Origin of the sequence: Streptomyces sp. NPDC007856 (genome assembly GCF_042868225.1) — a bacterium.
Taxonomy (GTDB): Bacteria; Actinomycetota; Actinomycetes; order Streptomycetales; family Streptomycetaceae; genus Streptomyces.
Genome location: NZ_JBIAEC010000008.1, coordinates 1 through 57,671, shown reverse-complemented (window position 1 = coordinate 57,671; position 57,671 = coordinate 1). Strand labels below are relative to the sequence as shown.

General features: G+C 71.5%; 41 protein-coding genes and 1 rRNA gene (1 of these 42 running past the window's edge). 25 read left to right on the top strand and 17 right to left on the bottom strand.

Going from position 1 to position 57,671, the window contains the following annotated elements:
• From ACFYOH_RS20180 to ACFYOH_RS20150, 7 genes are all read left to right on the top strand, one after another.
• Nucleotides 1-1,604 carry the end of an FHA domain-containing protein gene (locus tag ACFYOH_RS20180; protein WP_388627295.1) on the top strand. It extends 1,921 nt beyond the left edge of the window, so only the last 1,604 of its 3,525 coding nucleotides appear in the window; its start codon lies off the left edge, out of view; its stop codon occupies nucleotides 1,602-1,604.
• Nucleotides 1,605-1,775: 171 nt separating this feature from the next.
• Complete coding sequence (locus tag ACFYOH_RS20175; RefSeq protein WP_388627293.1) at nucleotides 1,776-3,161, top strand: ABC transporter substrate-binding protein; 1,386 nt, start codon at nucleotides 1,776-1,778, stop codon at nucleotides 3,159-3,161.
• Nucleotides 3,162-3,168: 7 nt separating this feature from the next.
• A complete protein-coding gene (locus ACFYOH_RS20170; RefSeq protein WP_388627291.1) occupies nucleotides 3,169-4,515 on the top strand; it encodes a carbohydrate ABC transporter permease in 1,347 nt (448 codons plus the stop codon).
• Nucleotides 4,512-5,420: a carbohydrate ABC transporter permease gene (locus ACFYOH_RS20165; protein WP_388627289.1), complete on the top strand. Its 909-nt coding sequence runs from the start codon at nucleotides 4,512-4,514 to the stop codon at nucleotides 5,418-5,420. The genes ACFYOH_RS20170 and ACFYOH_RS20165 overlap by 4 nt, the downstream gene beginning before the upstream one ends.
• 156 nt (nucleotides 5,421-5,576) lie before the next feature.
• A complete protein-coding gene (locus ACFYOH_RS20160; RefSeq protein ID WP_388627287.1) occupies nucleotides 5,577-7,817 on the top strand; it encodes a CDP-glycerol glycerophosphotransferase family protein in 2,241 nt (746 codons plus the stop codon).
• Between the two features lie 152 nt (nucleotides 7,818-7,969).
• Nucleotides 7,970-10,174, top strand: a complete 2,205-nt coding sequence (locus ACFYOH_RS20155) for a CDP-glycerol glycerophosphotransferase family protein (protein WP_388627286.1) — start codon at nucleotides 7,970-7,972, stop codon at nucleotides 10,172-10,174.
• A 6-nt stretch (nucleotides 10,175-10,180) separates the two neighbouring features.
• Nucleotides 10,181-12,439, top strand: a complete 2,259-nt coding sequence (locus tag ACFYOH_RS20150; RefSeq protein ID WP_388627284.1) for a CDP-glycerol glycerophosphotransferase family protein — start codon at nucleotides 10,181-10,183, stop codon at nucleotides 12,437-12,439.
• Between the two features lie 52 nt (nucleotides 12,440-12,491).
• Here the strand turns inward: ACFYOH_RS20150 and ACFYOH_RS20145 are convergent, their stop codons facing one another.
• Nucleotides 12,492-12,905 (bottom strand): organic hydroperoxide resistance protein, encoded by a 414-nt coding sequence (locus ACFYOH_RS20145; RefSeq protein WP_388627282.1) that lies wholly within the window; start codon nucleotides 12,903-12,905, stop codon nucleotides 12,492-12,494.
• Nucleotides 12,906-13,043: 138 nt separating this feature from the next.
• Between ACFYOH_RS20145 and ACFYOH_RS20140 the strand changes: the two genes are divergently transcribed.
• Nucleotides 13,044-13,550 (top strand): MarR family winged helix-turn-helix transcriptional regulator, encoded by a 507-nt coding sequence (locus tag ACFYOH_RS20140; RefSeq protein ID WP_388627280.1) that lies wholly within the window; start codon nucleotides 13,044-13,046, stop codon nucleotides 13,548-13,550.
• On the opposite strand, the gene ACFYOH_RS20135 is transcribed toward ACFYOH_RS20140, so the two are convergent.
• Entirely contained in the window at nucleotides 13,504-15,093 is a 1,590-nt protein-coding gene (locus ACFYOH_RS20135) for a glycosyltransferase family 39 protein (protein ID WP_388627278.1), read from the bottom strand. The two genes, ACFYOH_RS20140 and ACFYOH_RS20135, sit on opposite strands and share 47 nt — an antisense overlap.
• 181 nt (nucleotides 15,094-15,274) lie before the next feature.
• On the opposite strand from ACFYOH_RS20135, the gene ACFYOH_RS20130 reads away from it, so the two are divergent.
• The 4 genes from ACFYOH_RS20130 (at nucleotide 15,275) to ACFYOH_RS20115 (ending at nucleotide 20,294) form a co-directional block, all read left to right on the top strand.
• Nucleotides 15,275-16,543, top strand: coding sequence for a glycosyltransferase family 87 protein (locus ACFYOH_RS20130; protein WP_388627276.1), 1,269 nt, complete (start codon nucleotides 15,275-15,277; stop codon nucleotides 16,541-16,543).
• Between the two features lie 44 nt (nucleotides 16,544-16,587).
• Nucleotides 16,588-18,240, top strand: coding sequence for a glycosyltransferase family 2 protein (locus ACFYOH_RS20125; RefSeq protein ID WP_388627274.1), 1,653 nt, complete (start codon nucleotides 16,588-16,590; stop codon nucleotides 18,238-18,240).
• Between the two features lie 119 nt (nucleotides 18,241-18,359).
• Entirely contained in the window at nucleotides 18,360-19,340 is a 981-nt protein-coding gene (galE, locus tag ACFYOH_RS20120) for a UDP-glucose 4-epimerase GalE (RefSeq protein ID WP_388627272.1), read from the top strand.
• A gap of 9 nt (nucleotides 19,341-19,349) precedes the next feature.
• Entirely contained in the window at nucleotides 19,350-20,294 is a 945-nt protein-coding gene (locus tag ACFYOH_RS20115) for an ADP-ribosylglycohydrolase family protein (RefSeq protein ID WP_388627270.1), read from the top strand.
• 20 nt (nucleotides 20,295-20,314) lie between these two features.
• On the opposite strand, the gene ACFYOH_RS20110 is transcribed toward ACFYOH_RS20115, so the two are convergent.
• On the bottom strand, nucleotides 20,315-20,941 hold the full coding sequence (locus ACFYOH_RS20110) for a TetR/AcrR family transcriptional regulator (RefSeq protein WP_388627268.1): 627 nt from the start codon (nucleotides 20,939-20,941) through the stop codon (nucleotides 20,315-20,317).
• Between the two features lie 202 nt (nucleotides 20,942-21,143).
• Here ACFYOH_RS20110 and ACFYOH_RS20105 point away from each other — a divergent pair, with 202 nt between their 5' ends.
• From ACFYOH_RS20105 to ACFYOH_RS20090, 4 genes are all read left to right on the top strand, one after another.
• Complete coding sequence (locus tag ACFYOH_RS20105; protein WP_388627731.1) at nucleotides 21,144-22,058, top strand: ABC transporter permease; 915 nt, start codon at nucleotides 21,144-21,146, stop codon at nucleotides 22,056-22,058.
• A gap of 64 nt (nucleotides 22,059-22,122) precedes the next feature.
• Entirely contained in the window at nucleotides 22,123-22,959 is an 837-nt protein-coding gene (locus tag ACFYOH_RS20100) for an ABC transporter ATP-binding protein (protein ID WP_388627729.1), read from the top strand.
• 149 nt (nucleotides 22,960-23,108) lie between these two features.
• The gene (locus tag ACFYOH_RS20095) at nucleotides 23,109-25,316 is read left to right on the top strand and encodes a CDP-glycerol glycerophosphotransferase family protein (protein ID WP_388627266.1); all 2,208 of its coding nucleotides are present in this window, start codon (nucleotides 23,109-23,111) and stop codon (nucleotides 25,314-25,316) included.
• Nucleotides 25,313-26,977 (top strand): glycosyltransferase family 2 protein, encoded by a 1,665-nt coding sequence (locus ACFYOH_RS20090; protein WP_388627264.1) that lies wholly within the window; start codon nucleotides 25,313-25,315, stop codon nucleotides 26,975-26,977. The genes ACFYOH_RS20095 and ACFYOH_RS20090 overlap by 4 nt, the downstream gene beginning before the upstream one ends.
• 120 nt (nucleotides 26,978-27,097) lie before the next feature.
• On the opposite strand, the gene ACFYOH_RS20085 is transcribed toward ACFYOH_RS20090, so the two are convergent.
• From ACFYOH_RS20085 to ACFYOH_RS20075, 3 genes are all read right to left on the bottom strand, one after another.
• Nucleotides 27,098-28,609, bottom strand: a complete 1,512-nt coding sequence (locus ACFYOH_RS20085; RefSeq protein ID WP_388627262.1) for a hypothetical protein — start codon at nucleotides 28,607-28,609, stop codon at nucleotides 27,098-27,100.
• The gene (locus ACFYOH_RS20080) at nucleotides 28,590-29,078 is read right to left on the bottom strand and encodes a GtrA family protein (protein WP_388627260.1); all 489 of its coding nucleotides are present in this window, start codon (nucleotides 29,076-29,078) and stop codon (nucleotides 28,590-28,592) included. Before ACFYOH_RS20080 ends, ACFYOH_RS20085 begins: the two co-directional genes overlap by 20 nt.
• Before the next feature lie 137 nt (nucleotides 29,079-29,215).
• The gene (locus ACFYOH_RS20075; RefSeq protein WP_388627258.1) at nucleotides 29,216-34,150 is read right to left on the bottom strand and encodes an NAD-glutamate dehydrogenase; all 4,935 of its coding nucleotides are present in this window, start codon (nucleotides 34,148-34,150) and stop codon (nucleotides 29,216-29,218) included.
• Nucleotides 34,151-34,818: 668 nt separating this feature from the next.
• Here ACFYOH_RS20075 and ACFYOH_RS20070 point away from each other — a divergent pair.
• Nucleotides 34,819-35,385, top strand: a complete 567-nt coding sequence (locus ACFYOH_RS20070; RefSeq protein ID WP_388627256.1) for a DJ-1/PfpI family protein — start codon at nucleotides 34,819-34,821, stop codon at nucleotides 35,383-35,385.
• 230 nt (nucleotides 35,386-35,615) lie between these two features.
• On the opposite strand, the gene ACFYOH_RS20065 is transcribed toward ACFYOH_RS20070, so the two are convergent.
• Both ACFYOH_RS20065 and ACFYOH_RS20060 read right to left on the bottom strand, forming a co-directional pair.
• Nucleotides 35,616-36,284, bottom strand: a complete 669-nt coding sequence (locus tag ACFYOH_RS20065; RefSeq protein ID WP_388627254.1) for an HAD family hydrolase — start codon at nucleotides 36,282-36,284, stop codon at nucleotides 35,616-35,618.
• A 67-nt stretch (nucleotides 36,285-36,351) separates the two neighbouring features.
• Nucleotides 36,352-36,864 (bottom strand): DUF6912 family protein, encoded by a 513-nt coding sequence (locus ACFYOH_RS20060; protein WP_388627253.1) that lies wholly within the window; start codon nucleotides 36,862-36,864, stop codon nucleotides 36,352-36,354.
• 328 nt (nucleotides 36,865-37,192) lie between these two features.
• Here ACFYOH_RS20060 and ACFYOH_RS20055 point away from each other — a divergent pair, with 328 nt between their 5' ends.
• A complete protein-coding gene (locus tag ACFYOH_RS20055) occupies nucleotides 37,193-37,717 on the top strand; it encodes an Rv3235 family protein (RefSeq protein WP_388627251.1) in 525 nt (174 codons plus the stop codon).
• Between the two features lie 68 nt (nucleotides 37,718-37,785).
• On the opposite strand, the gene secA is transcribed toward ACFYOH_RS20055, so the two are convergent.
• A complete protein-coding gene (gene secA / locus ACFYOH_RS20050) occupies nucleotides 37,786-40,596 on the bottom strand; it encodes a preprotein translocase subunit SecA (protein WP_388627249.1) in 2,811 nt (936 codons plus the stop codon).
• Between the two features lie 263 nt (nucleotides 40,597-40,859).
• On the opposite strand from secA, the gene ACFYOH_RS20045 reads away from it, so the two are divergent.
• Both ACFYOH_RS20045 and ACFYOH_RS20040 read left to right on the top strand, forming a co-directional pair.
• Nucleotides 40,860-41,429 carry a GNAT family N-acetyltransferase gene (locus ACFYOH_RS20045; protein WP_388627247.1) on the top strand — a complete coding sequence of 190 codons (570 nt, stop codon included), beginning with the start codon at nucleotides 40,860-40,862 and terminating at the stop codon, nucleotides 41,427-41,429.
• A 52-nt stretch (nucleotides 41,430-41,481) separates the two neighbouring features.
• Nucleotides 41,482-42,657, top strand: coding sequence for a winged helix-turn-helix domain-containing protein (locus ACFYOH_RS20040; protein WP_388627246.1), 1,176 nt, complete (start codon nucleotides 41,482-41,484; stop codon nucleotides 42,655-42,657).
• Between the two features lie 3 nt (nucleotides 42,658-42,660).
• Here the strand turns inward: ACFYOH_RS20040 and ACFYOH_RS20035 are convergent, their stop codons facing one another.
• The 7 genes from ACFYOH_RS20035 to mtnA form a co-directional block, all read right to left on the bottom strand.
• A complete protein-coding gene (locus ACFYOH_RS20035; protein ID WP_388627244.1) occupies nucleotides 42,661-43,407 on the bottom strand; it encodes a response regulator in 747 nt (248 codons plus the stop codon).
• A gap of 204 nt (nucleotides 43,408-43,611) precedes the next feature.
• Entirely contained in the window at nucleotides 43,612-44,304 is a 693-nt protein-coding gene (gene hpf, locus ACFYOH_RS20030; RefSeq protein ID WP_388627242.1) for a ribosome hibernation-promoting factor, HPF/YfiA family, read from the bottom strand.
• A gap of 312 nt (nucleotides 44,305-44,616) precedes the next feature.
• Nucleotides 44,617-45,453: a ComF family protein gene (locus ACFYOH_RS20025; protein WP_388627240.1), complete on the bottom strand. Its 837-nt coding sequence runs from the start codon at nucleotides 45,451-45,453 to the stop codon at nucleotides 44,617-44,619.
• Between the two features lie 124 nt (nucleotides 45,454-45,577).
• Nucleotides 45,578-47,419: an LpqB family beta-propeller domain-containing protein gene (locus ACFYOH_RS20020; protein ID WP_388627238.1), complete on the bottom strand. Its 1,842-nt coding sequence runs from the start codon at nucleotides 47,417-47,419 to the stop codon at nucleotides 45,578-45,580.
• A complete protein-coding gene (mtrB, locus tag ACFYOH_RS20015) occupies nucleotides 47,409-49,502 on the bottom strand; it encodes an MtrAB system histidine kinase MtrB (RefSeq protein ID WP_388627236.1) in 2,094 nt (697 codons plus the stop codon). Before mtrB ends, ACFYOH_RS20020 begins: the two co-directional genes overlap by 11 nt.
• Before the next feature lies 1 nt (nucleotide 49,503).
• Nucleotides 49,504-50,193 carry a two-component system response regulator MtrA gene (mtrA, locus tag ACFYOH_RS20010; RefSeq protein ID WP_191870552.1) on the bottom strand — a complete coding sequence of 230 codons (690 nt, stop codon included), beginning with the start codon at nucleotides 50,191-50,193 and terminating at the stop codon, nucleotides 49,504-49,506.
• Between the two features lie 119 nt (nucleotides 50,194-50,312).
• Complete coding sequence (gene mtnA, locus ACFYOH_RS20005; protein WP_388627234.1) at nucleotides 50,313-51,455, bottom strand: S-methyl-5-thioribose-1-phosphate isomerase; 1,143 nt, start codon at nucleotides 51,453-51,455, stop codon at nucleotides 50,313-50,315.
• A gap of 140 nt (nucleotides 51,456-51,595) precedes the next feature.
• Between mtnA and ACFYOH_RS20000 the strand changes: the two genes are divergently transcribed.
• The 5 genes from ACFYOH_RS20000 to ACFYOH_RS19980 are packed head-to-tail and all read left to right on the top strand — an operon-like array spanning nucleotide 51,596 to nucleotide 57,305.
• A complete protein-coding gene (locus ACFYOH_RS20000) occupies nucleotides 51,596-53,023 on the top strand; it encodes a glycerophosphoryl diester phosphodiesterase membrane domain-containing protein (RefSeq protein ID WP_388627233.1) in 1,428 nt (475 codons plus the stop codon).
• Between the two features lie 4 nt (nucleotides 53,024-53,027).
• Entirely contained in the window at nucleotides 53,028-53,813 is a 786-nt protein-coding gene (locus ACFYOH_RS19995; RefSeq protein WP_388627231.1) for a DUF4129 domain-containing protein, read from the top strand.
• Entirely contained in the window at nucleotides 53,810-55,006 is a 1,197-nt protein-coding gene (locus tag ACFYOH_RS19990) for a DUF4350 domain-containing protein (RefSeq protein WP_388627230.1), read from the top strand. The genes ACFYOH_RS19995 and ACFYOH_RS19990 overlap by 4 nt, the downstream gene beginning before the upstream one ends.
• Nucleotides 55,006-55,995 carry an AAA family ATPase gene (locus ACFYOH_RS19985; protein ID WP_388627727.1) on the top strand — a complete coding sequence of 330 codons (990 nt, stop codon included), beginning with the start codon at nucleotides 55,006-55,008 and terminating at the stop codon, nucleotides 55,993-55,995. The genes ACFYOH_RS19990 and ACFYOH_RS19985 overlap by 1 nt, the downstream gene beginning before the upstream one ends.
• The gene (locus ACFYOH_RS19980; RefSeq protein WP_388627228.1) at nucleotides 55,995-57,305 is read left to right on the top strand and encodes a DUF58 domain-containing protein; all 1,311 of its coding nucleotides are present in this window, start codon (nucleotides 55,995-55,997) and stop codon (nucleotides 57,303-57,305) included. Before ACFYOH_RS19985 ends, ACFYOH_RS19980 begins: the two co-directional genes overlap by 1 nt.
• Before the next feature lie 92 nt (nucleotides 57,306-57,397).
• Here ACFYOH_RS19980 and rrf read toward each other — a convergent pair.
• A 5S ribosomal RNA gene (gene rrf / locus ACFYOH_RS19975) occupies nucleotides 57,398-57,514 on the bottom strand.
• Between the last annotated feature and the right edge of the window lie 157 nt (nucleotides 57,515-57,671).

The following is a 57,671-nucleotide window of genomic DNA, read 5'->3' as shown; positions in this document are numbered from 1 at the left end:
CGGCCCTCGTCCGCCGCCCCTCATGGGCCAAGGAGGACGCCGAGGTCGGCGCGAACAGTGGTTTCGCCGGGCCCTACACCGTCGTCGTCGTGGACGGAGACCCCGGCGGCAGCGCGCTGCGGGACGCGGTCGCGCGGCTGGCCGTGGCCGGGCCGCGGGCCGGGATCCACGTGGTCTGTCTCGCCGAGACCGAGCCCGCCTCGACCGCCTCCCCCGTGACGCGCACGTACGAGGCCGCGTGCGCGGTGACGCCGACGTTCCGGCACTGCGGTGCCGTGGCGCTGCTCAGCGGGGATGTCGCGACCGCCCTGCGCCTGCTGCGGGTGGCGCCGGGCGGACCCGTCGGACCGGGAACGCTCGCCGCCGTGGACGCCGTGTCCGTCGCCTGGGCGGAGCGGTTCGCCCGGGCGCTGGCGCCGCTGCGGCCGGACGGCCCGGCCGGCGAGCGGGACACGCGCGTGGCGGCGCCCCTGCCGCAGTCGGCGCGGCTGCTGGACGAGTTGGGGCTGGCCAGGGCGACCCCGGCGTCGCTGATGGCGCGCTGGGCCGACGCGGCCGACGACACCCAGGCGCTGGGCGGCCGGGCGCGGGCCATACTCGGTGCCGGGCCGCGCGGGCCGCTCACCGCCGACCTGGTGGCCGACGGACCGCATCTGCTGGTCGAGGGGCCGGCCGGCAGCGGTCGTACGGAGTTGCTGCGGGCCGTGGTGGCCTCGCTGGCCGCCGCCGAGCGGCCGGACCGGCTGGGCCTCGTGCTGATCGACGGCCGGGACGGGGTCGGGACCAGCCCCGCGCACGGTGAGGGACTGCGCGGATGCACCGACATACCGCATGTCACCACCCACCTCGTCGCCAACGACCCCGTGCGCATGCGGGAGTTCGCCCAGTCGCTGGCGGCCGAGCTGAAGCGGCGGGCGGAGCTGCTGGGGCGGACGGACTTCGCGCAGTGGCATGCGGGACGTGCGGTGTCCGGCCGCATCGTCGCCCAGCGCGCGCCGGCCCCCGCCGGCGGTGACATAGAGGCGCCGCCCAGCTCCACCCTGCGGCTGCGGCCGGGCGGGGCCGCGCGGCAGCGGGACGGGGCGGCGCCGCCGTTGCCGCGGCTCGTGCTCGTCGTGGACGACCTGGACGCGCTGGTCTCGCCCCCGCTCGGCTCGCCGGGCCGGCCCGCCGCCGGTTCGGTGATGCGCGCGCTGGAGGCGGTGGCCCGGGAGGGCGAGCGGCTCGGGGTGCATCTGGTGGCGGCTGCCGGGACCGGCGGCCGTACGGCGGAGACCGAGCCCGCTCGGCGGGCCGCCCTGCGGGTCGTGCTGGACGCTCCGCAGCCGGGGCCGGACGAACCGGCGCCGGGACGTGGGCGGCTGGCGTACGCGGACGGGCGGGTCGTCGGTTTCCAGGGCGGCCGGGTGACGGGCCGTATCCCGCGTACCGCGACCCAGCGGCCCACGGTGGTCCCGCTGGACTGGCAGCGCATGGGCGACCCCCCGGCCCGCCGGCCCGTACGGGAGCTGGGCAACGGCCCGACCGACCTGGCCCTCCTGGCGAGCGCGGTGCAGCGGGCGGCCCGGGAGGTGTCGGCGGCGGAGGTGCCGTCCCTGCTGTAGCCGGAGACACTGTTGTACCCAGGAAGGACGCATACACCCCCGGTCACGAGCCGGTCACGATGCGCCGCTCGACACGGCAGGCGCTCTTGCCGCCCCTGAGCGGCCCGCGTAGACCGGACCGCACGGGACACGCTCGACGACGTTCAACGAGGAACGACGAACGGGGAAGTGATGCGCACCCACAGCAGCAGCACCATCCGGACAAAGAGGACCGTCACCGCACTCGCCGCTCTGCTCACGGGAGCCCTCGCCCTCGGCGCCTGCTCCAGCAGCAAGGACAACGGCGACACGGGCAGCGGCGGGAAGACCGGCGGGGTCACCGGCTCCACCGTCACCCTGCCGAAGCTGAACGGCACGAACCTGGAGATCGCCGCCGTCTGGACCGGTCAGGAGCAGAAGAACTTCAAGCAGGTCCTGGCCGAGTTCGAGAAGCGCACCGGCGCGAAGGTGACCTTCGTGCCCGCCCAGGACCCGATCATCAACTTCGTCGGTTCGAAGATCGCTGGTGGTCAGCCGCCGGACGTGGCCATGCTGCCGCAGCCCGGCGCCATCAAGCAGGCCGTGCAGCGTGGATGGGCCAAGCCGCTCGGGCCGGACGCCCTGAAGGAGCTGCAGAAGAACTACTCCCAGGGCTGGCAGGACATCGGCAAGGTCGGCGGCAAGCAGTACGGCATGTACTACAAGGCCGCCAACAAGTCGCTGATCTGGTACAACGCCAAGGTCTTCGAGAGCGCGAACGCCAAGGAGCCGAAGACCTGGAAGGACTTGCTGGGCGCCGCGCAGGCGGTGTACGACTCCGGTGTCACGCCGTTCTCCGTGGCCGGCGCGGACGGCTGGCCACTGACGGACTGGTTCGAGAACGTGTATCTGTCCCAGGCGGGCCCGGAGAAGTACGACCAGCTCGCCCAGCACAAGATCAAGTGGACCGATCCGTCGGTGAAGCAGGCGCTGACGACGCTGGCGCAGATCTGGGGCAAGAAGGACTATCTCGCGGGCGGCCAGGACGGCGCGCTGCAGACGGAGTTCCCGGCCTCGGTCACCCAGACCTTCACCGGCGGCGACCAGCCCAAGTCCGCGATGGTCTACGAGGGCGACTTCGTGCAGGTCAACATCGGTGAGACCAAGGCGAAGGTGGGCACGGACGCGAAGGTGTTCCCGTTCCCGGCGGTCGGCTCCACCGCGCCGGTGGTCTCCGGCGGTGACGCGGCGGTGGTCCTGAAGGACTCCAAGGCAACCCAGGCCCTGGTCACCTTCCTCGCCTCCCCGGACGCGGCGACGATCGAGGCGAAGCTCGGCGGTTTCCTCTCGCCGAACAAGAACGTGCCGATCTCGGCGTACCCGAACGCGGTGCAACAGAAGATCGCCAAGGCGCTGATCGCGTCCGGCGACGACTTCCGCTTCGACATGTCCGACCAGGCCCCGCAGGCCTTCGGCGGCACTCCGGGCAAGGGTGAGTGGAAGGACCTGCAGGACTTCCTGAAGAACCCGGCGGACGTGGCGGGCACCCAGGCGAAGCTGGAGAAGGACGCGGCGGCCGCGTACGGAAGCGGGAGCTGATCCGGCCATGGCGTCGGCGGCAACGGCGGCGGGGGCCCCACCGGGTCCCGCCGCGCCCCGCGGTCGTAGGAGCGTGACCGGCACCCGCAGGACGGTGGCAGCCCTGTTTCTGCTGCCCGCCCTGGTGCTGCTCGGCGCGCTCGTGGTCTACCCGATCGGGTACTCGGTCATCCGCAGCTTCTACAACGCCTCCGGCGACGGTTTCACCGGCGTCGACAACTACAGGACGCTCTTCACCGACGACGGCATCCGGACCGCACTGAAGAACAACGTCATCTGGGTGGTGTTCGCACCCACGGTCTCCACCGCGCTCGGTCTGGTCTTCGCGGTGCTGACCGAACGGCTGCGCTGGGGTACGGCGTTCAAGCTGGTCGTCTTCATGCCGATGGCGATCTCGATGCTGGCGGCCGGGATCATCTTCCGGCTGGTGTACGACCAGGATCCGCACAAGGGCGTCGCGAACGCGGTGTGGGTGGGCGTCCACGACACCTTCGCGCAGTCGTCGGCGTTCCCGAAGGCCCACCCGGGCCGCGAGTCGCCGCTGGTCGCGCAGAACGGCGGCTTCATCACCAAGGCCACCGTCCACGCCGGGCAGGCGGTCGCCCTCCCCCTCGTCGGCGTCGCCCCGGACCAGATGCCGGACAGCGCGAAGAAGGCCGTGGCCGCCAGGTCCGAGCCGGGGAGGATCACCGGCACCACCTGGCAGGACTTCACGCGCGGCAAGGGTGTCGGCCGGCTCGGCGCGCCCGACCCGTCCGAGCTGGGCTATGCCGGGATGCGGATCGAGGCGGTGAAGGACGGCAAGGTGGTCGCCTCCGCCAAGGCCGCCGGCGACGGCACCTTCACCCTGCCCGCCTCGGCCGACGGGGCCCGGCTGCGGCTCCCGGCGAGCAACTTCAAGGAGCCGTACAACGGCGTCGAGTGGCTCGGCCCGGCGCTGGTCACCCCGGCGATCATCGGGGCGTACGTGTGGATGTGGGCGGGCTTCGCGATGGTGCTGATCGCGGCCGGGCTCGCGGGCGTGCCCCGGGAGCTGCTGGAGGCGGCGCGGGTGGACGGCGCCAACGAGTGGCAGGTGTTCCGCAGGGTCACCGTGCCGCTGCTCGCGCCGGTCCTCGCGGTCGTCACCGTCACTCTGATGATCAACGTGCTGAAGGTGTTCGACCTCGTCTACATCATCGCGCCGGGCTCCTCCCAGGACGACGCCGACGTGCTCGCCCTGGAGCTGTACCGCAAGGGCTTCGCGGAGAACCAGCCGGGCGTCGCGAGCGCGATCGCGGTGCTGCTGCTGGTGCTGGTGGTCCCGGTGATGGCGTTCAACATCCGTCGGCTGAGGCGGGAGGTGCGGCGATGACGGCGAGCGCCGGAAGCATCGGGAAGGTCGGGCCCGTCCGGACGGTGAAGGCGCGGCGGTCCCTCGGCTCGAAGATCGCCGAGAGGCTGAGCGGCGGCCTGGTCCGGGTGTTCCTGATCGTCGTGGGCCTGTTCTGGCTGGTGCCGACGTTCGGTCTGCTCATCTCCTCGCTGCGCGCGCCCGAGGACATGAGCGCGAGCGGCTGGTGGAAGGTGTTCACCAAGCCGTCCCAGCTGACCTTCGACAGCTACCGCAAGCTGCTGGAGAACGGCGACATCACCCACTCCCTGTGGAACACCGTGCTGATCACGGTCCCGGCGACACTGCTGGTCGTCGTGGTCGGCTCCCTCGCGGGCTACGCGTTCGCGTGGATGGAGTTCCCGGGCCGGGACTGGTGGTTCCTGGGAGTGGTGAGCCTGCTGGTGGTGCCGGTGCAGGTGGCGCTGATCCCGATCGCCGAACTGTTCGGCAGGATCGGCCTGTTCGGGACGATCCTCGGGGTGATCCTGTTCCACACCGGCTTCGGACTGCCGTTCGCGGTGTTCCTGCTGCGGAACTTCTTCGCGGAGATCCCGCGCGAGCTGCTGGAGGCGGCCCGCCTGGACGGCGCCGGTGAACTGCGGCTGTTCGCCCGGGTGGTGATGCCGCTCGGCGGGCCGGCGATCGCCAGCCTCGCCATCTTCCAGTTCCTGTGGGTGTGGAACGACATGCTGGTCGCGCTGGTGTTCACCAAGTCGGGCACCCAGCCGATCACGGTCGCGCTGCAGACGCAGGTACGGCAGTTCGGCAACAACATCGACGTGCTGGCACCCGGCGCGTTCATCTCCATGGTGATCCCGCTGGCCGTGTTCTTCGCGTTCCAACGGCAGTTCGTGTCCGGGGTGATGGCGGGCGCGGTCAAGTAGCCACGGTCACCGGCTGCGACGAGGGCGGGCCTTCCCGGGCCCGCCTTCTTGCGTTCACCCACCGTCCCCCACATGCCGCATGAACCGTAACCAATTCACACCATCGGCCGTTTCCGGTCAGAACCCCCGCGCCGACCGACGACCCATGGATGCCCCTTGCCCAGGTTCAGTGTCATTGTCCCCGCGTACAAGGTCCAGGCGTATCTCTCCGAGTGCCTGGACTCGGTGCTCTCGCAGTCGTATCCCGATCTGGAACTGATCGCCGTGGACGACTGCTCACCGGACGCCTGCGGGGCGATCATCGACGAGTACGCGGCCCGCGACGCGCGCGTGCGGCCCGTGCACCTGGCCGAGAACCAGGGGCTCGGGCGGGCCCGGAACGCCGGGCTGGCCGAGGCGACCGGTGACTACCTGGTCTTCCTGGACAGCGACGACACCCTCACCCCGGACGCGCTGCGCTCGATGGCCGACCGGATCAAGGAGTCCGGCGAGCCCGACGTCCTGGTGTACGACTACGCGCGCACCTACTGGGACGGCCGGGCGGTGCGCAACCAGCTGTCCGCCCCGCTCACCGAGCAGGGCCCGGCGCCGTTCCGCCTGGAGGACCGGCCGGGGCTGCTCCGGGTGCTGATGGTGGCCTGGAACAAGGCGTGCCGGCGGGAGTTCGTGGCCGGCCACGGTTTCACCTTCCCGCCGGGCTACTACGAGGACACCCCCTGGACCTTCCCGGTGCTGATGGCGGCGGAGTCGATCGCCACCCTGGACCGGGTGTGCGTGCACTACCGGCAGCGCCGGCAGGGCAACATCCTCGGCACCACCAGCCGTGAGCACTTCGATCTCTTCGAGCAGTACGACCGGGTGTTCGCGTATGTCGAGGCCCATCCCGAACTGGCGCGGTGGCGGCCGGACCTGTTCCGCCGCATGATCGACCACTACGCCACGGTGTTCGCCATGCCGGACCGGCTGCCGCGCGGCAGCCACGGCGAGTTCCTGCGCCGGGCCCGCGCCCACTACCGCCGCTACCGGGTCCCCGGCACCCGGATGCGGCGGCGCAACGTCCTGGTCCGCTTCGGTCTGCACCGCACCTTCCGCGCGTTCCGGCTGGTCTCTGCGGCGCGCCGGCGCATGTCCAAGGCGGTGGTGAAGCTGGTCCGCGCCGTGCGGACCGGAGTGCTGCGGCTGCACTACCGGATCCAGCTGTGGCTGCCCGTCCGCACCGACCGGGCGGTGTTCACCTCCGGGGCCGGCCGGGGCCACGGCGGCGACCCCGGCGCCCTGGAGGAGGCCTTCCGCACCCACGCCCCGCACATCCGCACCGCCTGGATCGCCCGCCCCGAGCACCAGCACGCGGTCCCGCCCGGCCCGCGCCGGCTGCGGCCCGGCAGCGCCGCCTACTGGACGGCGCTGGCCCGCGCCAGGTACCTGGTCACCGACGACGTACTGGACCCGGACCTGCGCAAGCGGCCCGGGCAGATCCTGGTCCAGACCCGGCAGGGCACCCCGCTCAAGCACATGGGCCTGGACCTCCAGGAGCGCCCCGCGGCGGCCCGCGACACCGACTTCGCCGAACTGCTGCGGGGCGTCGACCAGTGGGACCTCGTCCTGTCCGGCAACCGGCACTCGACCCTGACCTGGGAGCGGGTCTTCCCGGGCCGCTACACCACGCTGGAGTACGGCGCCCCGCGCAACGACGTCTTCCAGCGGGCGACCTCCGCGGACGTGACCCGGCTGCGCGAGTCGCTGGGCATCCCGGAGAACGCGGTGGCGATCCTGTACGCGCCGACCTTCCGCGACCATCTGCGCACCCAGCGCCCGCTGCTGGACCTGGAGCGGATCGTGCGCCGCCTCGGCCCGCGCTTCGTGATCCTGGCCCGGCCCCACCCCGTGCACGGCGGCGGCCCCCTGGGCACGGGCGGCCGGATCATCGACGTCGGTGACCGCGCGAGCGTGGAGTCGCTGTGTCTGGCCTCGGACGTGCTGGTCACCGACTACTCGTCGATCATGTTCGACTACGCCAACCTGGACCGGCCGATCGTGGTCCACACCGGCGACTGGGAGGCATACCAGGCGGCCCGCGGTACCTACTTCGACCTGCGTGCCTTCCCGCCGGGCGCGGTCGCGCGCAGCGAGGACGAGCTGATCGACATCTTCGCGACCGGACGCTGGCGCGGCTCGCGCTCGGCCCAGCTGCGAGCGGCGTTCCGGCAGCGCTTCTGCCCGTACGACGACGGACGCGCCGCCGAGCGGGTCGTACGGCATGTGGTGCTGGGCGGGACGGGTCTGCCTCCGGTGGTGCCGCTCAAGGAGCGCAAGCCGGTGCCGTCGGCCTGTGCGCGCTCGCCGCTGGCCACCGTGCCGCAACCTGCCGGTCCCCTTTCCGTCACCGAGAGGCGATGAACGGCGTTGGTCCCTCCGGGAGTGCCCGTGTCCCTCGGCTCGACGCGGCCCGTCCCGAGCCGGCCGTCCACCTGGCGTCCGGCGGGGCGGCCCGGTCGCATGGCAGGTCTCGTCCGCAGGACACGCGTCCGCAAGACAACAGAGAGAACAGCATGCCCCGCTTCAGCATCATCGTCCCGTCCCACGGCGTCGCCGCCCGGCTGTCCCAGGCGCTGGACTCGGTCCTCGGCCAGTCGTTCGGTGATCTGCAGCTGATCCCGGTCTGCGACGCCCCCGACTCCCCGGCCGCCGCCGTCGCCGCCGGACACGCCGAGCGGGACTCCCGGGTGATCCCGGTCCACTCGCCGCCGTCCGCCGGTCTGAGCGGGGCGCGCAATGCCGGGATCCGGGCCGCGACCGGCGCGTATGTGCTGTTCCTCGACGGCGACGACCTGCTGCTGCCGGGCGCGCTCGCGGCGCTGGACGCCCGGCTGACCGAGACCGCCGACGTGGACGTGCTCTATGCCGAGCACGAGCGCGCCCCCTGGTGGGAGGGCGAGCCGACCAACCCGGCCAGGCCCCTGTTCGCCGGGGCCCCGAAAAACGCCTTCGCCCCCGCCGACCTGCCGGAGCTGACCGGCGTGCAGCTCCCGGCCTGGAGCGCGGTCTACCGCCGCGGCTTCCTCACCGAGCACGAACTCACCTTTCCGGACAGCCACTTCACCGACCTCGGCTGGGGCGGGCTCACCACGCTCGCGGCCGGGCGGATCGCGGTGCTGCGCCGGGTCGTCGTACGGCACCGGCTGCGCCGGCAGGGCAGCCGGCTCAATCTGCCGGGGCCGCACCAGCACGACCTGCTCGACCAGGTGGAGCTGGTGCTGACCCGGGCCGCCGAACAGGAGCTGCCCGCCGAGCGGGCGCGCGCGCTCTTCGAGCAGCTGTTCGCCTGTGTGCTGAAGACCGCGTCCCGGCCCGAGCGGCTGCCGTCCGGGCACCGGGCGTTCTTCCGCCGCGCCGCCCGGCTCTACCGGCGCCACCGGCCGGCCGGTTTCCGGGCGCCGGACGGCAGCCTGGGCGTGCAGCACCGGCTGCTGGCGACCGGGGCGTACAGCGCGTTCCGGGCGTTGCGCGGCGCCAACCAGCTGGCCTCGAACGCCGCCGAGCGCCTGCCGCGCCCGCGCGCGGTGCGCACCCGGCTGCGCTACATCCGCGATCTGCGCCGCCCGCTCGACGAGAACCTGGCCGTGTACTGCGCCTACTGGGGCCGGGGCTACGCCTGCAACCCGGCCGCGATCCACGCCAAGGCCCGCGAACTCGCCCCGGACATCCGCTCGGTGTTCCTGGTCGAGGCCGACCAGGCGCACGCGATGCCGGAGGACGTGGAGTACGCGGTGATCGGCTCCCGCCGCTACTGGGAGGTGCTGGCCCGGGCCAAGTACCTGATCAACAACGCCAACTTCGCCGAGGGGATCGTCAAGCGCCCCGGCAGTGTGCACCTCCAGACCCAGCACGGCACCCCGCTGAAGACGATGGGCGTGGACCAGTCGACGTACCCGGTGGTGGCGGCGCAGTCGGGCAGCTTCACCAGGCTGCTGGGCCGGGTGGACCGCTGGGACTTCAACCTCTCCGCCAACCGCCACTCCACCCAGATGTGGGAGCGCGCCTTCCCCGGCTCCTGGGAGGCGCTGGAGTACGGCTATCCGCGCAACGACGTCTACTGCACGGCGACCGCCGAGGACGTGGCGCGGATCAGACGGCGGCTGGGCGTCCCGGAGGGCAGCACGGCCGTCCTCTACGCACCCACCCACCGCGACCACCACACCGGCTTCGAGCCCGGCCTGGACCTGGAGGCCTTCTGCGAGGCGGCCGGCGAGGACGTCGTCGTGCTGCTGCGCGCCCACTACTTCTACGACCAGGGGTCGCTCGGCCGCGGCGACGGCCGCGTCATCGACGTCACCGCGCACCGCTCCTCGGAGGACGTGTGCCTGGCGGCGGACGCGCTGGTGACCGACTACTCCTCGATCATGTTCGACTACGCCAACCTGGACCGGCCGATCGTCGTGTACGCCGACGACTGGGAGGTGTACCGGGAGACGCGGGGCGTCTACTTCGACCTGCCGGCCGAGCCGCCGGGACCGGTCGCGCGCACCCCGAAGGAGCTGGCCGCCGTCTTCCGTGACGGCTCGTACGCAGGCGCGGAGGCCGCGGCGCTGCGGGCCGCGTTCCGGGAGCGGTTCTGCGAGTTCGACGACGGCCGGGCCGCCGAGCGCGTCGTACGGCGGGTGCTGCTCGGCGAGCCGCCGGAGGCGGTCCCGCCCGTGATCCCGCTCGCACAGCGCGTCCCCGCCCCGGCCGCCGCGACCCTCGTGAGGAGCTGACCCGCCGTGCCCCGCTTCAGTCTGATCGCGCCCTGTTTCAAGGTGCAGGGCTTTCTGCGCGAGTGCCTGGACTCGGTGCTGCTGCAGTCCTTCAGCGACTTCGAGCTGATCGCCGTGGACGACCGCTCCCCGGACGGCTGCGGCGCGATCCTCGACGAGTACGCCGAGCGCGACCCGCGCGTGCAGGTGCTGCACCTGCCGGAGAACGTGGGCCTCGGCCGGGCCCGCAACGCCGGGATGCCGCACGCCACCGGCGACTACCTGTTCTTCCTGGACAGCGACGACACCCTCACCCCGGGCGCGCTGCGGGCCATCGCCGACCGGCTGGCGGAGGCCGCGGACCCCGACGTGCTGGTCTTCGACTACGCGCGCACCTACTGGTGGGGCGGCACCCGGCGCAACGCCCTGGCCGAGGTGCTCGCCGAGGCCGGCCCGGACACCTTCACCGCCGACGAGTTCCCGCGGATCCTGGACCTGCTGATGGTGGTGTGGAACAAGGTCTACCGGCGGGAGTTCGTGGTGTCGGAGGGCTTCGCGTTCCCGCCGGGCTACTACGAGGACACGCCCTGGACCTTCCCGGTCATGCTCAGCGCCCGGCGGATCGCCGCGCTGGACCGGATCTGCCTGAACTACCGGCAGCGCCGGCAGGGCAACATCCTGTCCACGACCAGCCGCAAGCACTTCGACATCCACGACCAGTACGAGCGGGTCTTCGCGTTCGTCGAGCAGCACCCTCGGCTCGCGCACTGGCGGCCGTATCTGCACCGCAAGATGGGCGAGCACTGCCTGGACATCCTCGCCAAGCCGGACCGGCTGCCGCCCGCCGACAAGGCCGAGTTCTTCCGGCGCACGCGGGAGATGTTCCGCCGTCACAAGCCGGCGGAGGGCGCCCTGACCGGCGGCGAGGCCGGCCTGCTGCAGGGCTCCTGGACGGCGTACCGGATCAGACGGCAGGCGGCGCGCGCCGGGGAGGAGGCGGCGCGCGGTGCCGGTCTGGTCCGGGACGTGGCCGCCGCGCGGGCCCGCGCCGGCTGGGCGGCCGTGCACGCGCACCGGCCGCTGGACCCGAACCTGGTCGTCTACTCGGCGTCCTCGCACCGGGGCATGCTGGGCGACCCGGCCGCCGTGTACGCCAAGGCCCGGGAGATCGCCCCGCAGTTGCGCGGGGTGTGGGTGGTGAAGGACGAGGAGACCGCCGCCCGGCTGCCGCCCGAGGTGGAGCACGTGGTCCTGGGCTCCCGGCGCTGTCTGGAGGTCACGGCGCGGGCGAAGTTCTTCGTGAACGACGTCAACTGGCCCGGCACGATCGCCAAGCGGCCCGGCAGCGTGCACATCCACACCCACCAGGGGACCCCGCTGAAGTACATGGGCGCCGACCTGCTGGACAAGCCGGGCGCCCGGCTCGGCCTCGACGTGCCGCAGCTGCTGCGCCGGGCCGACCGCTGGGACTACAGCCTGGTCGCCAACCGCCACTCCGAGCTGGTCTGGGAACGGGCCTATCCCTGCCACTTCACCTCGCTGCGCACGGGCAGCCCGCGCAACGACGTGCTCGTGAACGGCGGTGCCAGTGACTTCCGGCAGCGGTACCGCATCCCGGAGACGGACACGGTCGTGCTGTACGCGCCGACCCGCCGGGACTACCGCCGCAGCGGGCATGTGGACCGGATCGACCTCGGCCGGTTCGCGGCGGACCTGGGCGAAAGCCTGGGCGAAGGCAGGGGTGAGCTGCGTGGCGGGGGCCGGGGCGGGGGGCTCACGCTGGTGGTCCGGCTGCACCCGTCGCTGGCGACCGGTCCCGCGCGCGGGATGGGGCTGGCCGAGCTGGCCCGGCGCGGGATCGTGGTCGACGCGACCGACGAGCCGTGCGTCGAGGACGTCCTGCTCGCTTCGGACGTGCTCGTCACGGACTACTCGGGGGTGATGTTCGACTACGCCTGTCTGGACCGGCCGATCGTGGTGCACGCCGACGACTGGCCCGCGTACACGGCGAGCCGGGGCGCCTACTTCGACATCACCGCCGAGCCGCCCGGCCATGTCGCCCGCTCCTACCGCGAGCTGGCCTGGCTGTTCGCCTCGGGGTCCTGGCGGGACGAGGAGTCGGCGCGGCTGCGCGCGCTCTTCCGGGCCCGGTTCTGCGAGTTCGACGACGGCCGGGCCGCCGAGCGGGTCGTACGGACGCTGCTGCTCGGCGAGCCGATGAGCGGCCCGGGTGAGGTCCGGATCCCGGGTCAGGCGGCCGGCCAGGGCACGCTGACGTCGGCGTAGGGCGCGGGGGTGCCGGTGCCGAGTCGGCCACCGGCACCCCGGGACGCGTGGGTCACTCGATGACGAGGTCGACGTCGATGTTGCCGCGGGTGGCGTTGGAGTAGGGGCAGACCTGGTGGGCGGTCTCGACCAGCTTGCGGCCGGTCGCCTCGTCCACGGTGTCGGGCAGCTCGACGCGCAGCGTCACCTTCAGCCCGAAGCCCTCGCCCTGCTTGCCGATGCCGACCTCGGCGGTCACCGCGGCGTCGCTGACGTCGACCTTGGCCTGCCGGCCGACGAGGCCGAGGGCGCTGCCGAAGCAGGCGGCGTAACCGGCGGCGAAGAGCTGCTCGGGGTTGGTGCCCTGGCCGTTGCCGCCCAGCTCCACCGGAGGGGCCAGCTTGAGGTCGATCTTGCCGTCGTTGGAGACGGCACGACCGTCACGGCCGTGGGTGGCGGTGGCGACTGCGGTGTAGAGCGCGTCCATGGGGACCCGTCCTCTCGATCGTTCGATGCGGTGTCCGTCGCGAGGTTGTCGCGTGGTTGTCGCTTGGTTGCGAGTCCGAGTAGAGCACACAATTAAGTTGTGCACAACTAAATTGGCCGCAAGAGCTATCCTGGACCCATGACCACCTCGCCGGCCTTCCCCCCCGAAGCCGACTGGCTCCGCCTGGACCGCCAGATCTGCTTCTCCCTGCACGCCGCGTCCCGCGCCTTCAACGGCGTCTACCGGGTGATCCTCAAGGACCTCGGGCTCACCTATCCGCAGTACCTGGTCATGCTGGTGCTCTGGGAGCAGGGCGACCTGCCCGTCAAGAAGCTCGGCGAGCATCTGCGGCTCGACTCCGGCACGCTCTCCCCGCTGGTCAAGCGGCTGGAGGGGGCCGGTCTGGTGCGCCGGGAGCGCAGCGCCGAGGACGAGCGCTCGGTGCGGGTCCGGCTCACCGAGGAGGGCGCGGCGCTGCGCGAGCGGGCCCTGGAGGTGCCGCGCCGCATCGCCCGGGCGACCGGCTTCGAGCTGGCGGAGATCGTCGAGCTGCGCGAACGCCTCGACCGGCTCACGACCGCGCTGGACGCGGCGGCCCTCACAGCGGCGGCCGAGGAGACCCGGCCCGCGCCGACGGGGGCTTGACCGGGTCACGGGACTTCCCGGCGTCACGGACGTACAGCCGTACGGCCATCCCGCCCCGCCGGACCTCCTCCCACGCGGTGAAGTCCCGCCCCAGTACGGCGAGCTTGGCCCGCTCGGTGGGCCTGCGCGGGCTCCAGCGCCCGGCGAGCAGAGCCGGGTCCGCCACGACCCACACCCGCTCCAGCCGTTCCATCCGCCACCGCATCCGACGAGGCCCGGCCTCCCGCCCGTAGAGCGTCCCCGACCCGGCGGCCCCCTCCACCAGGGCCACATCCCGAGCCTCCCGGAACGCGCCCGGATAGGTCAGCGCCACGTTCCGCGCACTCGCCGGCAGGTACAGCACGGCGTCCCCGGGCGCCAACTCCCGTGCCACGACCCGTGAAACGGCCGCGAGATCGTCGGGCCGGGTGCCCGGGCTGCGGTCCGCGCGGAGGAGGGGGAGCTGATGGAGAAAGGCGAGCGCGATCGCCAGGACACCGATGAGGGTGACGATGGGGATGTGCCGGGGAAACCGCGCCACCCTGCGGCGCCGCAGCAGAGGGCGCTTCAGAGGGCGACCCACCACCCCCGCCACCCGTTCGGCCCCCGCCGCCACCAGCAACGGCGCCCCGCTCAGCGCGTACAGCACATACCGGTCGACGAACAGCGGCGAGGCCTGGGAGGCCAGCATCAGCACCACGGGCGGCACCACCGTCAACGGCAAGGCCACCCCCGCAAGAGTGATCTCGCCCCGCCGCCCCACAAGTCCCGCCGACCCGAGCAACGCAAGGCCCAGACACACCGCGTACACCGCGCCCGAAGGCCCGAGAAACGCCCGCAACAGCCCTTCCGCCGTCACCGCCGTAGGCCTCCGCAGCCACGCCACCTGCGCCGCCTGCCCCCGCGACACAAGAACCATCGGCACCAGCGACACCGCGACCCCGCCCGCCGCACACCCCCACGCCCGCAACACCCGCCCCCCGACCCGGCCCAGCGCCAGTGACACAGCGTGGGCGCACAGCAGCAGCACCGCGAACTCGTGCAGCCAGCAGGTGAGTGCGAGGACGGCGCCGTACGCGGCCCAGGAACCCGTGGAACCGTGCTGCACGGCGCGGACGAACAGCAGCGTCGCCCCGGTGGCCCCGGCGGCGACCAGGGCGTAGCTGCGGCCCTCCTGCGCGTAGTGGCCGGTCATCGGCACGACGGCGTACAGCAGCCCGGCCCACAGTCCGACGCGCGGCCGGGCCAGCCGGGTGCCGAGTGCGGCCACCAGCGCGGCCGTCACCGCCGCCGCGCACACCGACGGCAGCCGCAGCACGACCTCGCCGGGGTGAACGGTGAGCACGGCGTGCACAAGGAGGTAGTACAGCCCGTGCACGGCGTCCACATCGTGCAGCAGCAGCCAGATCTGCGGCACCGTACGCCGGCCGACCTGGAAGCTGACCGCCTCGTCGCGCCACATCCCGCCCCGGTCCAGCCCCCAGAGCCCGACCGCGAGCATGACCAGCGCGGGCACCCCCACGGCGGTGCGGCGGCCGAGCCGGGCGCGGTGGCCGCGGGGCACGCGCGCCGCCCCGCCCACCGGCGCGACGACCGCCGTCGCAGCCGTCCTGCGCGACTGCGGTTTCACAAGAAGCCCGACGTTCACCACGGTCCGCCCGATCTTTTGCGATGAGCCAGCCTTTTCCGGTCATGACGGCGTATCGGCGGAGATACTCCATTCGCGGCGCTTAGGCTCCCATGCGATGAACCGTCTCCGTGTCAACTCCCGTTCGGCGCTCGGCGTCACTGCCCTCTGGCTGGCGAGCCGCGCCCTGATGCTGTGGCTGCTCGCACACGACGACACCCCGCTGCTCGGCGGGGGCACGGTGTCCCGTGAGGTGTCGCGGCTGTACGTCGAGTGGTACGGCGTCCTCGCGCACGGCGCGTTCCCGACGCACGACGTGCTGTGGCAGTACCCGCCGGGCGCCGGCGTGCTGCTGCTGGCGCCGCGCCTGCTGCCGTGGCTGCCGTACTTCCAGGCTTTCGTCGTGCTCACGCTGGCCATGGACGCGCTGGTCACGGCGGCGCTGACCCACGCGGGCGGACGTCCCGGGCACAGCCTGCTCGGCGCGGCGCTGTGGACGGGCGGGCTGCCGCTGCTGCTGCACCTCCCGCTCGCCCGGTACGACGTCCAGGTCACCGCCCTCGCGGTGCTCTCCCTGCTGATGCTGAAGCGCTCCACGCGCGCGTGCGGGGTGCTCGGGGCGCTGGGAGCGCTGGTGAAGGTGTGGCCGGCGCTGGTGCTGCTGGGCACGCCCCGGGGTCCGGCGTCACGCCGGGCGTGGGGATGGGCGGCGGCCGCCGGAACCGCCTCCCTCGGAGCACTCGCCGTGCTGTTCGACCACCCCTTGTCCTTTCTGCAGGGGCAGGGCGGGCGGGGCGTGCAGATCGAGTCGCTCGGCGGTACGGTGCTGAACCTGGCGCGGCACGCCGGCTGGCCGGGCCGGGCGCGCTACCAGTACGGCGCCACCGAGCTGGTCGGCCCGCACGTGTACGCCGTCGCCACCCTCTCCCTGACGCTGACGTCGGTCTCCCTCACGCTGCTGGTGCTGTGGCGGTTGCAGGCGCAGCGCTGGAGCGAGGCCACGCCGTACGACGCGGCGCTGAGCGCGGTGCTGCTGTTCACGGTCACCAGCCGGGTGATCAGCCCCCAGTACATGGTCTGGCTGCTCGGTCTCGCCGCGGTGTGCCTGACCTCGCGGCACACCAGCCAGCGGCCGGTGGCGGCGCTGGTCCTCGCGGCGGCCGCGCTGAGCACCCTGGTGTTCCCGATGCACTACGCCGAGGTGGTCAACGGCACCTGGGCGGGCTGTCTGCTGATGCTGGCCCGCAACGGCATCCTGGCGGCCGCGGCCGTACTCTCGTTCATGCGGCTGTGGCGATCGACGGGTCCGGATGAAAAGACCGTGCAAACAACGGAACCCCGAGCCGGTTCCGACCGTCTTCCGGACCGCGCGCTAAGTCTTTCTTAACGCCTTATTACCGAAGAATCCTACGCTCCCGCCCTGTGGACCCGATGCGATCAGACCCGACCGACACATCCGATACAGCTGGTACCGCCGAGTCGCCGCGCCCAGCGCAGGTCGGTGTCGTCGTCATCGGCTACAACGACAGTACCCATGTGGGTGATGCCGTGCGCTCGGCGCTCGCCCAGGGGCCGGCGGTCGCCGAGGTCGTCGCCGTGGACGACTGCTCCACGGACGGCAGCGCCGAGCTGCTCGACCGGCTGGCCGCCGACGAGCCCAGGCTGCGGGTGGTGCGCCGGGATGTGAACAGCGGTGGCTGCGGCAGCCCGCGCAACGCCGGGATCGACGCGGTGACCACACCGTACGTGATGTTCCTGGACAGCGACGACGTGCTGCCGCCCGGCGCGGTGGACGCGCTGCTGGCGGCGGCCACCGGGGCGCACGCCGAGGTCACGAGCGGGCTGTGCGTGCGCCGGGAGCTGCCGTCGGAGCGCGAACAACCCTGGCAGGCGCCCCTCTACACGGCGCACACCGTGCTCGCGCGCCCCTCGCAGCGGCCGCGCCTGGTCCACGACACGCTGTGCGTCAACAAGCTGTACCGCACCGACTTCCTGCGCGAGCATGACATCCGCTTCCCCGAGGGCCGCTTCCTCTACGAGGACATCGTCTTCACCGCGCGCGTGCTGGCCGCCGGCCCGCGCCTCGCGCTCATACCGGACCTCGTGTACGTGTGGCATGTGCGCCGTGCCGCCGAGCAGCTGTCGCTCTCGCTGGACCGGGAGCACATCGACAACTGGAAGGCGCGCGTGACGGCGTGCGCGCTGGCGTACGAGATCCTGCTGAGCGCCGGGCAGAAGGAGCTGGCGCGGGCGGCGCGGGCCAAGTTCCTCGACCACGAGGTGCGTATGTACGCGCGTGAGCTGGGGTTGCGTGACGCGGACTACCGGCGCGCGTGGTGGGAGCACACCCGGGAGTACCTCGCGGGCTATGACGCCGCCGACTGGGAGCTGAACCCGGGCGCTCCGGGCCGGCTGCTCGCGCGGGTCGTCCTGGAGTCGCCCGAGCCCCGCGACCTGCCCCGGCTGCGCGAGCTGGCCGCCCGGCCGGCGCGCCTGCTGCCGCCCTACGCCCGCACGGCCGACGGCGTCCCGATCTGGTCCGCCGACCTCCCCCAGGTCACCCTGACCCCGCTCCTGACCCGCCCCACCGGCATCCTCCCGCTCGCGATCGACGCGGAACTGCAGGCACGCGCGCGTACCTCGCTGCTCCGGCTGCGACTGCACGAGCTGTACGGCAGGGTGGCCGAGGCGGGCCCACGCGAGATGGACGTGGAGTGGCACTCCCGCGACGACGACCGCACACACGGGCGCATGACGGTTCCGCTCGTGCCTTCCGGGGCGGAGACAGGCCCGGACAGCTGGTGGTCGGCCGAGTTGCCCGTCGACCTGGCCGGGCTCGGTGCGGGTACCTGGGATCTGCGGCTGACCGTGCGCTTCGCCGACGGCGCAGAGCGCGAAGTGACGGCGCACGCCCTGGCGGGCGCCGGACGGCTCGGCCGACGCGCCGTCCCGAGCGCCCGGCACGTCGTGCTCCTGGTGCAGCCGTACGCCACGCACTCCGGCGCGCTGGCCGTGCGCATGGCGACCGGCGTGCGCGGGGTGTGGCAGGTGGCGCGCAGCCGACTCCGCCGCCTGCTTCACTGACACCCAGCGCTTCACCGGGACACCCGCTGATCCGGCGGGACGCCCACTGCTTCACTGAGAGAGACGCCCGCTGCTCCACCGAGCAGCTGAACGGGCCAACTGACGAGGAGACGGCCGCAATGACCTGGCTGATCACCGGCGGTGCCGGATACATCGGGGCACATGTCGTACGGGCGATGACCGAGGCGGGCGAGCGCACGGTCGTCTACGACGATCTGTCCACCGGCGTCGCCGAGCGCGTGCCGGCCGGGGTCCCCCTGGTGCGGGGCTCGGTCCTGGACGCCGAGCGGGTCGCCCGCACGCTCGCCGAGCACGAGATCACCGGGGTCGTGCACCTGGCGGCGAAGAAGCAGGTGGGCGAGTCGGTGGAGCGACCGCTGCACTACTACCGGGAGAACGTGGAGGGTCTGCGCACCCTCCTGGACGCGGTGACGAAGGCGGAGGTCCCGTCCTTCGTCTTCTCCTCCTCGGCCGCCGTCTACGGCATGCCGGACGTCGACCTGGTGACGGAGGAGACCCCCTGTCTGCCGCTGTCCCCCTACGGCGAGACGAAGCTGGCCGGCGAGTGGCTGGTCCGCGCGACGGGCAGGGCGACCGGCATGTCCACGGCGTCCCTGCGTTACTTCAACGTGGCGGGCGCGGCCGGCCCCGAACTCGCCGACACCGGTGTGTTCAACCTCATCCCGATGGTTTTCGAGAAGCTCACCGAGGGCGCGCCGCCGCGCATCTTCGGCGACGACTACCCGACGTCGGACGGCACCTGTGTGCGCGACTACATCCACGTGGTCGACCTGGCCGAGGCCCACGTCACCGTCGCCCGCGCCCTGGCCTCCTCCCCCGGCAGTGATCTGACCCTCAACATCGGTCGCGGCGAGGGGGTGTCGGTCCGCGAGATGATCGACCGCATCAACGCGGTCACCGGCTACGACCGCCCGCCGACCGTCACCCCGCGCCGCCCCGGCGACCCGGCACGCGTCGTCGCCTCGGCCAACCGCATCGGCACGGAACTGGGCTGGCAGGCCAAGTACGACGTCCAGGACATGATCACCTCGGCCTGGGAGGGCTGGGTGCACCACCACCCGGAGGCGGCGCGGTCGTAGGCTCCGCGGGTGAACGTTCCCGCAGGTCTCGAACGCGCGATCGGCGCCGTACTCGGCTCCGCCGTCGGGGACGCCCTCGGAGCGCCCTTCGAGTTCGGCCCCGAGGGCGCCTTCTCCGCCCGTTTCCCCCGCCCCGGACACGGCGGCGAGATGTGCGGAGGCGGGGGCTGGGAGCCCGGCGAGGCGACGGACGACACCCAGATGGCGGTCCTGGTCGCCGAGTCCCTGCTGGACCACGGCGGCCTGGACCTGCCCGATGTCTTCCGGCGCTTCCAGCGGTGGGCGGCGGCCGACCCGAAGGACATCGGCCTCCAGACGGAGGCGGTCCTGACCGGTGGCGACCCCTGGGACACGGCCGCCGCACTGCACTTCCAGGTGAACCAACGGGCCGCGGGCAACGGCGCGTTGATGCGGGCGGCCCCATCCGCGGTGCACTTCGCCCGCGAGGGCCGCGAGCCCACCATGGACGCCGCCCGCCGTCTCTCCGCGCTCACCCACGGCGACCGCGCGGCGTGGGAGGGCACGGCGGTGCTGCACGACCTGGTCCGCGTGGCCCTGGAGGGCCGGGACCCGCTCGGCGCCGTACCGGAAACCCTGGCCGCCCTCCACCCCGATCACCGGCGGCGATACTCGGTGGTCCTCTCCCCCGACTGGCACCCCGACCAGGCAACCGAGTTCAACGGCGCGGTGTGGCCCTGCCTGGGCTCGGCCGTATGGGCGCTGCGGACCACGACGTCGTACGAGGGAGCGGTCCGCGCGGCGATCGACCTCGGCGGGGACACGGACACGGTGGCGGCGGTCACCGGGGCGCTGGCGGGGGCTACGTACGGGGCCGGCGCCATACCGGAACGCTGGACCGAACTCCTGCACGTGCCGCTACCGGGATTCGCCGACCGCGTACTGCGCGCCCAGGACCTGGCCGAACTGGCCGAGCGGCTGGTCGTACCCGGGTAGCCGGGCAGGCGTGCCGCAGCTCACAACGCCTTGAGCGCCCCCGCCGTGGCCCGGGCCAGATGCTCCAGATAGCCCTTGGGCAGCTTCGGGGAGCGAATCACCACCGCGCGCCAGTACAACGGGCCGGAGATCAGGTCGAGCGCGAGGTCCGGATCGACGCCCGCGCGCACCTCCCCGCGCTCCTCCGCCGCCGCGACGATCTTGCTGGCCACGCCCTCCTGGCCGTCCCGCAGGGCCTTCTGGAAGGCGTCGGCGATGTCGGGATTGCGGGCCGCCTCCGCCTGCAGGTCGGGGATGATCTGCGAGGCGACCGGGTGGCGCAGGGCGCGGGACGTCACCTCGTAGAGGAGGCGGAGGTCGCCCTCCAGGGAGCCCGTGTCGGGGACCGGCAGGCCGAGCACCGCCATCGCCGAGACGACGTCCAGGACCAGGTGCAGCTTGGACCGCCACCGCCGGTACACCGCCGTCTTGCCGACGCCCGCGCGCCGCGCGATGCCCTCGATGGACATCCGCGCGTATCCGACCGCCGCGAGTTCCTCGAAGACCGCCGCCCGGATGGCCTCGGTCACATCCTCCCTGAGTACGGCGGCCCCGGCAGGGGTCCGCCGGCGCGCACGCGTCGAGGGCTCGTCGGCGTTCGTCGTCATGTCCCACAGCATATTGCCGTTACGACGAAACGGTTGCGTTCCGACGTCGATTCGTTCTACGCTCGCGATGCGACGATACGGTCCCGTCCCGACGTAAGAGAACGTGAAGAGAATCGTAAGGAAGCGTCGGACCTCGTGACCGTGCGCGCCCCGGCTGCCGGCCGGGCCGCGGCATCCCCTCCCCCGAGTGAAAGCAGCGGATGTGAGCCAGGTCCTCGACACACCGCCCCCCACCCAGGCCCCGGCCGACGACGACCTCGCGGCACTGGCCGCCCGCCACGGCCTGTCGGTCAGTGGCGCCCGCCCCAGCCTGCCGGAGTACGTCCGCCAGCTGTGGGCCCGGCGCCACTTCATCACCGCTTTCGCCACTGCCAAGCTCACCGCTCAGTACAGCGAGGCGAAACTCGGCCAGATCTGGCAGGTCATGACCCCGCTGCTGAACGCGGCGGTCTACTACTTCATCTTCGGTGTGCTGCTCGGCACGAAGCACGGGGTCCCGGACTACATCCCGTTCCTTGTCACCGGCGTGTTCGTCTGGACGTTCACGCAGAGCTCGATCCAGGTGGGCACCCGCGCGATCTCCGGCAACCTCGGCCTGGTGCGCGCGCTGCACTTCCCGCGCGCCGCCCTGCCGATCTCCTTCTGCATCCAGCAGCTCCAGCAGCTGCTGTTCTCGATGGCCGCGCTGGTCGTCATCCTGCTCAGCCTGGGCGTGCCGATCTCCGTCTCCTGGCTGCTGGTGATCCCCACGCTGGTCCTGCAGTTCGTGTTCAACGCGGGCATGGCGATGATCATGGCGCGGATGGGCGCGAAGACCCCGGACATCGCCCAGCTGATGCCGTTCGTGCTGCGCACCTGGATGTACGTGTCCGGCGTGATGTGGAGCATCGCCAAGCTCACCAAGAAGGACCACCTGCCGCACATCGTCACGGTTCTGCTGCAGACCAACCCGGCCGCGGTCTACATCGACCTCATGCGCTTCGCCCTGATCAAGAGCTTCCACGCCAAGCAGCTGCCCCCGCACGTGTGGCCGACGGCGATCGGCTGGGCGCTGGTCATCGGCGTCGGCGGCTTCATCTACTTCTGGAAGGCAGAGGAGAAGTACGGCCGTGGCTGAGCAGAATCCCGAGAACCCCGAGAACCCCGACGAGAAGGGCGAGGAGACTCCCGACGAGCGCATGATGCGGGAGAGGCTCGAGCGCCTCTCCCAGGCCGAGAGGATCCCCACCGTCGTCTGCGACGGCGTCGACATCGTCTACCGGGTCAACGGCACCGGCTCCGGCCGCGGCTCCGCCACCGCCGCCCTCAACCGCATCCTGCGCCGCAAGCAGGCGGAGAAGGCGGCCGGTGTGCGCCGGGTGCACGCGGTGAAGAACGTGTCGTTCGTCGCCTACAAGGGCGAGGCGATCGGCCTGATCGGCACCAACGGCTCCGGCAAGTCCACGCTGCTCAAGGCCGTCGCCGGCCTGCTGCCGGTGGAGAACGGCCACATCTACACCCATGGCCAGCCCTCCCTGCTCGGCGTCAACGCGGCCCTGATGAACGACCTGACCGGGGAGCGCAACGTCTACCTCGGCGGCCTGGCCATGGGCATGACTCGCGAGCAGATCAAGGAGCGCTACCAGGACATCGTCGACTTCTCCGGCATCAACGAGAAGGGCGACTTCATCACCCTCCCGATGCGCACGTACTCCTCCGGCATGGCCGCCCGGTTGCGCTTCTCCATCGCCGCCGCCAAGGACCATGACGTCCTGCTGATCGACGAGGCCCTGGCCACCGGCGACCGCAGGTTCCAGATGCGCTCCGAGGAACGGATCCGCGAGCTGCGCGCGACAGCGGGTACGGTCTTCCTGGTCAGCCACAACAACAAGTCGATCCGCGACACCTGCGAGCGGACCATCTGGCTGGAGCGCGGCGAGCTGCGCATGGACGGCCCCACCGAGGACGTCATGAAGGAGTACGAGGCCTTCACCGGTGACAAGAGCGACAAGAAGGCCGCTGGTAAGAAGGCAGCGTAGAAGTTGCCGGAAGTGAAACCCTAGGCTACGGAATACCCTCTTCCATACTGTCGTCCTCTTACCGTGAGCGCGGATATCCCTTTCATCCGCTTAGTGACAGTATGTTATGAAGGGCGGCCCCAGCCCACGAACCAAAGGAGTCCACTGCGATGCCCCAACTCAGCGTCATCGTCTACGGACCGAACGCACAGGGGCATCTGACAGAGTTGCTGGACTCCCTGGAAGCCCACCCCGTCCCCGCCGCCGAGGTCATCGTCGCCGCGGTCGGCGACTGGGCGCGGGAGACGGCCGAGAGCCACGCCCCCGAGACGGTGGTCGTACCGCTGCCGGAAGGCACCGGTGACGCGGCCGCCCGGGCCGCCGGCGCCGCCCGTGCGACCGGCCGCTGGCTGCACTTCGTCCACGCCAAGGACAGCCTGCCGGCGGGCGCCTCCCGGCTGATCGCCGAGCGCACCGCCGAGCTGGACGCCACCGACGGCGCCGGGGTGGACGTACTCGTCTTCGACCACCTCACCACCACCTGGCAGACCGCCGGCACCCCCTCCCGCGACGGCCGGCTCCTCGCCGCCGTCGGCCGCGAGAGCCTGCCCCTGGACGAGGCCGCCGACCTGTTGCGCCTCACCCCGCTGCTCGGCAACCGCGCCCTGCGCGCCGAGTTCTGGCGGGCACACGAGCAGCACCTCACCACCGACGACGAACCGCAGGCCGCCCACGCCGCCCTGCTGCACGCCGACCGGGTCGCCTGCCTGAACCAGGTGGCGTACGAGAACCGTGAACTGCGCCCCGAGAGCCTGCCGCCGCTCGCCCCCGAGGACCGGTTCGAGCTGATCGGCCGCTACGAGTCGCTGCTCGCCCTCGCCAAGGACCGCCGCGCCGCCCGCACGGTGCTCTACGACCTGATGATGCGCGACCTCGTGCGCACCTTCGCCGGCGAGAACCTGCCCGACGCGGTGGCCCGCGAGTTCTTCCGCCGCGCCTCCCTCGCCGCGGTCCGCTGGCGCCCCGAGAACCACGAACGCCCGGCGGGCGTGGAGGGCGTACGGCACGCCCTGCTGGAGGAGGGCGCGTACACCAAGTACCGCGCGTTCCAGGCCGCCAACCGCACCCGCCGCGCCGCCAAGAAGGCCGTACGGACCCGTAAGAAGCAGGTCGGCGCCAAGCTCCGCGACCAGCAGTACCACCGCGCCCTGGCCCGCCCGGTCGACCCGGACCTCGCCGTGTTCGCCGCCTACTGGGAGCGCGGAGTGGCCTGCAACCCGGCCGCGATCGCCGCCAAGCTCCGCGAACTCGCCCCGCACATCCACCCGGTGTGGGTGGTGTCGAAGAGCAACGAGGCCCTGCTGCCGCCCGGCACCGACCATGTGATCCCCGGCACCCGCCGCTACTGGGAGACCCTGGCCACCGCCAAGTACCTCGTCAACAACGTCAACTTCCCCAACGCGGTGGTCAAGCGCCCCGACGCGATCCACCTCCAGACCCACCACGGCACCCCGCTCAAGCGCATGGGCCTGGACCAGATGGAACACCCGGCCGCCGCCAAGGGCCTGGACTTCGACGCCCTGCTGGCCCGCATCGACAAGTGGGACTACAGCGTCAGCGCCAACAGCCACTCCACCCGCATGTGGGAGCGTGCCTACCCGGCGCGCTACACCTCGCTGGACTACGGCTACCCGCGCAACGACGTCTTCTACTCGGCCACGGCCGCCGATGTCCGCGCCGCCCGCGAACGCCTCGGCATCCCGCGCGGCAAGACGGCCGTCCTCTACGCGCCCACGCACCGCGACTACGAGGCCGGCTTCACCCCGCGCCTGGACCTCGCGGCCCTCGCCGACCGCCTCGGCGAGGACACCGTGCTCCTGGTCCGCGCCCACTACTTCTACGGCGGCGCCGCCTCCCCGCTGACCGGTCTGCGCCGCTCCGGCCGGATCATCGACGTCTCCTCCTACGACCCCGTCGAGGAGCTGTGCCTGGCCGCCGACGCGCTGGTCACGGACTACTCGTCGATCATGTTCGACTACGCCAACCTCGACCGGCCGATCGTCGTCTACGCCGACGACTGGGAGACCTACCGGACCACCCGCGGCGTCTACTTCGACCTGATGGCGGAACACCCCGGCCAGGTCGCCCGCACCCAGGAGGAGCTGACGGAGATCTTCGTCTCCGGCGCCTGGCGCGACGAGAGCGCGGCGAAGGCGCGGGCCGCCTTCCGGCGCCGGTTCTGCGAGTACGACGACGGCCGCGCCGCCGAACGGGTCGTACGACGGGTGTTCCTGGGCGAACCGGAGGAGTCACTGCCACCGGTGATCCCGCTGGAGGAACGCACCCCCGCCCCGACCCCCGAGGAGGCCTCGGCATGACGACCCCCGACGTGACGGTGACGGTCATCGTCTACAACGACGCCGCCCGCCTGCCCCGGGCAGTCGCCTCGCTGCGCGCGCAGACGCACGCGAACATCGAGATCATCATCAGCGACGACCACTCCACCGACGACACGCCGACCGTGGCGCGCCGGCTGGAGGCCCAGGACGACCGCATCCGCTACCTCCGCCTGCCGGAGAACAGCGGCGGGTGCAGCGCCCCGCGCAACCGGGCCGTCGAGATCGCCCGGGCGCCGTATCTGATGTTCCTCGACAGCGACGACGAACTTCCGCCGCGTGCGGTCGAGTTGCTGCTCGCCGCGCACCGCGAGCGCGAGGTGGACTTCACCATGGGCGCGGTGCGCCGGGTGCGGGTGGACAACGGCCGCCGTACGACGTGGATGCCGCACCTGGTCGCCGAGCGCCGCACGGTGGAGGGCATCGAGGCCGACCCGCGGCTGCTGTTCGAGCACCTGTCGACGAGCAAGATGTACGCGCGTTCCTTCCTGGACCGGCACGAGTTGCGCTTCCCGGAGGGCATCCACTACGAGGACCAGCTGTTCTCGGCGCAGGCGTACTGCCTGGCGAAGGCGTTCACGATCATTCCGGACCCGGTGTACGTCTGGTACATCGACCCGTTCGCGGCGGCGGCGACCGCCTCGATCTCGAACCAGCGGCACAAGGTCACGAACGTCCGCGACCGCGTCCACGTCCAGCGCCTGATCGACGACTTCCTGGTGGAGAGCGGTCACGCCGGGCTGCGCGAGGACAAGGACTTCAAGTTCCTCAAGCACGACTTCCGGATGTACGCGGGCGACCTGCCCTACCGGGACGAGGAGTGGCTGGCCGCCTTCGCCGACATCATGAACCCGTACCTGGAGACGCTGTCCCCGGGTGCGTACACCCGCCTGCCCCGCCCCGAGCGGGTGGTGCTGGAGCTGCTGCGGGAAGGCCGCCTGGACGACGTACGGCTCGCGGCCCGCGGTCTCGGGCACGGGGTGGCGCCGCGGCAGGTCACGGCCGACGCGTCCGGTGTCCCGTACTGGGGCGACAGCGTGCCCTCCTCCGACCGCGCCCGGCGCGAACTGGAGGTTTCGGACCTGGAGTTGGACACGCGGCCGTTCCCGAGCGCGCAGTTCCGGCACGAGATCACGGAGCTGACCCCCGGCGCCGGTGCTTCGCTCACCCTGGCCATTCGCACGTACGACCCGGGTCTGCGCCTGCCGGTCGGTCCGCAGCGAGCCGGTCTGGTCCTCTCCCCCGGCAACCGCCGCATGACGGTGCCCTTCCGCCTCGACCCGGTCCGCCCCGGTGTCTTCGAGGGCACGGTGCACCTGGACCTGACCGAGGCTCCGCTCCCCCTGCAGGGCTTCTCCGGGGTACGTCACCCTCTGGTGCGCCTGCACCAGCAGGGCCTGGCCAACTCCGGCCTCCTGCTGGCGCCGCTCTTCTTCCCCACCCTCACGGCCCGCATCGAGTACCGCTCCGGTGCGACCCCGCACGAGCTCACCATCGAACCGGAGGGCCGCAACCCCGGCCGCCTGCAGCTCCGCTGGCGGCCGGTGGGAGTCACGGCACGTGTCATCCGCCCGGTCGTCCAGAAGGTGGCCCGGCCGAAGATCCGCAAGGCGGCGAAGCTGCTGTCCAGCGTGCTGAGGTAGGACGGCCGGTCCCGAAGCGCCGCTGTACCGAGGGCGCGTGGGCGACTGCGGGTCGGTTGTGGCTGATCGCGCAGTTCCCCGCGCCCCTCGGGGCGCGGGGACGGCACGGGTGGGCGCAGCTCAGGGCACCACTCGGTACAGGACCTGTCCGGCCGGACCCGCGGTCACCCTCCGGAGCCCCGGCCCCGCCAGGCTCTTCCCACCCACGACCCACTTCACGCCGTACTCCCGCAGAATCCCGGCCCGCTCAGCAGCGGAGGTCCCCGCGGCGAAGTACCGGCCCACCGCCGCCTCCCGCCGCGCGGCGTCCTTCAGGAACACATCCGGATACCCCGGCGCCACGGTGTACGGCCCATACGCGGGGATCTGCCGCGCCGGAGTCGTCCGGGCCATCACCACGTCCCCGTACTTCACCCACGGCGTGATCCAGTGGTACCCCACCCACGGCGTCCGGTACTTCGAGGCGACCACGGACGGCAGAGCAGCACGCCCCGTCACATACCCGAGCGTCCCCACCTGCGTCCACGCGCCGACGAGCAGGGCGGCACCCAACACGCATGCCCAGCCGACGCGCACCGCCCGGCGCCCGGCCGACACGGCCTCCAGCGCGGCCGCGAGCTGCGCCGGGATCAGCGCGGCGGGCAGGGCGCGGCCCCAGGAGTAGTGGCCGGACAGCCCGCCCGCGGCGAACACCAGCACGCCGAGGACGAAGAACAGGACCAGCGGATCCCAGCGGTCGCGGCGGAAGCGCAGCACCAGCGCCGCGACCCCGAGCAGCACCAGGCCGAACCGTGCGGCCAGGTCCTCGTACAGCGGCTCGTGGATGGCCTCCAGGTCCGCGCCGGCGGAGAAGAGGGAGAAGAAGTCGTAGTACGGCCACAGCCACAGCAGGAGCAGTCCCAGGGCGAGCGCGGCGGACAGTCGCAGCAGCACCGAGCGGCTCGGTCGCGCCGCGATCACCATCGCCAGGGCGCCCAGAGAGGCCACCACGCCGGTGAACTGGTGGCACAGCAGAATCAGTGCCCACAGCACACCGAGCCACAGCCACCTTCCCCACGCGGTCTCCTCCCGCGTCGCCCGCGTGACCCAGGCCCAGAAGTGGAAGGTGAGCCCGAGCGCGAAGCAACTGGGGTACGACACCGTCAGCGCAAGGGAGTTCAGGCCCAGGAAGCCGGACCAGTTGAACAGCACCGGGCCCCAGAGGAAGAGCAGGCCGAGCAGCGCCAGCGCGGGCGCCATGCCATGGGAGCTGAGCGTGCGGACGTACCGCCAGACGCCGGTGACGAGCAGGGTCAACCCGACGAGCGCCGCGAGCCGCAGGACCACGAACACCGAAAGGCCGGTCAGCTTGGCGACCACGCCCAGGACCAGCATCCACGGCGAGTAGTAGGGGCTCGGCGTGTCCGCGTCGACCAGCGGGTTGCCGGGATGGAACAGGTTGTGGCTCAGCCGCTGGACGGTGGCCGCGTGCATGCCGAGGTCGCCCGTCCAGGGCAGGCGGACGATCACCAGGAGCAGGAGGACGACGACGAGCGCGGCGGCGGCCCGCGGCAGGGCGCGGCCGGCCCACGCGGCGCTCGGCGGGGACGGTGTACGGCTCACCGGATCAGTATCAGGCGGTGCGGTGTGCATCCTGCTGGAACACCCAAGTGCGGTAGACGAGGAAACGGAAGGCGGAGGCGAGCACGATCGACAGAGCCTTCGCCGCATTCGATGCCAGCACGCTGTGCAGGCCGAAACCGTGGTAACCGACCCAGAACAGGCCGATTTCCATCACGACACCGAGGCCGCTGAAGACGAAGAACAGGGTGATCTGACTGCTCGTGCGCGAGGACCGGTCGCGATAGGCGAAATAGCGGAAGCCCAGGTAGTTGGTCGCCATGGCGATACAGCTGGCCAGGACGGTCGCGGTCATCGCCTGCCAACCCAGGCCGTGCAGCAGCAGGTTGAAGATCAGGAAATTGACGAGGACCCCACTGCCGCCGACGATCCCGAATTTCACGACCTCCAGCACGACCCGCTTGACGGGCCGCCGGGCCGGAGCCGGCGCGGGGGGCGCTGCCGGGCGGCTCCCGGTGATCTCGGTGAGTTGAACAGTCACAGCGCCGACCCTATCCGAAGGCCGTCGATTAGCAGGAAACGGTAAATTCGCTGATCGTTTTTGGCTAAGGGTCGGCAAGAAGCGGAACGCCCCGGTCCGGTCTGTCGTCGGCCCGGGGCGCTCTCACCGTCGTACGGCTACGAGTGCGTGCGCAGCAGCGTCCGCATCGTCCGCATCGCCACCGACAGGTTGGCGAGGTCGAAGGTCTCCGAACCGCGGATCTCCTCCAGGGTGGTGCGCGCCCGGCTCAGGATGGGCGCGTTCTTCTGCTCCCAGGCCTTGAAGCGCTGCTCGGGAGTGGAGGTGCCGTTGCCGACCGCGAGGACGTCCGCGGTGAGCGCCGCGTGCGCCGCGTACAGGTCCTCGCGGATGGAGGCGCGGGCCATGGACTGCCAGCGGTCGGCACGGGGCAGCTCGATGATGCGGTCCATCAGCTGGGTGATGTTCAGCCGGTCGGCGAGGTCGTAGTAGATCTCGGCGACGTCGAGCGGCTCCTTGCCCATGCGGTCGGCCACGGACACGATGTCGAGCGTCGGGAAGGCGGAGGAGAACCCGGCCACGCGCGTGGCGAGTTCGTCCGGGACGCCGGCCGCGGACAGCTCGTCGTACACGTGCTGGTACCACTCCAGGTCCGCGCCGCGCAGCAGCTTCGGCAGCTCCTGCCAGACCCGCTCGACCCGCTCGGCGAAGAACCCGACCGTCTCGGCGAGCTGCAGCGGCTGCGGCCGGTTGTTGAGCAGCCAGCGTGTGCCGCGCTCGACGAGCCGGCGCGAGTGCAGCCGGATCCGGGTCTGGACGGCCGCGTCGACCTTGTTGTCCAGGTCCTCCACCGCGTCCCACACCGGGGCCGAGGAGAAGATCGTGCGGGCCGCGGTCTGGGCGCGGACGATCTCCTCCAGGGAGGCGCCGGTCTCCTCGCGCAGACGGTGCAGATACGTCGTACCGCCCGTGTTGACCGTGTCGTTGACCAGCACGGTCGTGGTGATCTCACGGCGCAGCGGGTGGTTGTCGACGGCGTCCGCGAACCGCTCGCGCAGCGCCGTCGGGAAGTAGGCGTGCAGCAGGCTGCGCAGGTACGGGTCGTCGGGCAGGGAGGTGGCCAGCAGCTCCTCGGCGACCGTGATCTTCGTGTACGCCAGGACGACGGCGGTCTCCGGGCTGGTCAGGCCCTGGCCCTGGCCGAGGCGCTCGCGGATCTGACGGTCGGTCGGCAGGAACTCCAGCGCCCGGTCCAGGTGGCCCTCACGCACCAGGTGGCGCAGGAACCGCTGCTGGGCGTGGAGCATGTCCTTGGCCTGGAACAGGGCGTTGGCCAGGGCGGTGTTCTGCGCGTAGTTGTTGCGCAGGACCAGCGCACCGACCTCGTCGGTCATCTCGGCGAGCAGCTTGTTGCGCTGCTTGACGGTCATGTCGCCGTCCGCGACCAGGCTGTTGAGCAGGATCTTGATGTTCACCTCGTGGTCGGAGGTGTCCACGCCGGCGCTGTTGTCGATCGCGTCGGTGTTGATCTTGCCGCCGTGCAGAGCGAACTCGATCCGGCCGAGCTGGGTCAGGCCCAGGTTGCCGCCCTCGCCGACGACCTTGACCCTGAGGTCCTTGCCGTCGACGCGGATGGCGTCGTTGGCCTTGTCGCCGACGTCCGCGTTCGACTCCGCCGACGCCTTCACGTACGTGCCGATGCCGCCGTTCCACAGCAGGTCCACCGGCGACTGCAGGATCGCCTTCATCAGGTCGGCCGGGGTCATCTTGGCGACCTTGCCCTCGATGCCGAGGGCCTCGCGGATGTGGCTGTTGACCGGGATCGACTTGGCGCTGCGCGGGAAGATCCCGCCGCCCGCCGACAGCAGCTCGGTGTTGTAGTCGGCCCAGCTGGAGCGGGGCAGCTCGAACAGGCGGCGGCGCTCGGCGTAGGAGGTGGCCGCGTCCGGGGTGGGGTCGATGAAGATGTGCCGGTGGTCGAAGGCGGCGACCAGGCGGATGTGCTCGGACAGCAGCATGCCGTTGCCGAACACGTCACCGGACATGTCACCGATGCCGACGACCGTGAAGTCCTCGGACTGCGTGTCCACGCCCAGCTCACGGAAGTGCCGCTTCACGGACTCCCAGGCGCCGCGCGCGGTGATGCCCATCCCCTTGTGGTCGTAGCCCGCGCTTCCTCCGGAGGCGAAGGCGTCGCCGAGCCAGAAGTTGTACTTCTCGGCGACCCCGTTGGCGATGTCCGAGAAGGTCGCGGTGCCCTTGTCGGCCGCGACGACCAGGTAGGTGTCGTCGCCGTCGTGCCGGACGACGTCCTGCGGCGGCACGACCTCGCCGGCGACCATGTTGTCGGTGATGTCGAGCAGCGCCGAGATGAACGTCTTGTAGCTGGCGATGCCCTCGGCCAGCCACGCGTCGCGGTCCTTGGCCGGGTCCGGCAGCTGCTTGGCGACGAAGCCGCCCTTGGCGCCGACCGGCACGATGACGGTGTTCTTCACCATCTGCGCCTTGACCAGGCCCAGGATCTCCGTGCGGAAGTCCTCACGGCGGTCGGACCAGCGCAGGCCACCCCGGGCGACCTTGCCGAAGCGCAGGTGCACGCCCTCGACCCGCGGCGAGTACACCCAGATCTCGTACGCCGGGCGGGGCGCCGGCAGGTCCGGGATGGCCTGCGGGTCGAACTTCATGGAGACGTAGTCGTGCGGCTTGCCGCCGTGCGCCTCCTGGAAGAAGTTTGTGCGCAGGGTCGCCTTGATGACGGTCAGGAAGGACCTGAGGATCCGGTCCTCGTCCAGGCTCGCCACCTGGTCCAGGGCCGCGTCCAGCTCCTCCAGCAGGGCATCCGTGATCTCCAGGCCGGCCTTCTGCCGGTCCGGCGACATCCGCGCCTCGAACAGCGAGACGAGGAGCCGGGTGGTGTGGACGTTGTTGCGGAGGGTGTCCTCCATGTAGTCCTGCGAGAAGGTCGAACCGGCCTGCCGCAGGTACTTGGCGTAGGCGCGCAGCACCATCGCCTGCCGCCAGGTCAGCCCGGCACGCAGCACCAGGGCGTTGAAGCCGTCGTTCTCCGCCTTGCCCGTCCAGGTGGCGGCGAAGGCCTCCTGGAAGCGCTCACGGGCGTCCTCGGCGAGGTGGTCGCCGCTGCCCGCCTTGGGCATGCGCAGACCGAAGTCGTAGATCCAGGCGGTGGTGCGGTCCGCACAGCGCAGCTCGTACGGCCGCTCGTCGGTGACCTCGACGCCGAGGCGGCTGAGCACCGGCAGCACGTGCGAGAGGGAGACGGTGCCGCCCTTCTGGTAGATCTTGAACCGGCGCTCCTCCGGCCCGGCGCCCACCGGCTCGTACAGGCTCAGGCTGAACGTCTTGTCCTCGCTGAGCTGCTCCAGGTGGACCAGGTCGGCGACCGCGGCGCGCGGGGTGTGGTCGGCCTTGTAGCCCTCGGGGAAGGCGTGGTTGTAGCGGCGCAGCACCTCGGCCGCGTGCTCCTCGCCGCACTCGGCGGTCAGCGCCTCGGCGAACGCGTCGGCCCAGGACCGGGCGGCCTCGACCAGACGGGCCTCGATGCGGTCCTTGTCCGCGTCCGACAGCTCGGGCAGCACGGTGCCCGGCGGGACGCGGACCACGAAGTGCAGCCGGGAGAGGATCGACTCGGTGTTCCAGGCGGTGAAGTCGACGCTGACGCCGCCGAGCTCCTCCTTCAGGATGTCGATGATCCGCAGCCGGACACCGGTGGTGTAGCGGTCGCGCGGGAGGTAGACGAGGGCCGAGTAGTAGCGGCCGTACTCGTCCTGGCGCAGGTAGAGCCGCAGACGCCGCCGCTCCTGCAGGTACAGGACGCTGGTCACGATGGACTGCAGCTCGGCGACGGGCGTCTGGAACAGCTCGTCGCGCGGGTAGGTCTCCAGGATCTGCAGCAGGTCGCGGCCGTCGTGGCTGTTGGGCGAGAACCCGGCGCGCTCCAGCACCTCGTCCACCTTGCGGCGGATGACGGGCACCCGGCGCACGGACTCGGTGTAGGCGGCGGAGGAGAACAGACCGAGGAAGCGCCGCTCGCCGACGACGTTCCCGTCCGCGTCGAACTTCTTGACGCCGATGTAGTCCAGGTACGACGGCCGGTGCACGGTGGCCCGGCTGTTGGCCTTGGTCAGCACGAGCAGCTTGTGTTCGCGGGCCTTGGCTCGGGCGTCGGCCGGCAGCCGCTCGAAGGAGGGGCTGACCGGGTGCTGCTCGTCCTCGGCGTGGTGCGGGTCCGAGCGCAGTATGCCGAGACCGGTGCCGGGCACGGCGGCGAGCGTGTCGTCCTCGCGCAGCTGGTACTCGCGGTAGCCGAGGAAGGTGAAGTGGTCGTCGGCGAGCCAGCGCAGCAGCTCGCGGGCCTCCGCGACCTCGGGCCGGGGCAGATCGCCCGGGACGGGCTCGCTCTCCAGGCCGTCGGCGATCCGGGCCGCCGACTCCCGCATCTTCTCCCAGTCCTCGACGGCCTCGCGCACGTCGGACAGCACGCGCAGCAGATCGGCGGTGATCTGCTTCAGGTCGGCGCGGTCGGTCTCCCGGTCGATCTCGACGTGGATCCAGGACTCGAAGTGCGCGTCGTGCGGCAGGTCACCGCCCGGTGGGGTCGGCAGGACCTCGATGAGCTTGCCGGTGAGGTCGCGCCGGACCACGAACTGCGGGTGGACGACGACATGGATGCCGCGCCCGCGCCGGGTCAGCTCATTGGTGACCGAGTCGACGAGGAAGGGCATGTCGTCGGTGACGACCTCCACGACCGAGTGGCTGCAGGTCCACCCGTTCTCCTCCACGGTCGGGGTGTGGACCCGCACGTTCGCCGTGCCCTGGGGGCGGTTCTCGGCGAGACGGTAGTGCGAGACCGCGGCGCCGAAAACGTCGACCGGGTCGCGGTCGGTGAGGTCTTCCGGGGCGGTGTGCAGGTAGTAGCGCTGGAGGAACGCGAGCATGGACTCGCTGTCCGGGGTGCCCGGGGAGCCCTCGCCCTTGGTCCCGGTCGGTAGGTGCCCCCCGACCGGGCTGTTCTCAGCTACCCGGGCGGCCCTCTCGAGCAGCTCGGCCTTGGCTTCGTCCAGCTTGGTCTGCATTGTCCTCTGACTCCTGTCGCGCGCCGTTGCGTGACGTAGAAGGAAGTACGGTCTCTTTCCCTCCGGCTCGACGCCACGGCCCGGGGTGTCCGGTCCGCTTCGACGCTATGCCGCGAGGTGAGATGAGCGGGGGGTATTCGGCCATTCTCGACACGCCCGTGGGGTGTGACGCTGCTCTCGGCGCCGCCGTGTCCAGGGTTGCCCTCGGCGTCCCGGGGGCTGCTGCGGCCCCGTCCCGCCCGCGAAGACCAGCGACCGCCGCCCGGTCACGGAGGTGTTCCGTGCAACCCGGGCGCAGGGCAGGAGCAGGATCGCCCCCGCGAGATATCGCGCTGATCACGCCACAAGGCTATCGCTCATTACCGGGGGCCCGTCATGAGCCGTATGTGTACAAAACCGAGGGGTGAAGTTTGACGTTCTGCACAGGGGTGGGTTGAGGGGCGGTGGCGTATCCGGCGAGGTGCCCGGTCGCGCCGGACGGTGCCTGACCGCACTCTGAGAGCAGAGCACCCTGCCACGAGGTGCGCTCCCGGCGCTCGGACGTGGGCCGGAACCGCGACGGCCCTCTTGGCAAGCACGCCCGGTGTTGGCACGTTGCCAGGGACAGTGAATCCCGCACAGGAGCACACAGGTAGTGCAGGAGCACCGGAGCACCCGGAGGAGCCGACATGCCCGCGAAGATCCTGATCGTCACCGGCGACGCGGCGGAGTCCCTGGAAGTCCTCTACCCGTACCAGCGCCTGCGCGAGGAAGGCTACGAGGTCCATATCGCGGCCCCCTCCCGCAAGACCCTCCGATTCGTCGTCCACGACTTCGAACCCGGCTACGACACCTACACCGAGAAGCCCGGCTACACCTGGCCCGCCGACCTGGCCTTCGCCGACGTGGACCCGGGCGAGTACGCGGCCCTCGTCATCCCCGGCGGCCGGGCCCCCGAGTATCTGCGCAACGACCCCGAGCTCCGCAAGATCCTCAAGGCGTTCTTCGACTCCGACCGGCCGGTCGCCCAGATCTGCCACGGCCCGCTGCTCACCGCGGCGATCGACAGCCTGCGCGGCCGCCGAGTCACGGCGTATCCCGCGCTGGAGCCCGACATGCAGGCAGCCGGGGCGAGCTTCCAGGACACCGAAGCCGTGGTCGACGGCACCCTGGTCTCCTCCCGAGCCTGGCCCGACCACCCGACCTGGATGCGCGAGTTCCTCAAGATCCTGCGCTCCAAGACACCGGCGAGCTGAGGGGCTGCGCGGCTTCGCAGCCGCGGCAGTCGTGTGCCACCGGGCCGACGCACCTGCGTGGCTCGGGCAGTCGTGCCGCTGGGCGGCACGGGTGGGCGCAGCCGCACCCCGCCGGCGCGGCAAGCGAAACACCCGTCGCCCAGCGGCGGCACCCTGCGCCCTGCGCCCCGCCGGCGCCGGCAAGCGAACCCACCCCGCCACCGCACAGAGCACCGCCACCGCACCCGCGGCTACGCCGCTATTCGCTGCGCTTCCTCCACCGCCTCGGCCAGCGTGTCCACCACCGGCACCCCCACTTCCTCGAGACTGGCCCGGCTGTGCGACCCCCCGGTGTACAGCACGGCCCGCGCCCCCACCCACCGCGCCGCGACCGCGTCATCCGCCGCGTCCCCGATCACCACGGTCCGCGCAGGCTCCACGACCCCGTCCAGCGCCTCCAGATGCCGCACCATGTGTTCGGCCTTGCTCCCCCCGGACGGCCCCGTACGCCCCTCGACCCGCAGAAAGTGCGCCTCGATCCCGAACCCGCGCACCAGCGGCACCAGTTCCTCGTGCACATACATGCTCAGCAGCGACTGGCTGTGCCCCGCCGACCGCCACCCCGCGAGCAGCTGCTCCGCGCCCTCGGCCAGACCACACCGCGCCCGGTGCTCGGCGTAGTACCGGTGGAAGACCCCGTCCATCAGCTCCCACTCGGCATCGGTCGGCAGCCGTCCGATCAAGCGCTCGTAGAACTTCGGCACCGGCACGCAGTACAGCGACCGGTACTGCTCCAGCGTGATCGGTTCGAGGCCCAGCTCGGCGAAGGCCGCGTTCGTCGCCCCGATGATCGCGTCATTGTCGTGGAACAACGTGCCGTTCCAGTCCCAGACGATGTGCGAACTCCCCTTCATCCCCATGCCAGAAACCGTACCCGCCCCCACTGACAACGAGGCCGGCCGGTGAATCCGCCCAGGTCGGATCGGGTCAGGCGAGTCCGACGAGGTTGGGAATCTCCTGCGAGGCGTACCACAGCAGCTCATGATCGTCCGCGCCGTCCACCACGAACTGCGCGTCGTCGTCCCCACCGTCGGCCGCCTCCAGCGCCTCAGCCGCAGCGGCCACGTCCTGCTCCGCGTCATCGGCGTCGACATGCACCGCGGCCGCCTTGGCGAGCGGCACGGACACCGTCACGGTCACCTCGCCGAGGGCGGACGGGTCCAGCCCACGGTCCGGGTCGACGCTCGCGGCGCCGTCGGCCACGTCCACCGCGACCACGACCCGGCGCCGTACCGCACCCCGGTCCACAGCCAGCAGCCGCAGGGAGGCCAGCGCGGCCCGGCTGAGCGCCGCGTACTCCAGCTCCTCGATGTCCTCGGAGAGGTACCACTCGCGCAGCGCGGGCGTGACGGCGTACGCCAGGAACGGGCCGCTCCCCAGCTCGCCCGTCTTGTGCGCCTCGGCGAGACCGGGGAGGGTCAGGGGGACGTAGACGCGCATGCTGGCCGCTCTTTCCTGCTCAAAGGCTCCGCTGAGGCCCCGGGAAGGCCGGTTGCCGCGTCTCCCGAGGGCCTACAGGATACGTGCGCCGGTCCCCTTTCGGGTCTGTGCCCAGGCCGCGGGAGCCGTCCATTCCAGGCCTCGGATTCACCCGGTACACCCGCCACACCTGGCGGTCCGGCGCGCCCCGCACCCCTCGGATAGGTGAACCTTCCCGCACCTTCCGAGCCCTCCCCGCCCTGCTTGCCACCCCGCCAGCCGCCCCCGTACAAGATCCCCACCAGCTGGTTACCGCCCGGTATCACCGGGCCCGCCGAACGGGGATCCCATGAACAAGGTCATGAGCCGCACCGCGCCCCAGACGACGTACCGCGCGCCGCACCCGCGCCACCGCCCGCCGACCCGGCACGACACCCGCCGCCCGGGCGGCGCCCCACCCCGGAAGCCGTCGATCAGGGGCAGGCATGCCATGCCACCGGCCGCGCCCCGAAACGCCGATACGGCCCGCACAGCGCCGGAGACAGTCCTGCCCCCGGTACGCCCCACCGACCTCTTCGCCGACCGTCTGCTGGCCGTCCTGAGCGGTCAGCGGCCCGTCCACTGGATGCTCCGCCACACCGCCGGCCGCGCCTACGACGACCTGACCCGCCTCGCCGAACGCAGCCCCCTGCGCACCCGCGGAGCCCGCCCCGTCGTCCACGACATCGGCTACTACGTCCCCAGCGAGGGCGCCCTGGAGGTCTTCGCCCGCATCGCCGCCGGCAACCAGCTGCGCGCCCTCGCCTTCCGCCTGGAACGCGGCCACGACCTCCGCTGGCGCTGCACAGCAGTGGAGACCGGCCCCCGCCCCTAGCAGCAGAAGGGCCGGGTTCCCAAAGGAACCCGGCCCTTCACACACGGCTGAAGCGCCGCGGGCAACCGCTACTTCTTACGGCGCCGCCCGCCCTTGGCCTGCCGCCGCCGCTCCGCCCGCGTCAGCCCGTCCGCCTCGGACCGCACCGGCTCGTCGTCCTCCAGGTCGCGCTCCACGATGCCGCCCTCACCGTCGACGGTCGGCGCCGAGAAGTGCAGATCCCTCCGCTGCGGAACGTCCAGCCCCTTCGCGCGGATCTCCGGACGCGCCCCGGCCTGCGCCGGAACCGTCTCCGGAACACCTTCGCCGACCGGCTCCGCGGCCTCGACCGGGACCTCCTCGACCTGCTGCTCGACCTGGACCTCCAGGTTGAACAGATAGCCGACGGACTCCTCCTTGATGCCGTCCATCATCGCGGTGAACATGTCGAAGCCCTCACGCTGGTACTCGACCAGCGGGTCCTTCTGCGCCATCGCGCGCAGGCCGATGCCCTCCTGGAGGTAGTCCATCTCGTAGAGGTGCTCGCGCCACTTGCGGTCGAGGACCGACAGCACGACCCGGCGCTCCAGCTCACGCATGATCTCGGAGCCGAGCTGCGCCTCCCGGGCCTCGTACTGCTCGTGGATGTCGTCCTTGATGGACTCGGAGATGAACTCCGCGGTCAGACCGGCCCGGTCGCCGGCGGCGTCCTCCAGCTCCTCGATGGTGACCTTCACCGGGTAGAGCTGCTTGAACGCGCCCCACAGCCGGTCCAGGTCCCAGTCCTCGGGGAAGCCCTCGGAGGTCTCCGCGTGGATGTACGCGTCGATCGTGTCGTCCATGAAGTGCTGGACCTGCTCGTGCAGGTCCTCGCCCTCCAGCACGCGCCGGCGCTCGCCGTAGATGACCTCGCGCTGCCGGTTGAGGACCTCGTCGTACTTCAGAACGTTCTTACGGGTCTCGAAGTTCTGCTGCTCGACCTGCGACTGCGCGGACGCGATCGCGCGCGTGACCATCTTGTTCTCGATCGGCACGTCGTCCGGCACGTTGGCCATGGACATCACGCGCTCGACCATCTGGGCCTTGAACAGGCGCATCAGGTCGTCGCCGAGGGAGAGGTAGAAGCGGGACTCGCCCGGGTCGCCCTGACGGCCGGAACGACCGCGCAGCTGGTTGTCGATACGCCGGGACTCGTGCCGCTCGGTGCCGAGGACGTAGAGGCCGCCGAGCTCCTCGACCTCCTCCTTCTCGGCCTTGACGGCCTGCTCGGCCTTCTCCAGCGCGGCGGGCAGGGCCGCGGCCCACTCCTCGATGTGCTCCTCGGGGTCGAGGCCGCGCTGGCGCAGCTCCGCCTCGGCGAGGTCCTCGGGGTTGCCGCCGAGCTTGATGTCCGTACCACGACCGGCCATGTTGGTGGCCACGGTCACCGCGCCCTTGCGGCCGGCCTGCGCGACGATCGACGCCTCGCGCTCGTGGTGCTTGGCGTTCAGCACCTCGTGCTGGATGCCGCGCTTGCTGAGCTGCTGCGAGAGGTACTCCGACTTCTCGACGGACGTCGTGCCGACGAGGATCGGCTGGCCCTTCTCGTGCTTCTCGGCGATGTCGTCGACGACCGCCTCGAACTTGGCGACCTCGGTGCGGTAGATCAGGTCCGACTGGTCCTTGCGGACCATGGGCCTGTTGGTCGGGATCGGGACGACGCCGAGCTTGTAGATCTGGTGGAACTCGGCGGCCTCGGTCATCGCCGTTCCGGTCATGCCGGACAGCTTCGAGTAGAGGCGGAAGAAGTTCTGCAGGGTGATCGTGGCGAGCGTCTGGTTCTCGTCCTTGATGTCCACCCCTTCCTTCGCCTCGATCGCCTGGTGCATGCCCTCGTTGTAGCGGCGGCCGGCGAGGATACGGCCGGTGTGCTCGTCGACGATCATGACTTCGCCGTCGAGGACGACGTAGTCCTTGTCGCGCTTGAAGAGTTCCTTGGCCTTGATGGCGTTGTTCAGGTAACCCACGAGCGGGGTGTTCACCGACTCGTAGAGGTTGTCGATGCCCAGCCAGTCCTCGACCTTGCTGACGCCGGCCTCGTGGATGGCGACCGTGCGCTTCTTCTCGTCGACGTCGTAGTCGCCGGTCTCCTCCATGCCCTTCAGCGGGTTGCCCGCCTCGCCCCTCTTCAGGCGGGTGACCAGCTTGGCGAAGTCGCCGTACCACTTGGTGGCCTGGTCGGCCGGGCCCGAGATGATCAGCGGCGTACGGGCCTCGTCGACGAGGATGGAGTCGACCTCGTCGACGATGGCGAAGTTGTGTCCGCGCTGGACGAGCTCGTCCTTGGACCACGCCATGTTGTCGCGCAGGTAGTCGAAGCCGAACTCGTTGTTCGTGCCGTAGGTGATGTCGCAGTGGTACTGCTCGCGGCGCTGCGCCGGGGTCATGCTGGCGAGGATGCAGCCGACACTCAGGCCCAGGAACTTGTGGACGCGGCCCATCATCTCGGAGTCGCGCTCGGCCAGGTAGTCGTTGACCGTGACGATGTGGACGCCCTCGCCGGACAGGGCGTTCAGATACGCGGGCAGGGTGCCGACGAGGGTTTTGCCCTCACCGGTCTTCATCTCGGCCACATAGCCGAGGTGGAGGGCGGCGCCACCCATCAGCTGCACGTCGTAGTGCCGCTGGCCGAGGACGCGCTTGGCGGCCTCGCGCACGGTGGCGAAGGCCTCGGGGAGCAGGTCGTCCAGGCTCTCACCATCGGCGTACCGCTGCTTGTACTCATCGGTGAGGGCCCGCAGCTCGGCGTCGGAGAGGTTCACGAAGTCCTCTTCGATGGAGTTGACCTGGTCCGCGATGCGGTGCAGCTTGCGCAGGATCTTGCCTTCGCCTGCACGCATGATCTTCGAGAGGACGGACACGGGGGTTTGTCTCCTTGCCGGTCGGGCCTGGGACGGTCGGTTTCCATTTGACGTACTGAGCAACGGCCATCGTATGCGAGACCCCGGCTGGGCCGGGAGGCCTGGCGGTGCGACGGCTGCTTCGTGGCTGCTTCATCCCGGACAACGGACGGGCCCCACGGATAGTGCCGCATCCGCGCGAGGAATTGCGCGAACTGTGATCACGCGCTCACATATAGCGAAAACCGATGGCCTGGCCGCGTATCGCCGAGCACAATCAGCCGATGGAACCCGTCACACTCACCACCGACCGCCTGATCCTGCGCACGGTCGGCCCGCACGACACCCAGGCGGTCCACGACGCCGCGCAGGACCCCGAGATCCAGCGCTGGACCACGGTGCCCTCGCCGTATCTGCCCGAGCACGCGAGCGGCTTCACCGAGCAGCTGGTGCCCGACGGCTGGGCGGAGGGTTCGATGTTCACCTTCGGTGTGTTCCTCACCGGTGGGGAACTCGCCGGCATGCTCGGTCTCACCATGCGTTCGCTCGGCGTGGCGGAGGTCGGCTTCTGGGCGGCCAAGGAGCACCGCGGCCACGGTTACGTCACCGAGGCCACGCTCACCGCCTGCCGGTGGATCTTCACCGAGGTCGGCGTCGACCGGGTCGAATGGCGCGCCGAGGTCGGCAACCGCGCCTCCCGAGCGGTGGCGGAGCGTGCGGGGTTCACCATCGAGGGCACCCTGCGCTCCGCGCTCAACAACAAGGGAGTGCGCCGGGACTGCTGGGTCGGCTCCCTGCTCCCCTCGGACCTGGGGCTGCCGTCCACGGCGCCGTACCTGCCCGCCCGCGGCTAGCGAAGCCGCAGCTCACCGCGGACTGTCAGTGGCACCCTCTATCGTCCGGGCCATGACGACCCTTCCGCGCCCGACCACCACTCTCACCGCGGACGACGCCCGCCGTATCGCCCTGCGGGCCCAGGGCTTCCTCGGCGCGCCCGACCGGCGGGCCGGAGTCCGCGGCGTGCTGCGCCACCTCGGCGCGGTCCAGCTCGACACGATCTCGGTTCTCGCCCGCTCCCACGAACTCGTGCCGTACGCCCGCCTCGGCGCGGTCGGCCGCAAGACGGTCGAGGCCGCCTACTGGACGGGCACCCACGCCTTCGAGTACTGGTCGCACGCGGCGTGCATCCTGCCCGTCGAGGAGTGGCCGCACTTCGCCTTCCGCCGCCGCGCCTACCGCAACCGCCCGCACTGGAACCACGAGCTGCCCGAGGGTGTCTACGACCTGGTCATCAAGCAGTTGCGCACGGAAGGCCCGCTGACCTCCACGGAGCTGGGCGGCGCGAAGAAGACGAGCGACTGGTGGGACTGGTCGGGAACCAAGGTCGCGGTGGAGCGCGCGCTCATGTACGGCGAGGTGGTGTGCGTCGAGCGGCGCGGCTGGAAGCGGGTGTACGACCTCGCCGAGCGCGCGGTCCCGGAGGCGCTGCTGCACGACGAACTGGACGACACCGAGTGCCTGCGCCGGCTGGTCCGGCTGGCCGGCGAGTCCCTCGGTGTCGGCACGCGCGCGGACATCGCCGACTACCACCGCCTCAAGGGCGAGCAGGTCGACGCGGTGATCGCCGACTCGGGTCTGGTGCCGGTCGAGGTCGAGGGCTGGGGGAAGCCGGCCTGGGCCGATCCGGCGGCCCTGGCGACTCCGCCGCGCGGCCGGCACCGCACCACCCTGCTGTCGCCGTTCGACTCGCTGATCTGGGAGCGGGCGCGCACGGAGCGGATCTTCGGCTTCACCCACCGGCTGGAGGCGTACGTGCCCAAGCCGAAGCGGGTCCACGGCTACTTCGCGATGCCGGTGCTCGCGGGCGGCCGGCTCATCGGGCGGGTGGATCCGGCGCGCGAGGGCCGCACGCTGGTGGCCAGGCAGGTCACCCTGGACGGCCCGAAGGCGGTCCCTGCGGTCGCCGAGGCCCTGGTCGAGGCGGCGACCTGGGTGAACTGCACGGACGTCCGGGTGGAGCGGGTGGACGCGCCCGGTCTGCGCGGGCCCCTGACGAGGGAACTCGCCGGCCTGCTCGGGTAGGCGCTAGCGGATCTCGAGGATCTTCTCCCGCATCGCGTAGACCACGGCTTCCATCCTGGAGTGCAGCTGGAGCTTCTCCAGGATGTTGCGGACGTGGTTCTTCACGGTGTTCTCGGAGATGAACAGCTCCTTGGCGATGTCCCGGTTGTTCATCCCGGTGGCGACGAGCTTGAGCACCTCCAGTTCCCGGTCGGTCAGCCGCGGCGCGGGCACCAGCCGGCGCTCGTCGGTGCGCTGGATCATCGACTTGAACTCGGTGAGGAGCTTGGACGCCATGGACGGGCTGATCTGCGACTGGCCGTCGGCCACCGCGCGAATGGCGGTCGCCACCTCGTCCGTGGAGATCTCCTTGAGAAGGTACCCGGTCGCGCCCGCCTTGATCGCGTCGTAGAGGTCGGCCTCCTCGTCGCTGATCGTCAGCATGATGATCTTGGCGCTGGGGGCGACCTCCTTGATGGAGGTGCAGGCCTCGATCCCGCCGCGCTTGGGCATGCGGACGTCCATCAGCACGATGTCGGGCAGCAGATCGGCGGCCTTGTCCACGGCCTCGGCCCCGTCACCGGCCTCGCCGACGACCTGGATGTCCTCCTCGGCCGCGAGCACGATCTCCAGGCCGCGCCGGAAGAGGGCGTGGTCGTCCACGACCAGGACCCTGATCGGCTCCGCGCGAACGGAGCCCGCATCCGTGCCCATGCCGATGACACCGTCGTCACCATCCTCGTCCCGCATCGGTCCGAAGGTGTCCGCCATCGTTCCTCCCCCTGAAGGCTGTGGCCTGTGGTCCTGTGCCATCGCCAACCCAAGGCAGCGGCCCACCGGTTGGGCCGGTCCGGCCATGATTCCATGCCCGGACGGCACCGGGGCGACGAGCGAGGCGCGAACTGGTCGCACACAGGTGCCCCTGGGGGCGCACACGCGCTTCCAGGGGCACCGGCTCGACGTGGGCCGGATGGGTCAGCCGCCCAGCGTGCCACCTGCCGCGGGATGCTGCGCCTCAGCGACCATCGGGTCCGTGCTGAGGTGGATCACGCCGTAGTCGTAGGCGTGCCGTCGGTAGACGACGCTGGGTTCCTTCGTCTCCGCGTCGACGAACAAGTAGAAGTCGTGGCCGACCAGTTCCATCTCGTAAAGGGCCTGGTCGAGGCTCATCGGAGCGGCGACGTGCGTCTTCTCGCGGACGACGAGGGGGCCTTCTCCCTTGACCTCCAGCGAGCCGATCTTCTTCGTCGGCACTCCGTCCGTCTCTTCCTCCTGAGCGGGGAGGCCGTTGCCGTTCAGCGTCGCCGCGCCCGGCACGTGGTCGGGAACCTCGGCCGCCGAGATCCGGCGTGCGCCTCGGCGGGAGAAACGCTTGTCGTGCTGCTTGCGCAGCCGGGCGTCCAGCTTCTCCGCCGCCAGGTCGAGTGCCGCGTACGGGTCGCTTGCCGCTGCCTCCGCCCGGATCACCGGACCGCGGGAGCGGAGCGTGATCTCCACTCGGTCACAGCGGTCGGCCTGTCGGGGGTTGGGCTCCTTGGACACCTCGACGTCGAGGCTGATCACCTTGGCATCGAGCCTCTGGATCTTCTCCAGCTTCAGCTTCTCGGCCACGTGCTTGCGGAACCGCTCGGGCACCTCGGTCTTGCGGCCTTTGACGACGATGTCCACGCAGAACTCCGTTCCCGGATCGCTCCGCTCCGTCGGCGGAGCATCTCCCTTTTGCACCAGATCCGGTGAGCACCGGACCTCGGACTCGGTGACTTCCACCTCCTCCTCCCCCAAGGGCGAGATCTGCACCCCACCGCCACGGGTGATTGCCGAAAACCCGTGGCACGGCATTCCGATATGAGAGGTGTGGCCTGCGCCTTTCCTCACAACCGAACATATCTCGCCCGGACGGATGTCGTCACCCTCTACTCCGGCGTACCTCCGTTCAGGTGAATTACCCCTCCCGCTACCTGCAACGATGCAAGTCAGCGATCAGTTCCTGTTCATTTCGAAAGAATCCAGCGGGGCGGCGATCACGGCCGCATGGAGCGCATGCCGGAGAGTGTTCACAGCCGCCTTTTCCGGTGCACCATGCACCCACTTCCCACTCTCCCATCGTGCTCCGATCCGTCGTTCATCCCTTCCTTCCCGAGTTACGGCTCCGTACACGACTGTTCTCACTCCAGTTCCCTCCTCTGCCACCTCCCGGACAGCCCGCGCCGCCTCCGCGAGGCTGGCGCCCGTCGTGATCAGGTCGTCGACGAGCACGACGCGTCCCGCGCCGAGCAGCCGGCCACCGCCCGCCGTCACCTCCAGCGCACCCGTGAGGTTCGCCAGGCGCCGCCGAGCGTCCAGCCCGGCCTGGTCCGCCACCGGCCGCCGCTGCCGCAGCACGGCCGCCACCCTGGCCGGCGTACCGGTGCGCCGCAGCGCCCCGGCCGCCGCGAGCGCCATCCGCCGCACCGGATCGTGCCCGCGCGCCCGCACGGCCCACCGCGCGGAGGGCACGGGCACGAGCAGCACGGGCCCGAAACCGGCGTCGAGCCCCGCCCGCACGGCTCGCGCCAGGGCCGCACCCAGTGCTCCCGCGAGGGCCAGCGCGCCCCGCTCCTTGTGCGCCAGAAGCAGCGTGCGCACCTCCTCCGCGTACGGAGCCACCGCATGCACCACCGGCAGCCCGGCCGGCTCCGGCACCGGCCGCACCCGCCGTGGCGCGCGCCCGCACAGCGCGGCCCGGCACCGCGGGCACAGCACCGCACGAGGTGCTCCGCAGCCCGCGCAGTCCGTCGGCAGCACCAGGTCGGTGAGGTCCTGCCACCACCCCCGCATGTCCACCACTGTGCCAAGGCGGAAGCGGCCCGGCCACCCCTGTGGAAAACGCCCTGTGGACAACCCGAGGAAACGCGCACCGCCCCTCACCCACACGGGGAAGGGGCGGTGCCTGACGCGACGCTCAGCCCGGATAGACCGGCGCCGTCCCGTCCTTGTCGACCTTCTGCCACTGCGATCCGGACGGCAGCCGTACGATCCCGTCGTCCTGTGAGGAGGCCACCAGCGGCACCCGCTCGTCCTCGGACGCGGCGATCGACTTCACGCCTGTGAGCGCGCCCGGTGCCGGACCGTCGAGCGTGGAGCCGTCGACCTGGACGTACCGCATCTGCAGCACGCCGCCCTGCTCCCGGCCGGCCACGAGCAGCCTGCTGTCCCCGGCCCACGACAGGGCGCTGACCTGCTCCAGGTCGGGCGCGGCCGACCGCAGTTCGACCACCGACGTGTCCTGCCCGGTGCCGTCGTCGCGCTGGACCCGGCCGATCAGCAGGGACTGCTTGCCGTCCTTCTTCTCCACGACGAGCGCGATCCGCACGCCGTCGGCGGCGACCCGTGCGTCCGTGATCCGGCCGGGCAGGTCCGGGACCGCGACCTCCGCCGGTTTGGCGGCGCCCTGCTGCAGCACGTACAGCCGGGGACGGCGCGGGTCCCGGTCGGCCACCCACAGGTCGCCGCGGGCGTCCCAGCTCGGTGTGGTCAGCCGCTCGTCCAGGGTCGCACCCTGGCTGGTCACCAGGGCCTGACCCAGCGAACCGCCCGACGCCAGCGACGTCACGTACAACGACTTCCCCTGGTCGCCGACGCCGGCCGCGCTGTGCTCGTCCCGCGACACCGCGACCGACTCGAACGCCTTGCCGCCCTCGCCCAGCGGACCCGGCACCGGTACGGCGCTGGTGGTGGTGCTCCCGGTCGGCATCCGCACCAGCCGGTGCTTGCCGTCGAGGTAGTACAGGTTCTCGGGGCTCTTGGCCGACCCGTGCCAGGCGGTGGCCTCGGCGCGCTCCTCGCTCAGGTCGCACAGCCGGTGACCGCCGACGCCCTGCAGCTCGACGGACTCCAGCGTCGGCGCCAGGTTCCGCAGCGTGAACAGCAGCTGCGTCGCCATCTCGGTGCACTTGGTCGCCGCGACCTGGGACTCCTTGAGGTTCAGCGGCACGGTCAGCTTGTTCTGGTCGTCCGGAGCCAGCCCCGACACGTCCTTCTGCAGGGCCGTACCGGTCGGGAAGCTGGACCTGACGACCGGCCCGAGCCAGCGGGTGGGGCCGCTCAGCAGCGAGCGGACCATCTGCGTCATCGGGTCCACCTTGCTGCGCACGAACACCGGATCGGCGACCGCCACCGGCTCCCCCGCGGACCCCACCGCCGTGTCGGAGGCGAAGTAGTACTTGTCGACGGGCGTGTAGTTGCGCTGGAAGTCCGACTTGCCCATGACGACCCCGTCGGGCAGCGCGTCGATGCGCCACTGGCCGTTCTTGGGGTCCCGCGTCAGATGCACCTTCTTGCGGTAGGAGCCGCCGACCGGCTCGTACGCCTGCTGCGCGTCCACGGTCGCGACCATGCTGCCGGCGAGGACACAGGTCGCGCTGCCCGCCCGGTCCGGCCCCGCGCCCGGCCGGCAGTCGGGCTCGATGCTCGGCCCGTTGGCGAGGACCGTGGTCGACTGCTCCTGCCGCCAGGTGTGCGCCGCGTCGGGCGTCAGGTACTTGCGCGCCGTGTCGTACGCCGGGTCGTCGCTGGTCAGCGCCTCCAGGAAGCCCTGCATGATCTCGGCGGGCCCGGCACCCTCGGCCGGCGGCATGGCGAACACCCGGACCCCCGTGTCCTGCCGCGGCGTGGACTCCACGTTCCGCAGGTCCCCGCTGTCCGGCATCGAGGCGCACCCGGCCAGCAGTACGGTCCCCAGGGCGGCGTAGGCCAACGCGCGTCCCGGCCGCGGCCGGGCGCCCCCCTTGCGGTCAGCGCCCACGAAATGCCTCCCCTGGCTCGGTCGAGTCCTCCTTGTCGGCCGCATCCGGCCGGGCCGCGCCCGCATCGGGTGCCGGACGCGTGGTGGGCCTGTCGTCCGCACGCCGTGCGCCACCGGTGGGCCGGGGTACCACGCGTGCGCCGTTTCCGTTGCCGGGCAGCGCGGCCGGACCGGCGGTGGGCCCAGCAGGGGCGCGCGGCGGCAGCGCGGGCGCCTGGGCGCCGCTCTGCTGCACGGGAACGGTCGCCCGCTTCTCCTCGCCTCCGCCGGGCAGACCGGCCTCGTCGAGGCCGCGGTTGCGGCGCGAGTCCTTGGGCTCCAGCGGTATCGGCGAGCCCCGCAGCGGCTCGTCAGCGGTCCTGGGCAGCGTCAGCCGGAACTGGGAGCCGCCGCCCGGCTCGCCCCAGGCCTGCAGCCAGCCGCCGTGCAACCGCGCGTCCTCCAGCGCGATCGACAGCCCGAGGCCCGTACCGCCGGTGGTACGCGCGCGTGCCGGATCCGCCCGCCAGAAGCGGCTGAACACGCGCGTGGCCTCGCCCGGCTTGAGTCCCACGCCGTAGTCGCGCACCGCGACGGCGACCGCGCCGCCCGCCGCAGCGAGCTTGACGACGACGTCCTTGCCCTCACCGTGCTCCACGGCGTTGACGACGAGGTTGCGCAGCACGCGCTCCACACGGCGGGGGTCGGCCTCGGCCACGACGGGCTGCTGATCGCCGACCACGCGTATGTGCGTGCCCTTGCGCTCGGCGAGCGGCTCGGCGCCGCTGACCACACGCCGGACGACCTCCCGGAGGTCTATCGGCTCGGCCTCCAGGGCCGCCGCGCCCGCGTCGAAGCGGCTGATCTCCAGCAGGTCCGCGAGGAGCGACTCGAAGCGGTCCAGCTGGTCGGCGAGCAGCTCGGCCGAGCGCGCGGTCACCGGGTCGAAGTCCTCGCGTGCCTCATGGATGACGTCGGCGGCCATGCGGACAGTGGTCAGCGGGGTGCGCAGCTCGTGCGAGACGTCCGACACGAACCGGCGCTGCATCCGCGACAGGTCCTCCAGCTGCTGGATCTTCACCTGGAGGTTCTGCGCCATCTTGTTGAAGGCCTCGCCCAGTCGGGCGATGTCGTCCTCGCCGGTGACCTTCATCCGCTCCTGCAGCCGCCCGGCCGACAGCCGCTCCGCGATCCCGGCCGCCATCCGCACCGGCGTGACGACCTGGCGCACCACCAGCCAGGCGATGGCCCCGAGCAGCACGACCACGAACAACCCCGCGGTCGCCAGAGTGCCCTTGACCAGGCTCAGGGACTTCTCCTCCTGCGTGAGCGGGAAGAGGTAATACAGCTCGTACGGCCGCCCGTTGGGGTCGTTGACCTGCTTGCCGATGACCAGCGCCGGCTGCGACTCCTTGCCGTTGGCGTAGACGATCCGGGTGTAGCTCTGGGCGGCCGTCGTACCGCTGTTGACCCGTTCACGCAGGTCGTCGGGGATGCTGGAGGTCGGGTTGACGTTCCCGGAACCGCGCGGGCTGCGGCCGCCGCCGCTGTCGTCGCCGACGGGCAGCGTGACGACGTCGAAGGCGCCCGCGCCGCCGCTGGACAGCGATTCCACGAGGTCGCTCATCCACTGGATGACGTTCTGAGACTGCCGGCCGTCCGCGGTCGCGGTGCCGTCGGCGGTGCCGCTGCCGGCGGCCGCACCCGTACCGGCGCCGCTGGCCGCCTCGTCCGCCTTCTGCTTGGCCACCGCGAAGCCACCCGTGGCCTGGCTCTGCGAGGCCCTCACCTTCGCGTCCAGCAGGCCGTTGCGCACCTGCCCGATCACGACGAAGCCCAGCAGCAGCACGACGCCCAGGGACATCACGAGCGTGGTGGCGACGACCCGCAGCTGGATGTTGCGCCGCCACAGCCGCATCACCGGCAGCAGCGGACGGCGCACCCAGCGCAGCAGCAGCCTGATGACCGGACTGCCCTGGACCCCGCCCTCGAGCAGCCCGCCCTCGAAGAGATTCCTGAACCGGGCACCCGCCGTCCGGCCGACAGGCCGCCCCGGACGGGCCCCGGACCGGCCGGGTGCCGAAGCGGCGCTGTCCCCGGACATGTCAGCTCGGCCCCGCCTTGTAACCGACACCACGGACGGTCACCACGATCTCGGGCCGCTCCGGGTCCTTCTCGACCTTGGAACGCAGCCGCTGGACGTGCACATTGACAAGCCGGGTATCGGCGGCGTGCCGGTAGCCCCACACCTGCTCCAGCAGCACCTCACGGGTGAACACCTGCCACGGCTTGCGGGCGAGCGCGACCAGCAGGTCGAACTCCAGCGGGGTCAGCGCGATCGACTGCCCGTCCCGCTTCACCGAGTGGCCGGCCACATCGATGACCAGGTCACCTATGGTCAGCTGCTCCGGCGCCGGCTCCTCCGACCTCCGCAGCCGCGCCCGGATCCGGGCGACCAGCTCCTTCGGCTTGAACGGCTTGACGATGTAGTCGTCGGCGCCCGACTCCAGGCCCACGACCACGTCGACGGTGTCGCTCTTCGCCGTGAGCATCACGATCGGCACCCCGGACTCGGCCCGGATCAGCCGGCACACCTCGATGCCGTCCCGACCGGGCAGCATCAGGTCGAGCAGGACCAGATCCGGCTTGGTCTCCCGGAAAGCGGCCAGCGCCTTGTCGCCGTCGGCTACGAAAGACGGCTCAAAACCTTCACCACGCAGCACGATGCCGAGCATCTCGGCCAGTGCGGTGTCGTCGTCGACGACAAGGACTCGTCCCTTCATAAACGACATCATCCCATTCTCATAACAGCGACAGGCGCCCTGGTGAGGGAGGTCACTGGCCGGTGACGATAGTCGTACGGAGCCGTCACTGTCTGCCCCCGTCCGCCGACCGTCGAGCCGGCATCAGCCCATCAGCTGGTCGTCACCTGGCGCGACCTGGCACACAGCTCCGCGAGAGCCTCGGCCGTCACGGGTGAGACGGCACCCTCCTCGGTGACGATGGCCGTCACCAGCTCGGGCGGCGTCACGTCGAACGCCGGGTTGTACGCCTGGGTCCCCAGGGGCGCCACCGGCACCCCGCCTCCCGCTCCCGTCACCGGCACCTGAGGCACCGCTATCTCGGTGACCTCGAAGCCGGGTCGCTGCTCGACCTCGATGGACGCCCCGTCGGGGGTGCCCGGGTCGACCGTCGTCACCGGAGCCACCACGATGAACGGCACATGGTGGTACCGCGCCAGCACGGCGAGCGGATAGCTCCCCACCTTGTTCGCCACCGAGCCGTCGGCCGCGATCCGGTCCGCCCCGATCAGCACCGCGTCCACCTCGCCGGCCGCGAGCAGCGAACCCGCCGCGCTGTCGGTGAGCAGGGTGTACGCCATGCCCGTGCGGGCCGCCTCGTACGCCGTGAGGCGCGCACCCTGCAGCAGCGGACGCGTCTCGTCCACCCACAGCCGGCGCAGCCGCCCCTCGCGGTGCGCCTTGAGGGCCACCGCGAAGGCCGTGCCCTCACCCCCCGACACCAGCGAGCCGCTGTTGCAGTGGGTGAGGATCCGGTGCCCGCCGCCGGGCACCAGTTCGTCCAGCAGCGCCAGTCCGTGAGCCGCCATCCGGGCGCTGGCCTCGGCGTCCTCCCGGTGCAGCGCCCGCGCAGCGGCCAGCGCCGCCGTCGCCGCCTCGGTGGGATCGCCGCTCTTCGCCAGCCCGGCCTGATACGCGGCCTGGGCGCGGCGCACGCCGACGGACAGGTTCACCGCGGTGGGCCGGGCGCCCTCGAGGGCCTGCGCCGCCTCGGCCACGTCGAATCCGCGCGCGGCGGCGAGCGCGACACCGTACGCCCCCGCGATCCCGAGCAGCGGCGCCCCGCGCACGGCGAGCGAACTGATCGCCTCCACCAGCGCCGGCGCGTCCGTGCACACCAGCTCGACCTCTTCGGCCGGCAGCCGGGTCTGGTCGAGAAGCACGACCACCGGGCCTTCGGGTGGTTCCTCCCATCGGATCGCAGGTATCTCGGTCGGCCGCTTGTCTCCGTCGGTTCGCGCCTGCTGATCAGCCATGCGGTCAGTCTGCCCCGGATCCGGCGGACAATTGAAGGCATCCAGCGCCCACCGCGGCCGGTCCCTTGATGACCACCCCATGGCACGATGGCTGCCAACCTGCCGCGGCGACCGCGGACGGGCACCGAGAAGGAGCTTCGATGACAGACACTCCGGGCTGGGCCTCGCCCGGAACCGCCCCGTCGAACGAGGGGCGGGAACCCGGCGCGTCCGGTCCCGCCGAGCCTGCCGACCGCCCCGGCGACACCGCACCCCCGGCGCAGCCGCATGCCGACGCGCAGGGCCCAGGCGGAAAGTGGTCCAAGGAGCAGCCGCCACCCGGCCAGTGGTCCGCGCCCACCGGTGCCCCCGGCGCTCACCAGACCCCGCCACCCCCGCCGCCCGGCGCGGGCCGGACCGGACAACCGCCCGGCGGATACGGCGGATACGGCGGCGGGTACGGCCGCCCTCCCGGCGGCTACGGAGGCCCTCCTGGCGGGTACGGCGGCCCTCCTGGCGGGTACGGCGGCCCTCCTGGCGGGTACGGCAACCCCGGCGGATACGGAGCCTGGGGCGGCGGCTGGGGCGGTCCCCCGCCCGCGGCCAAGCCCGGCGTCATCCCGCTGCGCCCGCTCGGCGTCGGCGAGATCCTCGACGGCGCCGTCTCCACCATGCGCGCGCACTGGCGCACGGTCCTCGGCATCTCGCTGGCGGTGTCCCTGCTCCTGAACACCAGCATGGTCCTGCTGCAGGGCCTCGTCCTGAACGACACCACCGTCCAGACGACGATCAACGACCCGAACAACGCCAGCCCCGACGAAGCGCTCCACGCCCTGCGCGAGACCATGATCGGCACCGGCATCGTCTCGGTGATCCGGACGGTCGCCATCATCCTTTTGACCGCCCTGCTCACGACCATCACCAGCCGGGCCGTCCTCGGCAGGTCGATCACCGCCGGCGAGGCCTGGCGCGAATCCCGCCCGCAGATCCTGAAACTCCTCGGACTGCTCATTCTGCTCGGCCTGATCTTCGCCGGTGTCGTGGTCGTCGGTGGACTGCCCGGCCTCCTCCTCCTGCTCGCCGGCAACAGGAACGGCGGAGCCGCCCTGTTCGTGCTCGGCTTCCTCGCGGCCACCGTCGTCGCGATATGGCTGGGGATCCGCTTCTACCTGGCCGCGCCCGCTCTGATGCTGGAGCGGCAGGGCATCGTGAAGTCCCTGAAGCGCTCCGCGAAGCTCGTCCGCGGCTCCTGGTGGCGCACCTTCGGCATCGTGCTGCTCACCCTGCTCATCACCGTCATCGTCGCGTCGGTCATCTCCATCCCCTTCACCCTCATCGGGGCCGCCGCCAGCGGCGACAGCACGAGCGACGTGCTCGGTACCAGCGGCGGGCACATCGGTTGGACCGCCCTGATCATCCGGGGTATCGGCGCCCTGATCGGCACCACGCTCACCCTGCCGATCAGCGCGGGCGTCACCGTGCTCCTCTACATCGACCAGCGCATCCGCCGCGAAGCCCTCGACCTCGAACTGGTCCGCGCCGCCGGTGTCCAGAACACCGCCGGGCCCGGCCCCGTCCCGGGGAGCTGATGCGGTGAGTCTCACGGGGGGAGTGCTCGCGGCGACGGCCCCGTCCGGCGCCGGCGGCACGGTCGTACGAGGCCTGCTGCGCGCGGCGGACACGGCCGTCCGCGCAGCAGGCGGCTCGGGAGACGAGCCGCCCCTGACCATCCCGCGTGATCCCGCGCGGGAGGCGGCACGCCGCGAACTGTCCAAGCGGCTGTACCACGAGAACGAACCCGGGCTGTTCCAACGTGCCCTGAACGCCTTCTGGGACTGGCTCGGCCGGCTGCTCGACTCGGCCGCCTCGGCGACACCCGGCGGCACGATCGGCCTGGTCGTCGTGGTCCTGTTCGTCGTCGCCGTCCTGGCCGCCCTGTGGTGGCGCCTGGGCACCCCGCGCCGGCAACCCACCTCCTCCTCCGCCGCCGCCCTGTTCGACGACCGCCCCCGCAGCGCCGCCGAACACCGCGCGGCCGCCGAGGCACACGCGGCCCAGGGCCACTGGAACCAGGCCGTGCAGGAACGCATGCGGGCCATCGTCCGCTCCCTGGAGGAACGCACTCTGCTCGACGTCCGCCCGGGCCGCACCGCCGACGAAGCGGCGGCCGAAGCCGGCCGGTCCCTGCCCGCACACACCGACCGACTGCGGGCCGCGGCCCGCGAGTTCGACGACGTCACATACGGCGGTCGCAGGGCGACCGAGCAGTCGTACCACCGCATCGCCGAACTCGACCGTGACCTGGAACGCGCCAGACCCGCCCTCACCCACAGCACCACCAGCACGGCCCCCACCGCCCACCAGGGGGCCGCCGAGTGACCGCCGAGGCCGCGCTGCCGACGACCTCCACCGCGCCCACCGCCCGCCAGGTATGGACGCGCGCGCGAGGCATCGCACTCGCCGCCGTGCTGATCCTGGTGGCGGCCGTCGCCATGGCGGCCGTACGCTCCACCGTCCGGCACGGCGCACTGGACCCGCGCTCCGCCGACCCCTATGGCAGCCGTGCCGTCGCTCAACTCCTCGCCGACCGGGGCGTCGCCACGCGCGTGGTCACCTCGCTCGGCGCCGCACGGGACGCCGCTGGGCCGGACACCACTCTTCTGGTCGCCGCACCCGACCTCCTGACGGACCGTCAACAAGCCCAACTGCGCGCGGTCACCGCCACCTCTGGCGGGCGCACCGTCCTGGTCGCGGCGGGCACCCCCTCCGTCGAACGGCTCGCCCCGGGAGTCACCGCAGACCCCGCCACCAGCAGCGCCACCACGCTCGCCCCCCACTGCACCCTGCCCGCGGCCCGGCGCGCGGGCAGCGCCGACACCGGCGGCATCCGCTACACCACCACCCGCCTCGGCGCCGACCGCTGCTACCCCAGTGCGCGCCTCGCCACCCTGCTGCGCATCCCCGAGACATCCGGGAGCGGCGACACCGTCGTGCTCGGCGCGCCCGACATCCTCTACAACGACCGCCTCGACAAGCAGGGCAACGCCTCGCTCGCCCTCCAACTCCTCGGCTCCCGCCCCCATCTGGTCTGGTACCTCCCCTCGCTCTCCGACACCTCGGCCACCGGCACCGGCGACCAGAAGAACTTCCTCGATCTGCTCCCCTCGGGCTGGCTCTGGGGCACCCTGCAGCTCTTCATCGCAGCGGTACTCGCCGCCTTCTGGCGGGCACGCCGCTTCGGCCCCCTCGTGCCCGAAAGACTCCCCGTCGCGATCCGCGCCTCCGAGACCGCCGAAGGACGAGCCCGCCTCTACCGCAAGGCCGACGCCCGCGACCGCGCGGCCGCCGCTCTTCGCTCCACCACCCGCACCCGCCTCGCCCCCCTCGTCGGCATCCCCGTCACCCAGGCGCACACGCCCGAGGCCCTGCTCCCCGCCCTGTCCGCCCACCTCACCGGCGAGCAACAGGCCCTGCACTCGCTCCTCTTCGGACCGCCGCCCGGCGACGACGCGGCTCTCATCGCACTCACCGACCAACTCGACGCCCTCGAAAGAGAGGTACGCCGTTCATGATGGACCCGACCACTGACAACGCCGGGAACACCGGGGATTCGGACGCCGCCCGAGCCTCCCTGGAGGCTCTGCGCGCCGAGATCGCCAAAGCCGTGGTCGGCCAGGACCCCGCCGTGACCGGCCTCGTCGTCGCCCTCCTCTGCCGCGGACACGTTCTCCTTGAAGGAGTCCCCGGAGTCGCCAAGACGTTGCTCGTCCGCGCCCTGGCATCTGCACTCGAACTCGACACCAAGCGCGTCCAGTTCACTCCCGACCTGATGCCGAGCGACGTCACCGGATCCCTCGTCTACGACACCCGCACCGCCGAGTTCTCCTTCCAGGAGGGCCCGGTCTTCACCAACCTCCTGCTCGCGGACGAGATCAACCGCACCCCGCCCAAGACCCAGTCCTCCCTCCTCGAAGCCATGGAGGAGCGCCAGGTCACGGTCGACGGCACCCCGCGCCCGCTCCCCGAACCGTTCCTCGTCGCCGCGACGCAGAACCCGGTCGAGTACGAGGGCACGTACCCCCTCCCCGAAGCCCAACTCGACCGTTTCCTGCTCAAACTGACAATCCCTCTGCCGTCCCGCCAGGACGAGATCGACGTCCTGACCCGGCACGCCTCGGGCTTCAACCCGCGCGACCTGCGCGCCGCCGGCCTGCGCCCCGTCGCCGGCCCCGCCGGCCTGGAAGCGGCCCGCGCCGCCGTCGCGAAGACGACCGTGTCCCCCGAGATCACCGCCTACGTCGTGGACATCTGCCGCGCCACCCGTGAGTCGCCCTCCCTCACCCTCGGTGTCTCCCCCCGCGGCGCCACCGCCCTCCTGGCCACCTCGCGCGCCTGGGCCTGGCTCACGGGCCGCGACTACGTCATCCCCGACGACGTCAAGGCCCTCGCCCTGCCCAGCCTGCGGCACCGGGTCCAGCTGCGCCCCGAGGCCGAGATGGAGGGCGTGACGGCGGACTCCGTCATCAACGCCATCCTCGCCCACGTCCCGGTCCCCCGCTGATGGCACTCACCGGACGCGCCGCCCTCCTCGCGGCCCTCGGTTCGATCCCCGTCGGCATCCTGGAACCCGGCTGGACGGGCATCCTCGCGGTCAACGGCCCCCTGGCCCTCGCCTGCGCCTGCGACTACGCGCTCGCCGCCCCCGTACGACGCCTCGTCCTCTCCCGGTCCGGAGACACCTCCACCCGCCTCGGGGAGACCGCCGACGTCACGCTCACGGTCACCAACCCGTCCCGCCGCCTTCTGCGGGCACGGCTGCGTGACGCATGGCCGCCGAGCAGCTGGGAGCCGGGCACCGAGATCGAGGCCTCCCGGCACCGACTGACCGTCCCCCCGGGCGAACGCCGACGCGTGACGACAAGGCTGCGCCCCACCCGCCGCGGCGACCGCCACGCCGACCGCGTGACGATCCGCTCCTACGGCCCCCTCGGACTGTTCTCCCGCCAAGGCGCCCACAAGCTGCCCTGGTCCGTACGAGTTCTGCCCCCTTTCACCAGCCGAAAGCATCTCCCGTCCAAACTCGCCCGATTGCGTGAACTCGACGGCCGCACCAGCGTGCTGACCCGCGGCGAGGGAACGGAATTCGACAGTCTGCGCGAGTACGTCCCCGGGGACGACACCCGCTCGATCGACTGGCGAGCCACCGCCCGCCAGTCCGCCGTCGCCGTCCGCACCTGGCGCCCCGAACGCGACCGTCACATCCTGCTCGTCCTGGACACCGGCCGCACCTCCGCCGGCCGCGTGGGCGACGCACCGCGCCTCGACGCCTCCATGGACGCCGCACTCCTCCTCGCGGCCCTGGCATCCAGGGCCGGCGACCGCGTGGCACTCCTGGCGTACGACCGCCGGGTGCGGGCCCTGGTCCAAGGCCGCTCGGCAGGAGACGTACTGCCGGGCCTGGTGAACGCGATGGCACCGCTGGAACCGGAACTCGTCGAGACCGATGCTCGGGGCCTCACCGGCGCAGCTCTGCGTACGGCCCCCCGCCGATCCCTGATCGTGCTGCTCACGACGCTCGACGCGGCCCCCGTGGAGCAGGGTCTGCTCCCCGTGCTTCCGCAGCTCACTCAGCGGCATACCCTTCTGGTCGCTTCGGTGGCCGACCCACACATCGCCCGCATGGCAGAGTCCCGGGGCAGCGCGGAGGCGGTGTACGAGGCAGCGGCGGCGGCTCAGGCGCAGAGCGAGCGTCAGCGCACGGCTGAGCAGCTTCGACGGCACGGCGTGACGGTTGTGGACGCGACGCCGGAGGATCTGGCGCCGGCACTGGCGGATGCGTATCTGGCTCTGAAGGCGGCGGGCCGGCTCTGAATCCGCCCTGGCTCTGCCGCCCTTCGGGGTAATGCGGTTCCCCTAAACGCAGAAAGGCCCACGCCATCCGGCGTGGGCCTTTCCCAAGAATTGTTCGGCGGTGTCCTACTCTCCCACAGGGTCCCCCCTGCAGTACCATCGGCGCTGTGAGGCTTAGCTTCCGGGTTCGGAATGTAACCGGGCGTTTCCCTCACGCTATGACCACCGAAACACTATGAAACTGACAACCGGACCGCCATCGGATGGCGGGGCTGTTCGTGGTTTCAGAACCAACACAGTGGACGCGAGCAACTGAGGACAAGCCCTCGGCCTATTAGTACCGGTCACCTCCACCAGTTACCTGGCTTCCAGATCCGGCCTATCAAC

Bases quoted from the DNA above. Each gene is read 5' to 3' on its own strand.
- ACFYOH_RS20025 (WP_388627240.1), bottom strand. From the start codon at position 45,453: ATGCGGGGGTGGTGGCAGGACCTCACCGACCTGGTGCTGCCGACGGAC.
- galE (WP_388627272.1), top strand. From the start codon at position 18,360: ATGACCTGGCTGATCACCGGCGGTGCCGGATACATCGGGGCACATGTC.
- ACFYOH_RS20125 (WP_388627274.1), top strand. From the start codon at position 16,588: ATGCGATCAGACCCGACCGACACATCCGATACAGCTGGTACCGCCGAG.
- ACFYOH_RS20095 (WP_388627266.1), top strand. From the start codon at position 23,109: ATGCCCCAACTCAGCGTCATCGTCTACGGACCGAACGCACAGGGGCAT.
- ACFYOH_RS20155 (WP_388627286.1), top strand. From the start codon at position 7,970: ATGCCCCGCTTCAGCATCATCGTCCCGTCCCACGGCGTCGCCGCCCGG.
- ACFYOH_RS20145 (WP_388627282.1), bottom strand. From the start codon at position 12,905: ATGGACGCGCTCTACACCGCAGTCGCCACCGCCACCCACGGCCGTGAC.
- ACFYOH_RS20110 (WP_388627268.1), bottom strand. From the start codon at position 20,941: ATGACGACGAACGCCGACGAGCCCTCGACGCGTGCGCGCCGGCGGACC.
- ACFYOH_RS19985 (WP_388627727.1), top strand. From the start codon at position 55,006: ATGGACCCGACCACTGACAACGCCGGGAACACCGGGGATTCGGACGCC.
- mtrA (WP_191870552.1), bottom strand. From the start codon at position 50,193: ATGATGTCGTTTATGAAGGGACGAGTCCTTGTCGTCGACGACGACACC.
- ACFYOH_RS19980 (WP_388627228.1), top strand. From the start codon at position 55,995: ATGGCACTCACCGGACGCGCCGCCCTCCTCGCGGCCCTCGGTTCGATC.
- ACFYOH_RS20040 (WP_388627246.1), top strand. From the start codon at position 41,482: ATGACGACCCTTCCGCGCCCGACCACCACTCTCACCGCGGACGACGCC.
- ACFYOH_RS20060 (WP_388627253.1), bottom strand. From the start codon at position 36,864: ATGCGCGTCTACGTCCCCCTGACCCTCCCCGGTCTCGCCGAGGCGCAC.
- ACFYOH_RS20100 (WP_388627729.1), top strand. From the start codon at position 22,123: ATGCGGGAGAGGCTCGAGCGCCTCTCCCAGGCCGAGAGGATCCCCACC.
- ACFYOH_RS20065 (WP_388627254.1), bottom strand. From the start codon at position 36,284: ATGGGGATGAAGGGGAGTTCGCACATCGTCTGGGACTGGAACGGCACG.
- ACFYOH_RS20085 (WP_388627262.1), bottom strand. From the start codon at position 28,609: ATGCACACCGCACCGCCTGATACTGATCCGGTGAGCCGTACACCGTCC.
- ACFYOH_RS20000 (WP_388627233.1), top strand. From the start codon at position 51,596: ATGACAGACACTCCGGGCTGGGCCTCGCCCGGAACCGCCCCGTCGAAC.
- ACFYOH_RS20045 (WP_388627247.1), top strand. From the start codon at position 40,860: ATGGAACCCGTCACACTCACCACCGACCGCCTGATCCTGCGCACGGTC.
- ACFYOH_RS20170 (WP_388627291.1), top strand. From the start codon at position 3,169: ATGGCGTCGGCGGCAACGGCGGCGGGGGCCCCACCGGGTCCCGCCGCG.
- ACFYOH_RS20070 (WP_388627256.1), top strand. From the start codon at position 34,819: ATGCCCGCGAAGATCCTGATCGTCACCGGCGACGCGGCGGAGTCCCTG.
- mtnA (WP_388627234.1), bottom strand. From the start codon at position 51,455: ATGGCTGATCAGCAGGCGCGAACCGACGGAGACAAGCGGCCGACCGAG.
- ACFYOH_RS20175 (WP_388627293.1), top strand. From the start codon at position 1,776: ATGCGCACCCACAGCAGCAGCACCATCCGGACAAAGAGGACCGTCACC.
- ACFYOH_RS20090 (WP_388627264.1), top strand. From the start codon at position 25,313: ATGACGACCCCCGACGTGACGGTGACGGTCATCGTCTACAACGACGCC.
- ACFYOH_RS20140 (WP_388627280.1), top strand. From the start codon at position 13,044: ATGACCACCTCGCCGGCCTTCCCCCCCGAAGCCGACTGGCTCCGCCTG.
- mtrB (WP_388627236.1), bottom strand. From the start codon at position 49,502: ATGTCCGGGGACAGCGCCGCTTCGGCACCCGGCCGGTCCGGGGCCCGT.
- ACFYOH_RS20075 (WP_388627258.1), bottom strand. From the start codon at position 34,150: ATGCAGACCAAGCTGGACGAAGCCAAGGCCGAGCTGCTCGAGAGGGCC.
- ACFYOH_RS20130 (WP_388627276.1), top strand. From the start codon at position 15,275: ATGAACCGTCTCCGTGTCAACTCCCGTTCGGCGCTCGGCGTCACTGCC.
- ACFYOH_RS20055 (WP_388627251.1), top strand. From the start codon at position 37,193: ATGAACAAGGTCATGAGCCGCACCGCGCCCCAGACGACGTACCGCGCG.
- ACFYOH_RS20165 (WP_388627289.1), top strand. From the start codon at position 4,512: ATGACGGCGAGCGCCGGAAGCATCGGGAAGGTCGGGCCCGTCCGGACG.
- ACFYOH_RS20035 (WP_388627244.1), bottom strand. From the start codon at position 43,407: ATGGCGGACACCTTCGGACCGATGCGGGACGAGGATGGTGACGACGGT.